Source organism: Aliihoeflea sp. PC F10.4, from assembly GCF_054612275.1.
This window is the reverse complement of sequence record NZ_JBTSWH010000001.1, coordinates 2,501-60,171: the sequence shown is the minus strand read 5'-3', so window position 1 is coordinate 60,171 and position 57,671 is coordinate 2,501. Positions and strand designations below refer to the sequence as shown.

Annotated in this window: 47 protein-coding genes, 2 tRNA genes, 2 rRNA genes and 1 pseudogene (2 of these 52 running past the window's edge); 13 read left to right on the top strand and 39 right to left on the bottom strand. The window is 59.1% G+C overall.

Annotated elements, in window-relative coordinates; all coding sequences use genetic code 11:
* The 3 genes in view from ACX82Z_RS00270 to ACX82Z_RS00260 are tightly spaced (at most 1 nt apart) and all read right to left on the bottom strand, a layout consistent with a single transcriptional unit that may run on beyond the window.
* On the bottom strand, positions 1–192 hold the start of the coding sequence (locus ACX82Z_RS00270) for an enoyl-CoA hydratase/isomerase family protein (protein WP_459586156.1). It extends 603 nt beyond the left edge of the window; only the first 192 of its 795 coding nucleotides appear in the window; its start codon is at positions 190–192; the stop codon falls past the left edge of the window.
* A gap of 1 nt (position 193) precedes the next feature.
* Positions 194–1,339, bottom strand: coding sequence for a thiolase family protein (locus tag ACX82Z_RS00265; RefSeq protein ID WP_459586155.1), 1,146 nt, complete (start codon positions 1,337–1,339; stop codon positions 194–196).
* Entirely contained in the window at positions 1,339–1,731 is a 393-nt protein-coding gene (locus tag ACX82Z_RS00260; protein WP_459586154.1) for a PhlB family protein, read from the bottom strand. Before ACX82Z_RS00260 ends, ACX82Z_RS00265 begins: the two co-directional genes overlap by 1 nt.
* Positions 1,732–1,853: 122 nt before the next feature.
* Here ACX82Z_RS00260 and ACX82Z_RS00255 point away from each other — a divergent pair, with 122 nt between their 5' ends.
* Positions 1,854–2,603, top strand: coding sequence for an SDR family NAD(P)-dependent oxidoreductase (locus tag ACX82Z_RS00255; RefSeq protein ID WP_459586153.1), 750 nt, complete (start codon positions 1,854–1,856; stop codon positions 2,601–2,603).
* Between the two features lie 64 nt (positions 2,604–2,667).
* Complete coding sequence (locus tag ACX82Z_RS00250) at positions 2,668–3,273, top strand: TetR/AcrR family transcriptional regulator (protein ID WP_459586152.1); 606 nt, start codon at positions 2,668–2,670, stop codon at positions 3,271–3,273.
* On the opposite strand, the gene ACX82Z_RS00245 is transcribed toward ACX82Z_RS00250, so the two are convergent.
* Genes ACX82Z_RS00245 through ACX82Z_RS00225 form a run of 5 tightly spaced genes read right to left on the bottom strand, consistent with a single transcriptional unit; the run spans position 3,228 to position 8,827 of the window.
* Positions 3,228–4,214, bottom strand: coding sequence for an NAD(P)H-dependent flavin oxidoreductase (locus ACX82Z_RS00245; protein ID WP_459591199.1), 987 nt, complete (start codon positions 4,212–4,214; stop codon positions 3,228–3,230). The genes ACX82Z_RS00250 and ACX82Z_RS00245 overlap by 46 nt on opposite strands.
* Before the next feature lie 5 nt (positions 4,215–4,219).
* On the bottom strand, positions 4,220–5,773 hold the full coding sequence (locus tag ACX82Z_RS00240) for a class I adenylate-forming enzyme family protein (protein ID WP_459586151.1): 1,554 nt from the start codon (positions 5,771–5,773) through the stop codon (positions 4,220–4,222).
* 51 nt (positions 5,774–5,824) lie between these two features.
* Positions 5,825–7,141 (bottom strand): TRAP transporter large permease, encoded by a 1,317-nt coding sequence (locus ACX82Z_RS00235; protein ID WP_459586150.1) that lies wholly within the window; start codon positions 7,139–7,141, stop codon positions 5,825–5,827.
* A gap of 41 nt (positions 7,142–7,182) precedes the next feature.
* A complete protein-coding gene (locus ACX82Z_RS00230; protein ID WP_459586149.1) occupies positions 7,183–7,713 on the bottom strand; it encodes a TRAP transporter small permease in 531 nt (176 codons plus the stop codon).
* 1 nt (position 7,714) lies between these two features.
* A complete protein-coding gene (locus ACX82Z_RS00225) occupies positions 7,715–8,827 on the bottom strand; it encodes a C4-dicarboxylate TRAP transporter substrate-binding protein (protein WP_459586148.1) in 1,113 nt (370 codons plus the stop codon).
* 630 nt (positions 8,828–9,457) lie between these two features.
* On the opposite strand from ACX82Z_RS00225, the gene ACX82Z_RS00220 reads away from it, so the two are divergent.
* The gene (locus ACX82Z_RS00220) at positions 9,458–10,291 is read left to right on the top strand and encodes an IclR family transcriptional regulator (protein WP_459586147.1); all 834 of its coding nucleotides are present in this window, start codon (positions 9,458–9,460) and stop codon (positions 10,289–10,291) included.
* Between the two features lie 76 nt (positions 10,292–10,367).
* Here ACX82Z_RS00220 and ACX82Z_RS00215 read toward each other — a convergent pair whose 3' ends face one another.
* The 15 genes from ACX82Z_RS00215 to ACX82Z_RS00145 form a co-directional block, all read right to left on the bottom strand.
* On the bottom strand, positions 10,368–11,744 hold the full coding sequence (locus ACX82Z_RS00215; RefSeq protein ID WP_459586146.1) for an aspartate aminotransferase family protein: 1,377 nt from the start codon (positions 11,742–11,744) through the stop codon (positions 10,368–10,370).
* 51 nt (positions 11,745–11,795) lie between these two features.
* Entirely contained in the window at positions 11,796–13,178 is a 1,383-nt protein-coding gene (locus tag ACX82Z_RS00210) for an NAD(P)/FAD-dependent oxidoreductase (RefSeq protein ID WP_459586145.1), read from the bottom strand.
* Positions 13,179–13,233: 55 nt separating this feature from the next.
* A complete protein-coding gene (locus tag ACX82Z_RS00205) occupies positions 13,234–14,256 on the bottom strand; it encodes an extracellular solute-binding protein (RefSeq protein WP_459586144.1) in 1,023 nt (340 codons plus the stop codon).
* 1 nt (position 14,257) lies between these two features.
* A complete protein-coding gene (locus ACX82Z_RS00200) occupies positions 14,258–15,076 on the bottom strand; it encodes an ABC transporter permease (RefSeq protein WP_459586143.1) in 819 nt (272 codons plus the stop codon).
* Positions 15,069–15,971, bottom strand: coding sequence for an ABC transporter permease (locus ACX82Z_RS00195; protein ID WP_459586142.1), 903 nt, complete (start codon positions 15,969–15,971; stop codon positions 15,069–15,071). Before ACX82Z_RS00195 ends, ACX82Z_RS00200 begins: the two co-directional genes overlap by 8 nt.
* Complete coding sequence (locus ACX82Z_RS00190) at positions 15,971–17,023, bottom strand: ABC transporter ATP-binding protein (protein ID WP_459586141.1); 1,053 nt, start codon at positions 17,021–17,023, stop codon at positions 15,971–15,973. The genes ACX82Z_RS00195 and ACX82Z_RS00190 overlap by 1 nt, the downstream gene beginning before the upstream one ends.
* Before the next feature lie 79 nt (positions 17,024–17,102).
* On the bottom strand, positions 17,103–17,984 hold the full coding sequence (locus ACX82Z_RS00185) for an SDR family NAD(P)-dependent oxidoreductase (RefSeq protein WP_459586140.1): 882 nt from the start codon (positions 17,982–17,984) through the stop codon (positions 17,103–17,105).
* A 165-nt stretch (positions 17,985–18,149) separates the two neighbouring features.
* Entirely contained in the window at positions 18,150–18,929 is a 780-nt protein-coding gene (locus tag ACX82Z_RS00180) for an SDR family NAD(P)-dependent oxidoreductase (RefSeq protein ID WP_459586139.1), read from the bottom strand.
* Between the two features lie 53 nt (positions 18,930–18,982).
* Positions 18,983–20,782, bottom strand: a complete 1,800-nt coding sequence (locus tag ACX82Z_RS00175) for an acyl-CoA dehydrogenase (protein ID WP_459586138.1) — start codon at positions 20,780–20,782, stop codon at positions 18,983–18,985.
* A 13-nt stretch (positions 20,783–20,795) separates the two neighbouring features.
* The gene (locus ACX82Z_RS00170; RefSeq protein ID WP_459586137.1) at positions 20,796–21,977 is read right to left on the bottom strand and encodes an acetyl-CoA C-acyltransferase; all 1,182 of its coding nucleotides are present in this window, start codon (positions 21,975–21,977) and stop codon (positions 20,796–20,798) included.
* Complete coding sequence (locus tag ACX82Z_RS00165; RefSeq protein WP_459586136.1) at positions 21,970–24,057, bottom strand: 3-hydroxyacyl-CoA dehydrogenase NAD-binding domain-containing protein; 2,088 nt, start codon at positions 24,055–24,057, stop codon at positions 21,970–21,972. Before ACX82Z_RS00165 ends, ACX82Z_RS00170 begins: the two co-directional genes overlap by 8 nt.
* 37 nt (positions 24,058–24,094) lie before the next feature.
* Entirely contained in the window at positions 24,095–25,693 is a 1,599-nt protein-coding gene (locus ACX82Z_RS00160) for a long-chain-fatty-acid--CoA ligase (RefSeq protein WP_459586135.1), read from the bottom strand.
* A 253-nt stretch (positions 25,694–25,946) separates the two neighbouring features.
* Positions 25,947–26,582, bottom strand: coding sequence for a helix-turn-helix domain-containing protein (locus ACX82Z_RS00155; RefSeq protein ID WP_459586134.1), 636 nt, complete (start codon positions 26,580–26,582; stop codon positions 25,947–25,949).
* Positions 26,583–26,642: 60 nt separating this feature from the next.
* Positions 26,643–27,008, bottom strand: a complete 366-nt coding sequence (locus ACX82Z_RS00150) for a cupin domain-containing protein (protein ID WP_459586133.1) — start codon at positions 27,006–27,008, stop codon at positions 26,643–26,645.
* Between the two features lie 55 nt (positions 27,009–27,063).
* Positions 27,064–28,338, bottom strand: coding sequence for an NAD(P)/FAD-dependent oxidoreductase (locus tag ACX82Z_RS00145; protein ID WP_459586132.1), 1,275 nt, complete (start codon positions 28,336–28,338; stop codon positions 27,064–27,066).
* Between the two features lie 296 nt (positions 28,339–28,634).
* Between ACX82Z_RS00145 and ACX82Z_RS00140 the strand changes: the two genes are divergently transcribed.
* The 7 genes from ACX82Z_RS00140 (at position 28,635) to ACX82Z_RS00110 (ending at position 36,730) form a co-directional block, all read left to right on the top strand.
* Complete coding sequence (locus ACX82Z_RS00140) at positions 28,635–29,693, top strand: extracellular solute-binding protein (RefSeq protein WP_459586131.1); 1,059 nt, start codon at positions 28,635–28,637, stop codon at positions 29,691–29,693.
* Between the two features lie 50 nt (positions 29,694–29,743).
* Entirely contained in the window at positions 29,744–30,610 is an 867-nt protein-coding gene (locus ACX82Z_RS00135) for an ABC transporter permease (protein WP_459586130.1), read from the top strand.
* The gene (locus tag ACX82Z_RS00130; protein WP_459586129.1) at positions 30,607–31,395 is read left to right on the top strand and encodes an ABC transporter permease; all 789 of its coding nucleotides are present in this window, start codon (positions 30,607–30,609) and stop codon (positions 31,393–31,395) included. Before ACX82Z_RS00135 ends, ACX82Z_RS00130 begins: the two co-directional genes overlap by 4 nt.
* A complete protein-coding gene (locus tag ACX82Z_RS00125; RefSeq protein WP_459586128.1) occupies positions 31,392–32,492 on the top strand; it encodes an ABC transporter ATP-binding protein in 1,101 nt (366 codons plus the stop codon). Before ACX82Z_RS00130 ends, ACX82Z_RS00125 begins: the two co-directional genes overlap by 4 nt.
* A 61-nt stretch (positions 32,493–32,553) precedes the next feature.
* A complete protein-coding gene (locus tag ACX82Z_RS00120) occupies positions 32,554–34,152 on the top strand; it encodes a phytoene desaturase family protein (RefSeq protein WP_459586127.1) in 1,599 nt (532 codons plus the stop codon).
* A 30-nt stretch (positions 34,153–34,182) separates the two neighbouring features.
* Positions 34,183–35,607, top strand: a complete 1,425-nt coding sequence (locus ACX82Z_RS00115; RefSeq protein ID WP_459586126.1) for an aldehyde dehydrogenase family protein — start codon at positions 34,183–34,185, stop codon at positions 35,605–35,607.
* Positions 35,546–36,730, top strand: a complete 1,185-nt coding sequence (locus ACX82Z_RS00110) for an extracellular solute-binding protein (RefSeq protein ID WP_459591198.1) — start codon at positions 35,546–35,548, stop codon at positions 36,728–36,730. Before ACX82Z_RS00115 ends, ACX82Z_RS00110 begins: the two co-directional genes overlap by 62 nt.
* A gap of 157 nt (positions 36,731–36,887) precedes the next feature.
* On the opposite strand, the gene ACX82Z_RS00105 is transcribed toward ACX82Z_RS00110, so the two are convergent.
* The 8 genes from ACX82Z_RS00105 to ACX82Z_RS00070 all read right to left on the bottom strand — a co-directional run bounded on the left by ACX82Z_RS00105 (position 36,888) and on the right by ACX82Z_RS00070 (position 47,728).
* Positions 36,888–38,516, bottom strand: coding sequence for an ABC transporter ATP-binding protein (locus ACX82Z_RS00105; RefSeq protein WP_459586125.1), 1,629 nt, complete (start codon positions 38,514–38,516; stop codon positions 36,888–36,890).
* Complete coding sequence (locus ACX82Z_RS00100; RefSeq protein ID WP_459586124.1) at positions 38,509–39,387, bottom strand: ABC transporter permease; 879 nt, start codon at positions 39,385–39,387, stop codon at positions 38,509–38,511. Before ACX82Z_RS00100 ends, ACX82Z_RS00105 begins: the two co-directional genes overlap by 8 nt.
* Before the next feature lie 2 nt (positions 39,388–39,389).
* The gene (locus ACX82Z_RS00095) at positions 39,390–40,355 is read right to left on the bottom strand and encodes an ABC transporter permease (protein ID WP_459586123.1); all 966 of its coding nucleotides are present in this window, start codon (positions 40,353–40,355) and stop codon (positions 39,390–39,392) included.
* Positions 40,356–40,437: 82 nt separating this feature from the next.
* Positions 40,438–42,054, bottom strand: a complete 1,617-nt coding sequence (locus ACX82Z_RS00090) for an ABC transporter substrate-binding protein (protein WP_459586122.1) — start codon at positions 42,052–42,054, stop codon at positions 40,438–40,440.
* A 33-nt stretch (positions 42,055–42,087) separates the two neighbouring features.
* Entirely contained in the window at positions 42,088–42,963 is an 876-nt protein-coding gene (locus ACX82Z_RS00085; RefSeq protein WP_459586121.1) for an amidohydrolase family protein, read from the bottom strand.
* 2 nt (positions 42,964–42,965) lie between these two features.
* Positions 42,966–44,582 carry a phytoene desaturase family protein gene (locus ACX82Z_RS00080; RefSeq protein WP_459586120.1) on the bottom strand — a complete coding sequence of 539 codons (1,617 nt, stop codon included), beginning with the start codon at positions 44,580–44,582 and terminating at the stop codon, positions 42,966–42,968.
* On the bottom strand, positions 44,575–46,212 hold the full coding sequence (locus ACX82Z_RS00075) for a class I adenylate-forming enzyme family protein (RefSeq protein WP_459586119.1): 1,638 nt from the start codon (positions 46,210–46,212) through the stop codon (positions 44,575–44,577). The genes ACX82Z_RS00080 and ACX82Z_RS00075 overlap by 8 nt, the downstream gene beginning before the upstream one ends.
* 28 nt (positions 46,213–46,240) lie before the next feature.
* The gene (locus tag ACX82Z_RS00070; RefSeq protein WP_459586118.1) at positions 46,241–47,728 is read right to left on the bottom strand and encodes an aldehyde dehydrogenase; all 1,488 of its coding nucleotides are present in this window, start codon (positions 47,726–47,728) and stop codon (positions 46,241–46,243) included.
* A gap of 165 nt (positions 47,729–47,893) precedes the next feature.
* Here ACX82Z_RS00070 and ACX82Z_RS00065 point away from each other — a divergent pair, with 165 nt between their 5' ends.
* Positions 47,894–48,808, top strand: coding sequence for a LysR family transcriptional regulator (locus tag ACX82Z_RS00065; protein ID WP_459586117.1), 915 nt, complete (start codon positions 47,894–47,896; stop codon positions 48,806–48,808).
* Positions 48,809–48,855: 47 nt separating this feature from the next.
* Here the strand turns inward: ACX82Z_RS00065 and ACX82Z_RS00060 are convergent, their stop codons facing one another.
* Together ACX82Z_RS00060 and ACX82Z_RS00055 are read right to left on the bottom strand one after the other, a co-directional pair.
* Positions 48,856–49,086, bottom strand: a complete 231-nt coding sequence (locus ACX82Z_RS00060; protein WP_459586116.1) for a hypothetical protein — start codon at positions 49,084–49,086, stop codon at positions 48,856–48,858.
* The gene (locus tag ACX82Z_RS00055) at positions 49,064–49,339 is read right to left on the bottom strand and encodes a HipA domain-containing protein (RefSeq protein ID WP_459591197.1); all 276 of its coding nucleotides are present in this window, start codon (positions 49,337–49,339) and stop codon (positions 49,064–49,066) included. Before ACX82Z_RS00055 ends, ACX82Z_RS00060 begins: the two co-directional genes overlap by 23 nt.
* Positions 49,340–49,397: 58 nt before the next feature.
* On the opposite strand from ACX82Z_RS00055, the pseudogene ACX82Z_RS00050 reads away from it, so the two are divergent.
* Positions 49,398–49,505, top strand: a pseudogene (locus ACX82Z_RS00050) (protease); the annotation flags it as partial.
* A gap of 46 nt (positions 49,506–49,551) precedes the next feature.
* On the opposite strand, the gene ACX82Z_RS00045 reads toward ACX82Z_RS00050, so the two are convergent.
* Together ACX82Z_RS00045 and katE are read right to left on the bottom strand one after the other, a co-directional pair.
* The gene (locus tag ACX82Z_RS00045; RefSeq protein ID WP_459586115.1) at positions 49,552–50,763 is read right to left on the bottom strand and encodes an NAD(P)/FAD-dependent oxidoreductase; all 1,212 of its coding nucleotides are present in this window, start codon (positions 50,761–50,763) and stop codon (positions 49,552–49,554) included.
* Between the two features lie 117 nt (positions 50,764–50,880).
* Positions 50,881–52,989 (bottom strand): catalase, encoded by a 2,109-nt coding sequence (gene katE, locus ACX82Z_RS00040; RefSeq protein WP_459586114.1) that lies wholly within the window; start codon positions 52,987–52,989, stop codon positions 50,881–50,883.
* Positions 52,990–53,192: 203 nt separating this feature from the next.
* Here katE and ACX82Z_RS00035 point away from each other — a divergent pair, with 203 nt between their 5' ends.
* Complete coding sequence (locus ACX82Z_RS00035; RefSeq protein WP_459586113.1) at positions 53,193–53,405, top strand: hypothetical protein; 213 nt, start codon at positions 53,193–53,195, stop codon at positions 53,403–53,405.
* A gap of 272 nt (positions 53,406–53,677) precedes the next feature.
* Here ACX82Z_RS00035 and ACX82Z_RS00030 read toward each other — a convergent pair.
* The 4 genes from ACX82Z_RS00030 to ACX82Z_RS00015 form a co-directional block, all read right to left on the bottom strand.
* Positions 53,678–53,754, bottom strand: a tRNA-Met gene (locus tag ACX82Z_RS00030).
* A gap of 230 nt (positions 53,755–53,984) precedes the next feature.
* Positions 53,985–54,099 (bottom strand): 5S ribosomal RNA (rrf, locus tag ACX82Z_RS00025).
* 254 nt (positions 54,100–54,353) lie between these two features.
* Positions 54,354–57,270 (bottom strand): 23S ribosomal RNA (locus tag ACX82Z_RS00020).
* Between the two features lie 386 nt (positions 57,271–57,656).
* A tRNA-Ala gene (locus ACX82Z_RS00015) sits at positions 57,657–57,671 on the bottom strand; it runs 61 nt beyond the window's last position.

Sequence of the window (57,671 nt, the reverse complement as noted above, 5' to 3'; positions counted from 1 at the left end):
AAACGCCTTCTCGCCGACCGCCGTCATCACGACACATCGGATTGCTTCGTCTTTCACCATCACGTTCGTGAAAAGCTCGCGAAGGTCCGCCTTCAATGCTGCTCCAAGAGTGTTCATCCGTGCGGGCCGGTTGATCGCGATCACCGCGACGCGGTCCTCGACCCGGTAGTCGACCGTCTCGTACTGCGACATCTCAATTCCTCTCCAGAACATGCGCGATCGCGATCGTGCCGAGCCCGATCATGTGTGCCATCCCGACCTTCGCGCCCGGCTGCTGCCGTTCCGCGTTTTCGCCCCGAAGCTGCCTCACGATCTCATGGATCTGCCCGATACCGGTCGGACCGAGAGGGTGCCCCTGGGCAATCAGCCCGCCGGAACTGTTGATGGCGCACGCTCCACCGATCGCCGATCCACCCTCGCGCAGGAACAGGTGGCCGGCGCCCTCCGGGCATATGCCGAACGTCTCGGAATAGAGGATCTCCTCGGTCGCGAACGCGTCGTGGAGTTCGACGACGTCGAGATCGCGCGGCTCGCTTTGCGCCTCTGCGAGCGCTCGCTGGGCCACGGTTCGAGCCACTGCCACGGTCGGGCTTTGCGTGCCCTGGCGCTCCGTTTCAGAGCACAGGACCGACGACGTCACCCTGACGGGCCTGTCGGACCTGACCCCGAAACGCCTGATCGCGTCCTCCGACATCACGATCGCGGCAGCTCCGCCGTCACCACGCGGCGTACACATCAAAGCCGTCAGATCGCCGGCGACCGGTTTCGAGGCGAGAATATCGTCGACCGAGCGCGGCTTTTGGAACTGGGCGAAGGGATTGGATGCAGCGTTCGTATGATTCTTCGCCGCAACAAGCGCCAGATCCTGCTGGGTCACGCCGCGAGACTGCTTGACCCATTCTCCGAGGAGCGCGAACTCCACCAGCGGGATCGGGTTGCAGACCGAAAGATGCTCGATGCCGGCCTTGTTGACGGCGCGCAACTGGTCGCCGTGCTTGTCGACCCCCACCGCTATCGCAACGTCGGCGAAGCCCGCCGCGACCGTCCTGCAGGCCAGTTGAAACGCGGACGAGCCCGAGGCGGATGCATTCTCTACCTGCGTGACGGACAGGCCCGTACTTCCAAGACGTGAGAACATTACCCGACCGGCCGCCATCCCGATCCCCGTAGTGCCGACGAATGCAGTCTCGACGGCTTCGAAGGGAACGCCGCAATCGGCAAGAGCTGCTCTCACGGCCGTCAGGCCGAGGTCGATGTAATTCGTCTCACCGGGAAACTCGTAGCGGTGCATGCCGACGCCGACAACGTGGACCGGACGCAAATCCTTGAGAACCACCATCAGGAGAGCTCGACCGGATGGAAACGGCAGCCGATGCCTTGAGCGGTCTCTTCAACCGACGTCGCCCTTGCCACGATCTCCTGCCCATGAGCGTACGAGCTGGCCGAGCCCGCCAGCATCACCTGAACAACGATGCCGTCCGAGAGTTCCGCCTCGCCGACGGCGAAGGGAACGGCGATGCCGGGCACCACAGGCACGTGGATATTGATCGCCGACAACAGGCGAGCCTTGTCGCCCAGGCTGCACGGGCTGACTCGCTCGGTTCCCTCGCCACAATGCGGACACCCGAAAGGCGTGAGGGGAAAGGTCGTCGTTCCGCACGCGCTACAATGCGCGCCCTGCACGCCGATCCGCGCGCCCTCCGCCATTCGACCCGCGTTGAAATCCGTCATGACGCCTCCTATATTTTACTTCAGAGTAAATAACATTTGCCGATTTAATAGGCAATATGCTATTGCACTTGGCCAACGTCGGTTAGTTTTTTACTCTAAAGTCAATCATATTGGAGATGGTTTTGGATTTCGCTCTGAAGGGACGCACCGCCTATATCACTGGCGGCGGCGGCGGTCTCGGCCGCGAGACAGCGCTTTATCTGGCGCGTGAAGGCTGCGCGATCGCGCTGATCGATCTCGATGTCGAGGTCGCACGTTCGGCGGCCGAATGGTTGGCAAAGGAAATTCCTTCTACGGAAGTGGTCGCGGTACATGCCGACGTGCGCTCCGAAGAGTCGGTCGGCGGAGCATTTGCGTCCTGCCGCGAGGCGATCGGCGACGCTGACATCCTTGTCAACAATGCCGGTTTCTCCCGGGACGGCTATATGGCGAAGATGCCATTGGAGAACTGGGAGACCGTCCATGACGTCGTCCTGAAAGGCAGCTTCCTCTGCAGCCGCGCGGCGCTTCCGGCTATGATGAGTTCGAAATGGGGGCGGATCGTCAACATCTCGTCGATCGCCTACCGGGGGATGAAGGGTCAGACGAATTACTCGGCCGCCAAGGCAGGCCTCATCGGCATGACGCGGGCTTTGGCGAGTGAAGCGGGAGGCTTCGGCATCACATGCAACGCCATCGCTCCGGGTCTTATCGCCACGCCGCGACTGCGCGCGCGCCCCGATTTCATCAAGCTGGAACAGCAGAGCATCGCCGGCACACCTATCCCCCGCGTCGGTGAAACATCGGACGTTGCCAAGGCCGTTCTCTTCTTCGTATCGCCGCTGGCTGACTATGTTTCCGGGCAGGTTCTAGAGGTGGCTGGCGGGCGTTGACTTATCGGGGATAACCTTCGATGAAGGTCTCATGTCAAAGCGCAGTATCCGAAAAGAAAAGTGGGTGGCAAGCCCCCAGCAGCGAAGCGAGCAATATGCGAGCAGGCGCAGGGCTCTCATCATGGAGGCGGGACGCGCCTTCGCCAGGAAGGGCTTTCACAACACCTCGCTCGACGAAGTCGCCAGCAGCCTGAACGTCACGAAGCCCGCGCTCTACTATTATATCCGCACCAAGCAGGAAATCCTGTTCGAGTGCCATAACCTCACGATGGACATCGCGCAAAGGGCGAAGGAATACGCCTTCGTCGAAAGTGATAAGCCGGCAAACCGACTTCGGCTTTTCCTCTATAAATATATAACGCTGCTCACCAGCGAGTTCGGCGGGCACTCGATTTTGCTCGAGCCGGTCTCGTCGCTCACGCCCGACCAACGCGAGTTCATTCTCGAACGCCGTCGCGGGTTCGACCGTATGTTGAGGGGATTTGTCGAACAATCCGTCGAGGACGGCACGATAAGACCGTGCAACTCGGCACTAGCCGTCAACTTCTTCATGGGCGCGCTTTCGGGACTTCCGCGCTGGTTCAGCCCGCAAGGCGCACTCAGTGGCGAAGACGTCGCGAATGCCTATCTGGAGTTCGTGTTCGACGGGCTGTCTGCGAGGCCAGCCTGACCGCATAACTGGACGTTCGTTCGTATATCTTCATCCAGCCAACGAACGAACTGCGCCACGGACTGCACTTTCTTCACCCCACCGACGCCGTGGCCGGCGGCCCATATGTCCTTCCACCGCTTACGCCGAAGTCCCTCGGGATCCATGTGCTTGGCCATGTCGATCCGGGGCAAGGGGGGCAGCGTTTCAGGGTCGATGCCCTGCGCGGCGAAACTCGGCCGAAGCAGATTGGCGTTCATGCCCGACAGCGCCTTCGTCGTGACGATATCGTCCAGACCTGCCTCGACCACCATCCGCCGATAGTCGGCCGAAGCCATGCTCTCGGTCGAAGCGATGAAAGGCGTGCCCATATAGGCGAGGTCCGCACCCAGGGCGAGCGCAGCGCGGATCGATGCGCCGTCGCTGATACCTCCGGCGAGTGCGATGGGGCCATCCCAGAACTGGCGAATCTCGCGAACGAAGGCGAAGGGGTTCGCCGACCCTTCCTGGCCACCGGAGCCTCGCGTCAGAACGACCAGACCGTCCACTCCCGCCGCTACGCATTTGCGGGCATGGCGAATGGTGCTGATGTCAGACAGAACCAGCCCCCCATAGGCGTGAACGGCACCGACGATCTTTTCGGGATTGCCGATGCTCGTGATCACCACCGGTACGCGCGCGGCGCATACGAGTTCGAGATCCGCGGCCAGACGCTGGTTGGACGGGTGAGCGATTATATTGACAGCCCAGGCAGCCGCCTCGGAATCAAGGCCGGCGTCGATCTGCTCCATCCAGACGCGAAGATCCTCCGTCGTGCGGCAGCTTGCCGCCGCAAAAGTCCCCAGAATTCCGGCATTGCTGCAGGCGATAACGAGTTCGGGGCCTGAAACCAGAAACATCGGCGCAGCGATGATCGGCAGCCGAAGGCCTAGTCGTGCCTTGAGTTGTGCCGATGATAACATTGCGTTCAAATTGCGCGCTCCTGACCAGCCCAATATTCCGCACGCACCACCCGACGGAGAACCTTGCCCTGGGCAGAACGCGGGAGGTCTTCCTTGAAGATCACCTGTTTGGGTGCTTTGACGCTGCCGAGTTCCGCTTTGCACTCGGCGATTAGTTCCGCCTCCGCAGCAGTTCCGCCCGGTATGAGCTGAACGACGGCCACGACCATCTCGCCCCATTTCTCATCCGGAACGCCGATGACGGCGCATTCGAGAACAGCCTTGTTGCGTTGGATAACCTTTTCGACTTCAGACGGGAAAACATTGAAGCCGCCACTGATGATGAGCTCGCGCTTGCGGTCGACAATGTGAAGGAAACCGTCTTCCGTTCTAAAGCCGACGTCACCCGTATGGTGCCAGCCATGGGCCGAGATTTCCGCCGTCGCGGCGGGATCGTCGACATAGCCCTTCATGACGATGTTCGACCTAACGACAATCTCCCCGCGCTCGCCATCGCCGAGCAATCGACCCTCGTCGTCCATGATCGCGACATCCGCGAAAGGCCCGGGCCGGCCGCAGACTTCCAGGAGTTCATGCTTGGCCGGATCGCGGATGATCGCATCGTATTCCTCCGGTGAGGTATAGCAGATAGCCATCGAGCATTCCGTCTGGCCGTAGAGCTGGCAGATGACGGGACCGAACACTTCGTGGGCTTCCCGCAGGCGCTCGGGCGCCATCGGGGACGCCCCGAAGATCATGTATTTGAGATCAGGGAAGCTTCGCTCGCGAACCCTCGGCTGGGCCAGCATCATGTAGATCACCGTCGGCGGAAGCAGAACCGTGGTGATTCTCTCCGTCTCGAGCGCGTCGATGATGGACGCGGCATCAGCCGCCGCAAGCACGTGTACGCTTCCCCCGCACGCGAATACCGGAAAACTCGATATCCCCGCCGCATGGGTCATCGGCGCGGCGAGCAGATAGCGCGGCGGTGTGTCGTAGCGAAACAGCGTCAGGTAGCTTGCAATGTTGGTCTCGGCGGAGAGATGGGTGTTGGCGACGGCTTTCGGCGCGCCGGTCGTCCCCCCTGTCGCGGCGACGCGGTAGACGTCGTCCGGGCGGTAGGCCTCAGTCGGCGGAAGGCTCGATGCCGAAAGTGCCAGCCAGTCGCCGAGGAAATGGTCGCCTCGGTTCTCGTCGATGCACACCCAAAGTCGCGCATTGGGCAGCATCGGGCGGATCTGTTCGACGACATCGGCGAGCGAGGAGTGGTAAAAGACTGCCCGCGCCTTTCCCTTGGTCATGTGATGGACGAGATCGTTCGGCGACGAGCGATAGTTGCACGAGTTCCAGACACCGCCCATTCGCAACAGCCCGAAACACGCGATGAGCCCGTCGATACTGTTGGGGGTAAGCGTCGCGACGCCGTCCCCGGCAGCAATGCCCGAGCGAACGAGGGACGCGGCCACACGGTCGACTTTTTCAGCAACGTCCCGATAGGTGAGCCTGCGGCTATCGTCGCTCAGGCACGCTGCGTCCGGCCATCGCGCGGCGGCTTTCAGAAAGAAATCGATCAGTCTCATTTAATCGTCCAGTTGGTGGGCCGAACAGCGGAGGGCGCGCAAATTGCGTGCTCATCGCATCAGTTCGGGAAGCAGAAGCGAGATTTGCGGGAACACGACAAGCAGGGCGATGATCACGAACTCGAGGGCGATGAACCATGTGAGGCTACGAAACATCGCACCGAGCGAGACGATGTTTCCGACCGCCGCTTTCACCACGTAGGCGTTCAGCCCGAGCGGTGGCGTGATCATCCCGACCTCGAGAAGCTTCACGACAAGGACGCCCATCCAGATCAAATTGAGGTCGGCGGCCTGAAACATAGGCAGGAAGATCGGCAGGGTCAGAAGCAATATGCCGATCGGGTCCAGGAACATGCCGAGGATCAGATAGGTGATGATCACGAACAGTATGATTGCATAGGGACTGACGTCGCCGGCCTCCACGAGGCCCGACAGAAAATCCGGGATTCCGCACAGTGAAAGAAAGCGGGTGAACAACTGCGCCATGATCGCGATGACGAAGACCGAGGTAGCGCTCGTCAGCGTGTCCACGACGCTTTCGCGGATCACCGACCAAGTGAGGTTCCCGCGAGAGAGGCTGATCAACGCCGCGCAAAAGGCACCGAAGGCACCGGATTCGGTCGGCGTCGTCACGCCGGTGTAGATGCCGCCGATGACCAGGATTACGAGGGCAGGCAGCGGCCACACTTCGCCGAGAAGCCGCCAGCGCTGGCGGGCCTGCTCGGCGAGTTCTTCATCGCTGGGCCTCGGCGCGAGGGCAGGATTCTTCATTGCACGGCCGATGATGAGCACCGAATAAAGCCCGGCGGTCATCAAGCCAGGCAAAACGCCGGCAATAAGCAGCGATCCGATCGCAGTCTGGGTGTACCAACCGTAGATGACGAAGGCGATCGAAGGCGGGATCATCGCGCCAAGCGTGCCGGCTGCCGCTACCGTCGCGCTCGCAAAGGCCGGATCGTAGCGATAGCGGATCATTTCCGGGACGGACAGGCGGCTCATAGCGGCCGCTGTAGCGACCGATGAACCCGACGCGGCAGAGAACATCGCGGCGGCCAGGTTAGCTGATACTGCAAGCCCCCCGGGCACCCAGCCGACCCACGCCCGAGCCGCCGCGAAAAGGGATCGCGTCAGTCCGCCGCGGTGCGCGAGAGCCCCCATGAACAGGAACATCGGAATAGCGGAGAGGTGCCAGCTCGCGGCGAAATCGAAGGGGGCGCTTCCCATCGCGTGGAACGCTGGCCGCGAGCCGCGGACGATATAGATACCGCATATCGATACGATACCGAGCGCGATGGCGACCGGCACGCGCATAGCCATCAGCAGCAGTAGGATGCCGATCGCGGCAAATCCGACCTCAAGCGACGTCATCAGTGAAATCCCCTAAAAAACCTGGTGAGCGAAGACAAGCGTCAATGCTCGTCCTGCTCCACGTTGGCATAGGCCCGACCATCCCGAACGGCTTGCAAGCCGTTGATGAGGTTCGAAAGAACGGCGAGGGTTGCCAAGATCATCGAGATGGCGAACACCCATCTGGCCGGCCATGTCTGCACGAAGAACTCGACCGCATCGACGCTGTCGCCGATCCGGGTTCGCCTTATTGCCTCCAGCCAAGCGAAATAGGCGAGCCCCCCCCAAAACAGCGCGGTAAGCGTATCCGCCATCACGCTCAGACCGATCTGGACGCGTTCGGGGAACCGCTCACTAATGACTTCGATCGATATGCTTCTTCGGCGAAGTTCGATCATCGCGAGCGGCAGGAACGTACATGCCACCATGTAGTGAAACTCGGTAATCTCCAGCGTACCGGGAAGCGGTCGGCGGATCAGGAGACGCAGCAGCACATCGAGCGAGATGTGCAGCATCATCAGAACGAGGGCTATTCCGCCGAGGAGAAATGCCGTGCGAGAGACGACGTCAACGAAACGCGAAAAGGCGGTCATCTTATCGGCTTATCTTCGAATAGACATGCTCTTGAAGCAATTCGGCGAACTTGTCCGTGTCGTCGTTCAGATCAGCCGTCAGCCCTTCCCACTTGGTCTTGATTTCGAGGAACCTCTCGACCAGGGCGCGAGCGTCAGCAACACCATCTGCCTCAGCCCGCTTGATCGCCTCCTCGACAGCACTCTCCTGGGCGGTCGCGAAGGTATCGCGAAAAGCCTGATCCGGCTCGTTGAACGAGACGCCGGCAGCCTTCGCATCCTCGATCGACTTCGCCATTTCAGCGCGATAGGCCAGCGTGAGCTTCGCCAGCGTCCCCGGCAGTTCTGCCAGTATGGCGGCTTTCACTTCATCGTCGGCGTCCTGCCAGACGGCATCGTTCGCAGCAAAGAACCAGCCGCCGAAATAGGATCCCAGCGACATATCGACGACCGAGCCGACCACTTCCTTCAGCGAGTAGGCATCGAGGAAAACGTCCGATCCGATCGCGCAGTCGATCTGGCCGCGCTGCAGTGCCTCGAAAAGTTCCGATGAAGACGCATTGACCTGAACGCCACCGAAGGCCTGCGAAAGGGTTGCCCATGATGTGGCCCCGCGGATTTTCCTGCCGCGAAGGTCCGAGAGACCCTTGATGTCGCCTGCGCACATAAGCACGTAGCGCGTCGTGGAATGGTAGGCGAGCGGCGTCGTGCCGTTGCGTTCTGCTTCATCGGAACATTGCGGACAGTCGAGAAGTCTGAACTCGTTCACGGCGCCAGTGAGCGCAAACTCGTCACTGACGAGAAGCGACAGGTTTGTGACAAGGTTGTGTGCCGGAAGCTGCTTGGGAAAGCCCGCATCAACAACATAGCCGGCATCAACGAGCTGGGAACCTATGGTGCTTAGAGCCTCCCTGTAGCTGCCAGCGACGCCTCCCGCGAGGACTTCGAACTCAATCTCGCCACCGGATTTCTCGGCAAGCGATTTTACCAGTGGCTCGACACCCTCGCGCACGACGACGTGCGTTGTCGGCATATAGGTCCCGTAGGTCATCTGCGTCTGGGCATTCGCGGCACCTGCTGCACAGAGGGCCGTCAGGGCGAATCCGGACATCACGAAATACGAATTATTGCTCATTTTGATTTCCTCCCTCGCCACTTATATATATTTTTCTACTTCGGAGTCAAATTTTCTTTGCAGTTGTTTTTTATATGTTTTTTGTCAAAAAATGATGCTCGAAAAAATATTTAATCGGCATCTATCGACGCAATAGTCATATTTCACTCTTTCATCGCCTGTCGGAAGGATGTGAACGCCCGGCTACCTGCCGAGAGCAGCTGGGGATCGGGCGATGTCCTAAGCGTCTATTTATAAGTCGGGCGGCGTTTCCGAGGCTGAACGTCGTCGATGACGTGGCGCGCGAACACCTGCAATCCCGGAAATCGTTACCGCCGCTCGCCGTGTCACCCGTGAACCTATCGATCCGATCGCTTGCCGCGGCAAGTCGATGCGAAATGGCACGTCGAGAGCTTCAACGATCGGATGCTCGCGCAGCCATTGCCGAACGGGCGGATTTTCAACACCTCCGGCACAATTCCTTGCTTTGCATCGGAATTTCGAGGTTGCAAAATCGCTCCGGAAAATTACGTGTCGTCGCGAATGCGCTTGTTATGGACGGACGCTTTTCCGAAGTGCCGTGATCGGTATTGTTTTGCTACGGATATCTCGCGTACGGATGATTACGAAGCTAAATCGAGGGCAGTCGGCTTGCGCAAACGTGAATTGAAAAAGAGTGCCGACAACGCCGGCTCGGAAAGGCTTGCCTACGAGGCGAGAAGCCGTCAGGAAGACGGCCAGTTCGTCGTGGCGCTGGCCAGGGGCATGGAAGTTCTCGCATCGTTCGGAAGTGACGATGACGAGCTCAGTAATTCGGAACTTGCCAAGCGCACGGGCTTTTCCAAACCGACCCTTACACGCCTTACGTTCACATTGATGAAGACTGGATATCTTCGTTACAATGAGGCTGCCGGAACCTATTCGCTGGCACCGAGAGTTGTGTCGCTCGCATCGCCTTATTTGAAGAGCCGTGCCTTCATTGCCAGAATCCAGCCCGATCTCGAAACGATCGCGCATATCTCGGGTGGATCGGCGGCTATCGCGGCCCGACGAAACCTGGACATGGTCTATCTCTCATACGTCAGATCCGCAAATTCGTTCGGGTTGCTGCTCGATCTGGGCGCTACGGTGCCAATATCTTCCACGTCGCATGGCAGCGCCTATCTTGGCGAACTCGACGACGAGGAACTGGAGGCCTTTGCCATCGATTTCCAAAGGGCGCACCCGGAGGCAGATGTGGACTTCAGGAGCAAGGGACGGATGTATCGCGAACGTCTTCGGACCGATGGTTATTGCGCCGCATTCGGTGAGTGGAACCCCAACGTCAATGCGGCGGCGACTGCATTTCGTCTGCCGGGGCTACGTGAAATCTATACGATCAATTGCGGAGGACACGCTTCGCAGGTCACGAAGGATGTCATCCATACCGTTGGTCCGTATCTGAAACGGTTGCGCGAAGCGCTGATGGGTTATGACGGCAGGTAAAGGCCAACTGGTTCGGTCGAAGCGAACCGAGCGCCTCGCTTCGACCTATCTGCACCCGTGAAATCGCCTAGATACGTCAAACGGACTTTCGGACGTCCTTTTCGGTTTCCGAAAGTGCATCGGCCAGCGCGTCGATGACGACATCCACTTCGTCGCGGGTGATGATGAGTGGAGGACTGAAGCCGATTATGTCGCCCATACTGCGTGCGATGACGCCTTTTTCGAGAAGTCTGGCCACGACGGCCGCACCGAGCTTTCCAGCCTCGCCCCAAGGCTCCTTCGTTGCCTTGTCCACGACCAGTTCGACAGCGCCGATGAGACCTGATCCGCGGGCCTGACCAACGAGCGGATGGCTCTCGAGCCCCAGCAGTCGCTCCTGCAGGTGTTTACCGACGTGCCGGGCGTTTTCGACCAGTCCGCGTTCTTCGATGATCGCCAGATTTTCAAGAGCCACTGCGGCAGCAACGGGATGGCCGCTCGCAGTCAGCCCATGCGCGAAAGCGCCGATCTGATCGGATTCGGCAGCAATCGGTTCAAAGACCTTGTCGTTCACCAGGACTGCCGAAATCGGCATGTAGGACGACGACAATTGCTTCGAAGCGACCAGGATATCAGGCCTGATGCCATATGTGTCGCTGCCGAACATCGCTCCGGTACGACCGAAGCCGCAGATGATCTCGTCGGCCACGAGCAGGATGTCGTAGCGGGCAAGGACCGCCTGGATCTTCTCCCAGTAAGTCGCGGGTGGTGTGATAACACCGCCCGCTCCAATGATGGGTTCGCCTATGAAGGCCGCAACGGTGTCCGGGCCTTCGCGCAATATGGTGTCTTCAAGCTCCGTGGCCAGCCGTGTCGCAAAGGTCTCCTCGCTCTCGCCGGGAAGCGCGTTCCTGTATGCGTAGGGGCATGACACGTGCAAGATGTTCGGCAAGGGAAGGTCGAACGATTTATGGACGACAGGCAGGCCCGTCAGGCTCGCAGCGCCAAGTGTGACGCCGTGATATGCCCGCTGGCGGCTGATGATCTTCTTGCGTTGTGGCTGCCCCATCGCATTCGACCGATACCAGATCATTTTGATAACGGTGTCGTTTGCTTCGGAGCCAGAGCTTGCGAAAAACGCCTTGCTCATCGGAGCCGGTGCCATTTTCACAAGCTTTTCCGCAAGTTCGATCACCGGCGAATGGGACCGATGATAGAACGTATGGTAATAGGGAAGCTTCTGCATCTGACGGGCAGCGGCTTCGACCAGTCTGGGTTCGGAAAACCCGACTGCGACGCTCCAAAGGCCCGCCATTGCCTCGATGTAACGTTTGCCTGAGTTGTCCTCGACATATATGCCGCTACCGCGCTCGATGACGAGCGGGCCGACTTCCAAATGTCGGCGCGCATTCGTAAACGAGTGAAGATGGTTGCGAATGTCCCGTGCTTCGGGCGAATTAGGGTTCTCATCCATTTTTCAATATCTTTTGCTGTTGAGGAATTATCTGGCTTCGCACGCTGGAAATCAGCGCCCCGATAGATAGTTGGCCCATTTCGCTATCGATGACGGACGGGTCATTTCCGGGCGCGCGGCATCGCGCTTGTCTGCCGCGCCGTAAAGAGCAAACATCGTCTTGACTCCCAGCCAACGCATCGGCTCGGGCTCCCAGTTCGGGGATCGGTGATCGACCCAGGGCAATCCGGTTCTTTCCGTTTTGTGCCCAAGAAGAAGATCTGCAATCGTCCGGCCGGCGAGGTTGGAAGTGGTCACGCCCGAACCGACATACCCACCACCCCAGGCGATGCCGCTGGTGCGGTCGAACCCGACCGACGCACACCAATCGCGAGGCACGGCCAATGCACCGCACCAGGAATGTTCGAAGGGAATATCCGCGATCTGCGGTAGAAAAGAATCGAGCGCTTGCCGTAAGCGCTCTACTGCGCGTGGACTTGCATGACCGTCGACATCCGGCTGGTTCCCGAAATTATAATAAATGCCCCGGCCACCGATAAGAATGCGATCGTCGCGTGTTCTTTGCAGGTAGCTGAACGAGTTGGCGTAGTCCGCCATCAATTCGCTGGCTGCCCATCCGATCTGATCCCACCGTTCGGCGGGAATAGGAGTCGTGACCGCGACATTGGAACCCATAGTGAGCAAGGAGCGCTTGAGCCCGGCGAGCGAGGGCGTATACCCCTCCGTCGCCCGCACGATGAGCGACGCCTTGATCGAACCTTTATCGGTATGGACGCTACCGCGGGTGACTTTCGTCGCGCATGTCCCCTCGAATATGCGCACGCCGCGGCGCTCCAGGAGGTCGGCCAGACCGCGTACGAGCTTTGCCGGCTGTACTCGCGCAACGCCAAGTGTCGCAAGCGCCAGACTGGCGTTTCGAACCTTTATCCGCGAAGCTGCCTCCGCTTGTTCGAGCAGTTGCAACCGGTCAGGCCCGACCTCCCACGAACGTAGATATTCGTAGTGTTCCCGCATCCGTTTCGCCTGGCTTGCGGTTACGGCGAACGTGACCTGATCGGTTTTCAAAATGTCGGCGTCAATGCCTTCGCGCTCGGCGACATCTGCAACCTCGCTGACACTGTGCCGAAGCTGATCCTGCATCGATATGACCGCAGCGCGTGTCGATGACTTCAGATAGGTCTCGCGGTTCCAGCCGAACCCTCCGCTCAACCAACCGCCGTTGCGGCCCGACGCACCGAACCCTGCAAAGTTTTTCTCCACGACGGCGATGTCGATGTCCGGCGCCAGTTGTTTCAGATAGTACGCGGTCCAAAGGCCGGTGAACCCGGCTCCCACGATGCACACATCCGCCGATATATCGTGCTGCAAGGACGGGCGCCGGGTCGGTATTCCGCCCAGCGCCTCGTGCCAATAGGATATTCGCCCATTCGTCATGAGGGTCTCCGTATACAGGGACGCACCGGCCTTCCTGTATACCTTTCCTGCACTGTTACTTGAGGACTTCTGCCCAGATGGCAGTCTTCAGGTCGTTGGCAGCCTTGCTGCAAACGGGCGAAAACAAGCCGGGTGCCGCCAGTTCCGCCGAAGGCTCGAGTTCCGGCGCGCCGCGCATCGTTTCCGGGAGAAATTCGTCGGAGCCGCGAATGCCGTTGCCGTAGCCCGCAAATCCGGAGATCAGCGCGGCGTTCTCGGGTTCCATGATGAAGTTGAGGAACAGGTACGCGTTGTCGACATTGCGCGCGCCCGTCAGCAAAGCGGCATTGTCCATGAACATCGTGTAGCCTTCGCGCGGAAAGCCCAGTTTCACCTTTGGATTGGCTTGACGGGCTTTCATGGTTGCGCCGTTCCACGCCATGGAAGCGGCCCAGTCCTCATTGGCCAGCCGTTCGCCGATCCCGTAATCGATGCTGATCCAGTCCGGCTTTGCGGCAAGAAGAACGTCCCGGACCTTTCGCAGGACTTCCCGGTCTTCGCTGCATACCTCGCCGCCGACATACATCGTCGCCAGTTCGATAACGGCCGACATTTCCGGCAGGACGTTGATCTTGCCCTTCAGTTCGGCCGGCACGTCGAAAATGATCGAAGACGTGTTGATGTCACCGTCATAGACCGATGTGTTGACGGCCACGCCGATGGAACCCCAGAGCCACGGCACGCTGTAGTTTCTGCCGTTATCCCATTCGGGGGCCATCCAGCGCTCGTCGATATTGGCCATGTTCGGCAATCGCGACTTGTCCAGTTCCTGCAACAGCCCTTGCTCGACATAGATCGGCACATAATTTCCGGAAGGAAAGACGATGTCATACTCGCTCCCGCCGGCCGCTACCTTCGCAAGAGCCGTTTCGTTGGAATTGAATTCGGCGATGGTGACCTTTACGTCGTACTCCTGCTCGAACTTCCTGATCAGTTCGGGGCTGGTGTAGCCACCCCAGTTATAAAGATTGAGATTTCCATCCGCATGTGCGGCGCATGTGAACGCAAGAAGTGCTGCAAATGAAATACCGTGTTTCATTTTAGTTCCCCTTTCCATTTTTGTTCACTCCATTGAGAAAAGCGACGATACCGAGAGCGACGACTGTAAACGCGAGTATCAGTGTCGAAATCGCGTGAACTTCAGGCGTCATGGTGACCCGAAGTTGGCTGAGCATGTAAGTCGGCAGCGTTTCCTGGCCTGCGCCCTTCACGAACTCGGTAATGACCACGTCGTCGAGCGACGCGATGAAGGCGAGCGTGAAGCCGGCGCCTATGCCCGGGAAAAGAAGAGGCGCGGTGACCCTTCTGAAAGTCTGCCAGCGATTGGCGTAAAGATCGGATGCTGCGACCTGAAGCACCGGGTCGATGGCCTCAAGCCGTGCGCGTATCGGCAGATAGGCCAGCGGTATGCAGAAAACCGAGTGAGCGAAGACCAGGTAGCCGATCCCGTTATACCCCGTCGCACTCTTGATCGAAGCCGTGATGATCAGGAATGCTACCGCCATGACGATGCTTGGGATGATGAGCGGCTGGGTGATCAGAAAGTAGATCGCCGTTTGGCCGGCAAATTTCGCGCGGGTTGTTCCAAGGGCAGCAAGCGTCGCCACCGTGGTGGAAATGATCGCGGCCAGACTTGCCAGTTGCAAGGACAGGATCGTGGCGTCGATGACAGCCTGATTGCGCAGCGCCGAGCGGTACCAGTCGAACGTGAACCCCTGATAGACGCTGGCGATAGCCGACGAACTGAAACTGTAGACGACCAGGACGCAGACCGGCATGTAAAGAATGACGAACACCAGGAAGGTGATCACCCCGAAGGCGGGCAGGTCGAGCACATTGAAATGCGTTTTTCTAACCATTGGTCTGCACCCTTTTGGCAACAGCGCTGCCGATGACCACAATCGCGACGACGAGAACAAGCAGGAAGAGGGCCGTCGCAGCACCGAGGGGCCAGTTGCGCGCTGCGCCGAACTGCAATTCGATGAAGTTGCCGATCATCATTTTCTTGCCGCCCCCCAGCACACGCGGGATGACGTACGCACCCAGCGACGGGATGAAGACCAGGGTCGCGCCGGCGATGATTCCGGGCCGCAGGATCGGCATGATCACACGCCGTATCACCTGCAGGCGGGTTGCGTAGAGATCGTAGGCGGCTTCGAGCAGCTTCTTGTCGAAGCGGTCGATCGACGCGAAAAGCGGCATCACCATCAACGGCAGATACACATAGGACATGCCAATCAGCACGGCCGTGTCGGTGTAGGCGATCGGAAGCGGTGCGCTGATAATGTTGAAATGCATGAGAAAGGAGTTGAGGACGCCGTTGTTTCGGATCAGCTCATTGATTGCGACCGTACGGACGAGCAGGTTCGTCCAAAATGGTATTGTGATCAAAAACAGCAACACAGGCCGTATCGCGGGCGACCGGTTGGCGATGTACCAGGCGGTCGGGAAGCCGACGATAAAGGTGACGACCGTCGTCATCAGCGACAGCCAGATCGACCGCCAGAATATGACGATGTGCGAGGTCGCCCAGCTCAGCGTGTCGTCGAAGATGTCCCGCGTCACGAAAAGGGACAGCCAGGCCTGCGTCGTGAAGTTCCATACGACGCCCGAATATGCACCCGGCTCCAGAAATGAGAACGCTGTCACGATGAGGAGCGGCACCAGTGAGCCGCCGATCAGAAGCACCAGCGCCGGTGCTGACAAAAGCCATGGGCGTAGGGTATCGATACGATTTGCGGCAGCCACGCTCATCAGCCCCCCAGGACACGGATGTTTTCGGGCCGCACCCGGATATGGGCTATTGAGCCCTGCTGCGGTACACGATCGAAAGAACGCGCGGATATGCGAGCCATGATGTTGGTGTCGGCTTCGAGGGCCAACGCGACCTGATAGTCAGTTCCCATGTACAGAGCAGGCCCAACCGTCACGGGAATGCAGCCTTGTCCGCCCGCCTCGACGATCTCGACGTCTTCCGGGCGAAAAGCCAGTGTCGACGGGTCGTTTCCTGTCTTGATCGAACCGTTCGTGACCAACGGCAAAGTGAATGCCATCGGCACCTTGTCGCTGGTGACTAGATTGGTTTCGCCGATAAATCCCGCGACGAAGCGATTTGCGGGTTGATTGTAGATGGTTTTCGGAGAGCCAAGCTGCTGAACCCGTCCATCCGACATCACGGCGATGCGGTCGGACATCGTCAGGGCCTCCTCCTGGTCGTGGGTGACGAAGATGAAGGTCAGTTTGGTTTCCGCCTGAAGCCGCTTGAGCTCCAACTGCATTTCCTTGCGCAGTTTGAGGTCCAGCGCCGACAGCGGCTCGTCAAGAAGCAGGACTTCGGGAGAAGCGGCAAGGGCGCGCGCCAGCGCCACACGCTGCTGCTGGCCGCCCGACAATTCGGAAATCTTACGCGATCCGTAGCCGTCGAGTTTGACGAGCGTAAGCATCTCGTCTGCGCGGCTTTTGACGGAGCTTTTCGAAAGCCCCTTCATTTCCAGGGGGAACGCGATATTTTCCGCGACGGTAAGATGTGGAAAAAGAGCATAGGACTGAAAGACCGTGTTGATCGGCCGAACGTTCGGCGACGAATTGGTCACGTCGCGTCCGTTGAGAAGAAGCCGCCCGGCAGTCGGGCTTTCAAAGCCTGCGATCAAGCGCAGGAGCGTTGTCTTTCCGCAGCCCGAAGGGCCAAGAAGCGTGAAGAACTCGCCGGAACGGATCGAGATCGATACGTCGTCTAGAGCGCGCACACCGTGAACGGCATCGCCGAACACCTTGTGCACCCCCTGAATTTCCACTGCTGATGTCACGCGGGTTCCCCGTTATTATTTGTTGCGTTCGGCTATCATGCCTTTTTCGTGTCGGTGCGTTTCCCTCCGCCTCCCCGGCCTAGATTGGGTCCCAGGAAATCACTTCCGGGCTTCGCTCGAGTGGCGCGCTGGCGTGCCGGAGCGCCGGCCAGGCGATTTCTGCGATCGCTTCCACGGACCACCCGCCATCCTTGTGAACACTTCGCAACGGACGCGGCTGGCTGAAAATCATGAGTTCGTTGGCGCGGCAGCCGAGGATCTGACCGCTCACATCCGCTGCGGCATCGCTCAATAAAAACGCGACCAGCGGCGCGATCTTCTCCGGCTCCATGCGCTTCAGCTTTTCCACGCGCAGGCGGCTTTCTTCGGAATCTGTCGGGATGGAACTCGTCATCGCGCTCCAGGCGAATGGGGCGATGCAGTTGGACCGAACATTGAACCGCGCCATGTCGAGGGCGATCGACCGCGAAAGACCGACGATGGCCATTTTCGCGGCGGCATAATTGGCTTGGCCGAAATTACCGATCAGGCCACTTGTCGATGTCATGTGGACGAAAGCGCCGCTTTCCTGCTTTCGAAACACCGCAGCAGCCTCACGGCTCACAAGAAACGATCCCAAAAGATGAACATCCACGACGGATTGCCATTCGCTCAGGCTCATCTGATGAAAGATGCGGTCTTTCAGGATACCGGCATTGTTGACGACGCCATCGAGACGGCCGAAAGCCGCGCAGGCGGCCTCGATCATCGCACGGGCGTTTTCGGGAGACGTCACGCTGCCGTCAAACGCCGCCGCCCGCCCACCGGCAGCATTGATCTCGTCGGCCACGGCCGCGCCGCCACTCAGATCGTTGACAAGAACGCTGCAGCCGCGGCGCCCAAGCTCAAGGCAAATCGCTTTTCCTATGCCGGTTCCGCCACCGGTTACTATTACCGACCTGCCTGTGAGTTCCGTCATCATTGGCGGACATTTCCTATGCCTGAAACGAAATGGTATCAGTGCCGCTGCGGAATGCAATACAATATTTTGCATTATTCCTGAGGCGGCTATGGGAAGTCGGAGCCCGCATTACTCAAGGGCGCGAGCGCAAAGGACAGCCAGATTTCTGCCGTATGGATAGGCAGTTCAGCGGCCGGTACCCGCAATCGATATGCCGCCGTCGACGACGATTGTCTGTCCGGTCACGAAGCGGCCCGCATCCGAAACCAAAAACGCAACAGCGCCGGCAAGGTCGTCGGGCTCGCCGATGCGTTTCAGGGGATATCGTTCGGCAGCTACGCGTTCGCGCTCGGGATCGGTCCAGAGCGGCTTGGCGAAATCCGTACGAACCAGCCCAGGGGCGACGCAATTGGCGCGGATGCCATCCGCCCCCAGTCCGACAGCCAAGCTGCGCGCTACGGATTCGAGTGCGGCTTTCGACGCGCCGTAAACGCCGATATCGTCAGTCCCGCGATGTGCTGAAATGCTTGAGACGAAGACGAATGCCCCGCCGCCCGCTCGTTTCATGCCATCGACGAGTTTCTTGGCCATCCAGATGTTTCCCTTGACGTTGCCGAGAAAAATCTTGTCGAACTCGGCTTCCGAAACGGTAAGCATTGGGCCGTAATGGGGGTTGAGCGCTGCGTTGCCCACATAGATGCTGATCTCGTTGCTCGTCTGCGCTCTTACGCGTTCGAGATAAGGATCGAAATCATCGATCCTCGATATGTTCAAAGCGATCCCGACGGCCTTGCCGCCGAGATTGCGAATCTCCTGTGCGACGGTCTCGCATCGCTCGACATCACGACTGGACACGACCACCTCGGCACCCGCTTCGGCGAGCCGTGTTGCAATGGCACGGCCAATTCCCTTGGTGGCGCCGGTGACGATGGCAGTCTTGCCATCAAGATCGAACAACGAACTCATCTTTCCCTGTCTCCTCCCAAGGGATTGAAACTCCGCGCGGATTTGCGCGAAGCTTAAAGGCAATCGGGCGAGACGGTGTCGCAGACTGTCTCACCGTCGCGTACGGGCTGAAGCAAGCCTTCGACCAACGGAACCTCGAACGCGAAGTAAAAGGTCATGGCGGCGAGCTTGCCCTCGTAAAACAGCCGGTCGTCATGCTCAGCCGACGATAGCGATGCCTGCGCGACGCGTGTCTGCCACAGCCAGAGCCAGCCGATCACGATGTGACCGAACGCCAGAAGGACATTGGTCGCATTAGACAGCGCGCCACGGACGTCGCCGGCCGCTTGCTTGTCGACCATGAGGCTGATGACATCCTCGACCGACGCCAACGCCCTTTCGAGTTGAGCGGCCTGTCGCTTCGACACGTCGAGCGTCTCATGAAGCGCGAGTTCCGAACGGATTGCATCGAGCACGCGCCGATATGGAACACCCCCTTCCATCCGCACCTTGCGACCGAGAAAGTCCTGCGCCTGAATGCCCGTGGTGCCCTCATGGATCGCGTTCAGGCGGTTGTCCCGATAAAGTTTCTCGACAATGAAATCGCGGGTGTACCCCGCGCCGCCATGGACCTGAATGGCGTCCTTGTTCGCTTCGAGGCAGAATTCGGACGGCCACGATTTGATGATCGGCGTCAGGACATCGAGAATTTGCGCCTTGATCTGACGTTCCTCATCGTCGCCTTCTCCCTGGCTCTCATCGATCAGGAATGCGCCGAAAAGGCACAATGCGAGCGCACCTTCGACGAACGCCTTTTGCCTTAGCAACATACGTTTGACGTCGGGATGATTGACGATTTCCACCGGCTTGCTGCCCGCCGGTGCCCCCAGGGGCCGGCCCTGAATGCGTTCGCGCGCATAACGAACCGCCTCGCCATATCCGGCATAGCCCGCCATGGCAGCGCCTGTGCCGACGCCGACGCGCGCCTCGTTCATCATGTGGAACATGTAAAGCAGACCCTTGTGAGGCTGCCCGACCAGATAGCCGACACAGGTGCCGTTCTCGCCGAAATTCAACGCACAGTTCGATGTCGCGCGATACCCCAACTTATGGTTCAGCCCGGCAACCCGCACGTCGTTTGCCGCGCCTACCGTTCCATCATCGTTCACATGGTTTCGCGGTACGATGAACAAGGAGAGGCCGCCGGCCCCGGCAGGCGCATCGGGAAGCTTCGCCAGAACGAGATGAATGACGTTTTGCGAAATGTCCTGGTCGGCACCCGATATCCACATCTTGTTGCCGCGGATGCGGTAAGTGCCGTCATCGAAGGGCGTCGCCATTGTCCTGATGTCGCCAAGCGAGGACCCGACATCCGGTTCTGAAAGGCACATCGTGCCGAAAAAGCGGCCCTCCATCATGGGCGCCATGAATGTGCGCCGCTGAATGTCGTCGCCGTGTGCTCTGAGAAGGTTCGCCGCTGCGCGCGTGAGCATGACATATCCAGCGGTTGCGCAGTCGGCCCCCTTCAGAACTCCAAGGCATGCTTGGGTGACGACCATCGGCAATTGCAGTCCGCCGTCTTCAAGTGTGCCCGAAGCCGCGATGAACCCGGCATCGACGATCGCGTTCACGCCCTCTTTGGTCGCAGGCGAAATCACGACGCGCCCGTCGACCAGACGGGGTTCCTCAAGGTCGGCAGCCCTCGCATTCTTCCACAATATGTTGGTGGCGATGTCGAAGGCGAGGTCGATCGCGCCGTCGACGGTCTGTCGATCGTGATGTGCAAATCGCGCATGCTCGAACAGCTTTGGCGTATCGAGGACTTCATAGAGCAGGAAATCCACGTCGCGCCTGTTTGCGACAGTCCAGTTCATGGGCACGTTCCTGTCAGAGTGCTTCGAAGAGAGCAGCAAGCCCCTGCCCGCCGCCCACGCACATGGTGGCGACCGCATATCGCGCGTTTCGTCGTCTGGCTTCCAGCATCAGATGGCCCGTCATGCGCGATCCGCTCATGCCGAACGGATGGCCGATCGAGATCGCGCCGCCGTTGACGTTGAGGCGATCGCCAGGAATTCCGAGCTTGTCGCGGCAGTAGAGAACCTGAACGGCGAAAGCTTCATTCAACTCCCACAGATCGATATCGGAAACCTTCAGCCCGTGCCGCTCGAGAAGCTTGGGAACCGCAAAGACCGGGCCGATGCCCATCTCGTCGGGCTCGCACCCGGCCGAGGCGAAGCCTCTGAAAATGCCCAGCGGAGCGATGCCCAACTTCTCGGCATGACCGCGTTCCATGAGAATGCAGGCAGACGCCCCATCCGACAACTGCGATGCGTTGCCGGCAGTAACGACCCCTCCATCGCCCATGACCGGCGCAAGGTTGGCAAGACCGTCATAGGTCGTCTCGGGGCGGTTGCCCTCGTCCTTCGTCAGCAATACGGACTCGTACCGCGTCTGCCCGGACTCCTTGTCGATGACGGCTTTCGTCGTTTCCAAAGGGACGATTTCGTCGTCGAACAGGCCCATCTCCTGCGCGGATGCGGTCCTGCGCTGGCTCTCGAGGCTGTAGGCGTCCTGCGCGTACCGATCGATGCCGTATCGTTTGGAAACGATCTCGGCGGTTTCGATCATCGGCGTGTGAAGATGCGGCACATGGTCTTCCAGCCATGGCTCTGCTTTGTTCGATCCGTTGGATTTGCGGGCCACAAGGCTTACGCTTTCCACGCCGCCGGCCGCTATAACGTCGCCCTCGCCGAGCATAATGCGCTGGGCTGCATGGGCGACGGCGTTAAGGCCAGAACCGCAATACCGGCTGACGACCGTTCCCGACACCGTAACCGGGAAGCCGGCGCGCAACGCGCTTTGCCGGCCGATATTGAACCCGGTCGCTCCTTCCGGATAGCCGCAGCCGATCACAACGTCTTCCAGCGTGCCGGCATCGATACCGGCACGCTCGACGGCGTGCGAAAGCGCATGCCCCATCATCGTTGCGCCATGTGTATTGTTGAACGCGCCGCGAAACGCCTTTCCTATCGGTGTTCGCGCCGTCGAAACGATGACCGCTTCACGCATTGCTCTCTCTCCCTTCGTCATAATCACTGAATGTCCTGCCGCTTTGAGCGAGTTCGACAAGCAGTTCGGCCGGCTCCCAGTAAATGCTCTCGTGCGCAAAGCCGCGAACCTTTTCCAGCACGGTGGGCAGTCCCATCCGGTCGGCCCAGTGCATCAGGCCACCATGCCGGGCGGGAAAGCCGTAGGCATGCACCCAGGCCAGGTCGATGTCGCTGGCGCGCTGAGCGATGCCCTCCTGCAAGATTTTCGCGGCTTCGTTGACTGCAATCAGGAAGCTGCGCTCGATGATCTCCTCATCGGATATCAGACGCCGTTCGATCCCCGCCTCGCTTGCGCTGCGTTCAACGAGTTCATCCACGACCGGATCGTGCAGCGGCTTGGGTGAACCTGTTTCGTACCGGTAATAGCCGGCACCTGAACGCTGTCCGAAACGGCCGATGGCGCAAAGGCGGTCATCGATCGTGCAGTAGCGGCCAGGCGGGTTGCGCATCTGGGGAAACTGGTTGCGAATCCGCCAACTGATCTCGAGACCGGAAAGATCCCGAACGCTGAATACACCCATCGGCATTCCGAAATCAGTCAGCGCCTTGTCTATGGCAGCCGGACTGCTTCCGTCTTCGAGAGCGAACTGGGCTTCGCGGATGTAGAGTGCGAAAGTCCGGTTGGCGATAAAGCCATGGCAGCCCCCCGCGACGACGACTTTCTTGCCGATCCGCGCCCCGATTTTCACGACGGTTTTGAGCACGGTCGGCGATGCTGCTTTCGTGCGCACGATCTCAAGCAGCTTCATAATGTTCGCGGGAGCGAAGAAATGCATCCCGATCACATATTCGCGCCGTTGCGGAACCGTATCCGCGATTTCGTCAAGGTTGAGATAGGACGAATTGGACGCCAGAATGGCGTCGGCCTTGCAGTGGCGATCGAGTTGCGCGAAGACCGCTTTCTTGACGTCCATATCCTCGAAAACGGCCTCGACGACGAGATCGACGCCGGCGATGTGCGCAAAATCGTCGACCGGCTCGATCAGCGCTTTCCGTTCGGCCGCCTGCGCGGCGGTCAGTCGTCCCTTGCCGAGTGCGGTATCGTAGTTCGCCGCGATGACGCGCACCGCACGAGCAAGTGCTTCGGGATTGGTGTCGAGAAGCCTGACCGGAAATCCGGCATCCGCAAAAGCAATGGCAATACCGCTTCCCATCGTCCCGGAGCCGATGACGGCAACCGAAGCGATCGGTAGCGTCGCGGTATCTCTATTTACGCCCGGAACAAGGCGGGCCTTGCGTTCCGCCCGGAACAGATGCCTCAGGGCGCGGCCTTCGTCGCTGGCCACGCATTCTTCGAAAACCCTGCGCTCATACCTGACGCCTTCGTCAACCGGCAGGAGCGCGGCCTTCTCGATGCATTCGAGGCTTTTCAGCGGCGCGTTCTGCCCCCGCGACTTCGCTGACAGGGACATGCGGGTCGTGGCGAAGAAAGCCGGATCGGGCGGGACGATATCACGGTTGCGCGCCAGAGGCAGTTTGCCGTCGGCCGCCGCCTTGACGGCGAACGCCAGAACGGCGTCGAAATCGTCCTTACCGACCAAACCGTCGACCAGACCCAGCGCAAAAGCGCGGTCGCCGCTTATCGGTCGTCCGGACGTGATCATTTCGGTTGCAGCCTCAAAACCGACAAGCCGGGGCAGGCGCTGCGTCGCCCCTGATCCGGGCGGCATCCCGAGCGTCACTTCGGGCTGGCCGAGCGCCGTGCCAGCATGCGCTACGCGGAAATGACAGGCCATGGCAAGTTCGAGGCCACCGCCGAGCGCCTGACTTTCAAGATAGGCGATGACGGGCTTTGAGCTGGCCTCGATGAGAGGGAAGATGTCGCGCATCGTCCGGCTCGAAGCGGGCCACGCCTTTTCGAGCGCCGAGATGTCCGCGCCGGCAAGCACACCGCCGTCGCCGTGCAACACGACAGCAGAGACGCCCGGATCATCCAGCAGGGCGGCGAGCTGACGGTATATGTCATCCGGCACACCGGGGCTCATGGCGTTAACGGGGGGATTCGATATGGAAACGACGCCGATGCCGTTTCGGGTCATGCTTCTTGCAAACGACAATTCGCCAACTCCCATCTGACTATATCGAGCCGGAGGAGAACCGTTCCCGGATCAACCTCTTGGCGACTTTTCCGGTGGGCGTATGCGGCAGGCTGTCGACGATGATGATGCGGTCCGGCACTTTCCACTTCTGGTCGAGCGCCTGCCGCATCGTTTCCTTGATCTCATCTTCCGTCGCCGAAAGCCCATTGCCGAGGCACACGAACGCTACCGGCCGCTCGATCCATTTGGGGTCCGGGACCGCCACCGCTGCGGCCTGCTCGACGGCAGGATGCCTCAATGCGGCCTGTTCGAGTTCGATGGAGCTGATCCATTCACCACCCGATTTGATGAGATCCTTGATCCGATCGACGATCTCCATGCGCCCATGCCGGTCGATCGTTGCCACGTCGCCGGTGCGAAACCAGCCATCACGGGTAAAACAGCTTTGACGTGAATCCGGGTCGCCGAAATATTCGCCAACTACCCAGTTTCCCCGCACGACGAGTTCGCCACTGGCGACGCCGTCCCGGGGCAGTTCGTTTTCATCTTCATCGACGATCTTCATCTGAAGTCCGAAGACGGCGCGGTTCTTCTTCCGGTTGCGCCAGTAAACTTCGCTTTCGCGATCCTCGGGCTGACCGACGACCTTATATCCAGCCGCACCCGTCGGCGATGTCTCGGTCATGCCCCAGCCAGGGATGAATTCCACGCCGTATTTTTCCTCGACTGTCCTGACCAGGCTGCGCGGCGTCGGTGCGCCGCCACAAGCAACGGCCTTCAGGCTGTGAAAATGAAGCTCGTTCTCGCTCACATATGCGAATATGCGCTCCAGAAGAGTTGGAACGCAGTACGCCAGGGTAACGGATTCCTTGTCGATCAGTTCGTAGCAGGAGATTGCGTCAAGCCGGGAACCCGGCAGAACGAGTTTGCTGCCGACCATCGGGCAGAGAAACGGATGTCCCCATGCGGTGACGTGGAACATCGATGCCATCGGCATGACACAGCTTTCATGGCGCTGCGGCTTCACGCCGCTCGCCAGATTGCCCATCGCGTGCAGAACCACCGAACGATGACTGTAGAGAACGCCCTTGGGCGCGCCCGTCGTGCCGGAAGTGAAGGAGAGAAACGCGGCGGAACGCTCGTCGAATGCCGGCCGGTCGTGATCTGCCGCCTGCCCTTTCAGCAGGTCATCGTAACAGGGAACCCCATCGATGGCCGAGCTGGAAAGCGCGATGATCGTTTCGACGGTATGGAACTCGCCACGCAAATCCGCGATGAGTTCCAGAAAATCGGGGTCGACGAAAAGCACGCGATCGCCCGCACGGTTTATCGTATCGACGATCTGCTCACGGGTGAAGCGCGGATTGATCGTGTGGCAGACCGCGCCGATAGCGGGAATGGCGTAAAACAGTTCGAAATGGCGAATCGTACTCCAGGCGACCGTGCCCACCCGGTCGCCTGCCTGGACACCCAGCTCGGCCAATGCGTTCGTCAGTCGACCAACCTGCTGGAACGCCTCGCTGTAAGTCTTCCGCTGTAAGGTGCCATCGGGCGCACGGTCCACGATCTCGCGATCGGGAAAGACGGTCGCCGCGTGTCTGAGGATGTCGAGCACATTGAGTTGCTCGACCATCATCGACCCTCGGATCGGATTTCCTCCCAAAGCACCCTCCAAATGCAAAAATATGTTTTGCATTTTGTATTTCGACGAAATCGATCCGTCAAGACATAGGAGGAGCCAAGCCATACGGGGTCTCGAAATAGCCGGCAAAGACCGGTTGGACACGAGACTATCGTCCGGTCCGGCAAATAGCTGGCGATCGAATTTGGCGATTGATACGATGCGCGCTACTGGCAGCTACGGTCGATTTTCATGACGACACAGACGTTCAGTAAAACGCCGGCGACGTGATCCACAAAATTTCGGTTTCGACGTCGTTGGCCCAAAACCGCATCATTCGGGTCGCTTCGAACGCGAACGAATCGCCCTCGCCAACGATCAGAACTTCACCGTCAAGTTCGAGGGCAAGCTCTCCCTGCAGGACGATGCCGGCCTTCGCACCCGTGTCCTGGTTGTAAGGCGCGTCGCCGGTCTTTCCATCGGGAGTGAGAACCATGCGCATCATCTGCAGGTCCGAAATGCTGTCCGGGGTCAGCATTTCCTTCAGCATCCCATTCTGCTTGTAAAAGAGTTTACGGCGCGCGTTCTTTCGGATCACATAGTTTGCCTCGACCGACGAGGGATCGGGCGAACTCGACGCGAACAACCAGTTCAGGTGCATATCGAGAGCATTGCATAGCGAGACGAGCTTATCGATCGACGGCATCGTGTTTCCGCGTTCGATATGGCTAAGCTGGGTAATCGAAATTCCGGTAGCGGACGCAAGTTGCGCAAGCGTCATGCGCTTTACCTTGCGTCGCAGCCGGATACGCATGCCGATCTCACGCACCGTCGCGTTGATCTCGTCGCTGTTTTGAGCCTCATCGGCAAGTTTGGCCACGGCTTCCTCTCGCATGAGTGCCATTCATATATTTCCGAAGCCGGATTTCCAATATCGACGCATCAGCCGCAGTCGTCATGAAGTCTAGACGCCGTCCTTTTCCACGATGACGAACGTCTTCGCGACATGTTCGACATTCCGCCATATACCCGCCCACCCACATGGAATGTAGCAAGCCTCGCCAGCGCCGATATCGAGCGTATATCCGTTCGCGCCTTCCATGCGCACCGCCCCGCGCTGCACGACGAACACCTCGTCATGCGGGTAGGAAGCGATCGACGCCGCACCGACTTCGCCCTCCCAGATTCCGTATCGGATGTTGGAAGAGGCCCCGGCCAACGTCGCAGACCAGCTCTGGGAGTTGGGAGCGCCATCGATCCTGATTTCCTCCGGCACGATTCTCCTGCCTGAAAAAGCGAGAGTGGAATCGGTCAGCAAAGTAGGATTCATGGTGGTCTCGGCGTTTGACATCGTAGCCTTCTGTCTGGGTTATTCGTTAATTGATTCAGCGGCGCGTGAACCTGTCGACCGCCCGCTTCCAGCCGATGGTTGCCGTTGCGCCGACCCGCCAGAAACGATGAAAACGAAACGGGTCGAGACCCTCGCGAACCGGAAGGTCGATCTGCGCGCTGCCGCCCGAGGCTATGCGCCCCGCGATCATGCGGCCGGCTGCGGTGGCGACGGCCACACCGCGACCATTATATCCGAACATGAGGTGCACGCCCGGCTCTGGGATAACGAGGTGAGGAAAATGGTCCTTGGTCACGGCGACTTGGCCGTACCATGCCCAGGGAAATGCAATCTTCTCGAGTTCGGGCCACAGCTTTCGCGCGTAGTCTATCAACGGCGCGTAGTCGGCTGGCGACTGGGCGTTGCGCTGGGGGCCGCGCCCTCCCATAAGAAGACGACCGCCATCGTCGACGCGATAGTAGACGACATCCCAGCCGAGTTCGAACAGGGCCGGCCGCGCAGGCATGATACGCGCTGCAATATCCGCAGGCAGCACGTCGCTCGCCACGATATAGCTGTAGATCGGGATGAGCGACTGGCGCATGTTCGGCCAAAGATCATCGGTGTAGCCATTCGTGCCAATGACGATTTCGCGCGCCGACACCTGGCCGTTCGGGGTCGACACGATCCAGCGTCCGTCGGCTTTCTTAAGGTTCAGAGCCGGACTGCGCGTGAAAATCCGTGCCCCCGCCTTTTGTGCCGCCAGCGCTAGACCGCGTGCAAAGCCGAGTGGGTTCACATGCCCGCCGGTGGGGTCGAACGCGCCGCCTCTATAAGCCGACGTGCCGGTCATGGTTTCGATGCGGCCCGCGTCCAGATAGGTGACCGGTCCGCCACGCGCCTGCGATTGACGCGCCAGTTCCTGGACGAGCCGATGCCCGTCATCGTCCTTTGCCGCCCTCACCGTTCCAGTGCGCGAAGGGGCGCAGTCGATCGCGTAACGTTCGATCAGTTCGAAGACGAGGTCCGGTGCTTCAGCCGCCATCGCATTCATGCGCCGGCCAAGGTCCGCGCCCCAGTGCGCCTCCACTTCGTCGGGCGATAGCTTGAGGCCTGGGTTGACCTGACCGCCATTGCGTCCCGAACAACCGTTGCCGACTTCCGCCTTCTCAAGGACCACGGCATCGACGCCTGCCGACGCGAGATGAAGGGCGGTCGAAAGACCGGTATAGCCCCCTCCGATCACCACCACATCGGCCATATGCGCGCCGTCGAGGGTCGAACTGACGACGAGTGGCTGTGCCGTTTCCTGGTAGAGAGGCTTTAGCATTTGAATGGTCTCCAGCACCCACCCGCGCCTACCGTGAACGAGAACCGCTCATGCGTTTGATGGAAAAACTACGCTGCTTCATTGCAGATAGGCCGATAATTTTCCAGCAAAATTTTTATCTTGCAAAAAAAAGTTCGATATTATTTTCTACCGATCAAGGCTCCGACGACCAGAAGGGCCAATCGCGACGGCTATGCTGGCCGTACGCTGCACACCGATGCTTCTGCCGCCTGCGCCTTCCTTCGGTCGGCTTTCCGCGGAACTGCAAGCACCAACAGAGGGAAAAGGAGTTGCAGATGAAAATGGGATTGGCATTGACGCTACTCGCGATGCAGACGGTATCGGCGATGGCACAGGGACCCGTGGCCGGTGAGGTTGCCGAAGGCTCGCTCGACGGTCAAAGCGTCACCTTCGTATCTTATGGTGGCATCTATCAGGACGGCCAACTTGCCGCCCTCGACGATTTTGTCGAAAAGTCCGGCGTTGAATTATATTCTGACGGGCCGACCGAACTGGCGAAAATCCAGGCACAGGTTCAGTCCGGCAATGTCATGTGGGATGTCGTAGATACCGGCGACACCCTTCCCTATGTACACTGCGGCACCATTTTCCAGAAACTGGATTTCAGCCGTCTGGACGTCTCCAAAATACCCGAAGGACAGGTCGGCGAGTGCAGCGTCCCTGCCATGAATTATGGCGTCGTTCTCGTCTACAAGAATGATGTCTATGGCGACAATCCGCCAAAAGGGTGGGCGGATTTTTTCGATACCGAGAATTTTCCAGGTACGCGCGCGATTCCTGGCTACGGCGATCCCGCGCCATATCTGATCGAGCTTGCATTGCTTAATGACGGCGTGGCTGCGGACGAGCTTTTTCCCGCCGACATCGATCGCGGGCTCGATAAGCTGCGTGGGATGCGCGACGACCTCATCTTGTGGACGACGGGCGCCCAGTCGCAGCAGATCATGGAAGCCGGAGAGGCGGATATGGCGATCGTCTGGTCGGGCAGAGGAATGGCAGCGCTCAAGAACGGCGCCAATTACACGCCGGTCTGGAACGACTGGGTGGTGGTCATGGACCAGCTGACAATTCCCGTAGGAGCGCCGAACGTCGACGCAGCCTACGCACTGATCAACGCCTATCTTGGCAAGGAACCACAGGAGATCCTGACCGAAAAGACCTCCTATTCGCCGATCAATCTCGATGCGAAACCGGAGGTGGACGCCCAGACCGCCGAATGGATGACGAATACGCCCGACCGGCAGGCATCGATGTATCGGATGAATTTGCAATACTGGGTCGAGCACAACACCGAACTCACGGAGAAGTGGGGCGCGTTCATCGCTGGCGGCTGAAACGTAGTCCGCCGCGCTTGATGTAAACCATTCGACTGAGGATCGGGCCTATGGCTGCGTTGAAAGCTCTGTCGCACCGATCCGAGATCGGGCGTCGTGTGAATGCCTGGCTTTTGGTGATGCCGGCCCTAGCCGTTCTGGCCGGCATCCTGCTCGTGCCGCTTCTGGTCGTTATCACCCAGAGCTTCACGATGCCTCAACCGGGGCTGCAGAACTATCGCTGGTTCTTCGGAACCGAGGTCAATCTCGTCGTTCTGCTGCGAACGTTCAAGATCGCTTTTCTGGTGACGATCTTCTCAGTCATCGTCGCCTATCCGTATGCGTTCGCAATGTCGGTGGCACAGCGCAAGCTACGTATCGTTCTCATCTTGTGCGTGCTGGTGCCGTTCTGGGTGTCGGGCATCGTGCGCACATTTGCCTGGGTGATACTGTTGCAAAATTCCGGGCCGATAAACCAGTTTCTGCAATGGGTCGGAATCGGGTCGGTACAGCTCATCCGCACGCAGCTTGGCGTGACGATCGGCATGGTCCAAATTCTCCTGCCTTTCATGATCATGCCGCTCTATTCAGTCATGCGCGGTGTGGATCTTCGATTGCTCACCGCCGCCGGCAGCCTGGGCGCTACTCCGTTCCGGTCGTTCTGGCAGATCTATCTGCCCCTGACGCTACCCGGCGTATATGCCGGCGCGACGATCGTTTTCATTCTTTCGCTTGGCTTTTACATCACCCCTCTGCTGCTCGGTGGCCCCAGCAGCACGATGCTGTCGACCCTCATCCAGCAGCAGGTGCTCTCGCTCCTTTCGTGGGGTCAGGGCGGGGCGATGAGCGTGGTTCTTCTCGTCGCGACCTTCTTGGTCCTGATAGCCGCAGCCCCGTTCATGAAGCGCAGCTACACAGTCTCGGGGAGCGGCAAATGAAGAGCAAGATGGGCCGCGTTCTGCTCGGTCTCGCCTGCATCCTGATAGCGCTCTGGCTCATCGCGCCGACGCTCGTCATCATTCCGATCTCATTCGCCGACAGGCAATCGCTCGCCTTCCCGCCGGCCGGATATTCTCTGCAATGGTACGAGAACATCTTCACGAGCCGAAACTGGTCGAGAAGCTTGATGACGTCCATCCAGCTTGCCGGCATCGTTGCCGTAGTCGCGACGATTATAGGCACGATGGCGGCTTTGGGCCTCGAGCGCCTGGGATCGCGCGCCAGTGGCCTGCTGCGCCTGATCATCATGACGCCGATCATCGTTCCGGGTGTCGTTCTGGCCGTCGGCATATATGCCGTCTACCTCGATGCGCATCTGGTCGGCACGTGGACGGGTTACGTATTGGCGCACACCTTACTGGCGCTGCCGTTCGTGGTCATAGCGGTGGGGGCGAGCCTGTCGGTGTTCGACAGGCGGCTCGAACTGGCGGCCGCCAGTCTTGGCGCAACCCGCCTGTCGGTCTTTTTCACCGTCACCATGCCGCTGATCATGCCCGGGATTCTTTCGGGCATGCTGTTCGCGTTCGTGACCTCTTTCGACGAAGTCATCGTCGCGCTGTTCATCACCAGCCCGCGCCTGACGACAGTGCCGGTCCAGATCTACAGCGCCATGACCAGAGAGTCGGACCCGACCGTTGCCGCGTTGGGAACCCTGACCTTTGCGGCGACCACTTTGATAATCGGCGCCGGCCTGCTGATCGGCTCTTCCAGGAGACGGAAATGATGGATCAACCGAAGGTGGCCGGTTCGGCGATACGGATCGACAATGTCAGCAAGACATACGGCACGTTCGTCGCATTGAAAGATGTCTCGCTCGACATCCGTCCCGGCGAATTCATGTCCTTTCTCGGGCCGTCCGGATCCGGCAAGACCACGACGCTCAACATGATCGCCGGGTTTACGGACAACGATCAGGGCTCGATCCAGATGGGAGAGCGAGCACTCGACAAGGTGCCGGCGCACAAACGCAATATCGGTGTGGTGTTCCAGCATTATGCGCTTTTTCCGCACATGACGGTGGCCGCCAACGTCGCCTATCCTCTGAGACAGAGGTCTGTCCCAAGGCGCGAGCGCGATCTCGCGGTGACCGAGGTTCTGAAAAAGGTCAAACTGGATGCCTTTTCGCATCGTTATCCCAGCGAATTGTCGGGCGGGCAGCAGCAGCGGGTAGCGCTTGCCAGAGCCATGGTCTTCGCACCTTCGGTCCTGCTCATGGATGAACCGCTTGGCGCGCTCGACAAGAAGCTGCGCGAGACCCTTCAGCTTGAAATCAAGCGGATCCACCGGGAACTGGGCAGCACATTCGTCTATGTGACCCACGATCAGGAAGAGGCTCTCGTCCTTTCCGACCGCATTGCGGTGTTCAACAAGGGACGGATCGAGCAGGTGGGAACGGGACGCGATCTTTACGAGCGTCCCGAAACGTTGTTCGTCGGCAAGTTCATAGGCGAAAGTTCCGTTTTGCGTGGGCCTTGCCAGGTCAAGGACGGTCGCGCGCGGATGACTGTCTGCGGCCATGAGATTCTGAGTGACATGTGCCCGGCGAACGAGGGTCCGCATGCACTTCTGCTTCGTCCCGAAGACGTCACGGTCAAGCCGATCGGGTCGACCGAAACCGCGTTTGACAACATTTTAAAAGGGCGTGTGCGCGAGCTCATCTATGTGGGCTCTGCCACCAAATTCGAAATCGTGCTGGCAGACGGCACGGTCATGCTGGCGCGCGGTCGATCGCAAGATTCCGGCATTGCCCATGGCGACGAGGTCGAAATCTGCTGGTCCGCCTCCTCCGGCAGCATCCTGCGCGACGAGGCGGATGCCTGACGCTGGCCGTAACGGCGGGATCACGGTTGTCAAAGGTTGAGCGATGGTTTCGGGAATGGTGATGACACAAGATTTCGATGCGATTATCGTCGGCGGCGGCCACAACGGATTGACCTGCGCGCATTATCTGGCAGCGGGCGGGCTTCGGGTTCTGGTACTCGAACGGCGTCACATCGTCGGCGGAGCCGCCGTTACCGAAGAGTTCTATCCGGGCTTCAAGAACTCCACCCTTTCCTACGTCGTCACGCTGTTGCACCCGCAAGTCGTCGCGGATCTGGAACTCGAACGTCATGGCCTGAAAATCCTGAAAGCGCGGGGCGAGCGCATTTACGCCGACCTCGAAGGCGACCCACTGTGCCTGACGGCCGATCAGGCCGAGAACGATCTGGAACTGGATCGTCGGGCCAAGGGCGACGCGAAAGCATATGGCGAGCTTCAATCCGCCTTGATGGAGGTCGCTTCGGTCGTCCGGCCGATGCTGACGAAGCTTCCGGTCAACCACGCCGGAGGCTTTGGCGAGGCTTTGCGCGCTGTGGGCATGGCCAGTGGCATGAGAGGCCTGTCAGGTCGCGGTCGTTCGATGCTTCTGCGGATGTTTTCGTCGAGTGTCGGCGATCTGCTCAACGATTTCCTGGAAGGAGAGCGGATCAAGGGTGCGCTCGGATACAGTTCGGCGATCGGTAATTTCCAAGGGCCGTTCACTCCCGGCACTGCCTTCATCATGATGTATTTTGCAATGGGAAAGCTCGAGCCGCGTTGGCCGGCGGGAATTCCCGAAGGAGGCATGGGTGCCGTCACCCAGGCCATGGCCCGGTCGGCCGTGGCCAAGGGCGTCGTGATCAAGGTTTCGTCACCTGTGCGAAACATCATCGTGGAGCACCACAAGGCGGTCGGCGTCGTACTTGAGAATGGAACGGTGTATCGCGCCAAAACGGTGGTCGGCAATCTGGCGCCCACGACGATGTTCGCCGACATGGTCGATGAGGCCGAACTGCCTGCCGATTTCGTCCGGCATATGAAAAACTTCCGGTGCCGCTCCGGCGTCGTGCGCATGAATGTCGCCTTGTCCGCGCTGCCGAACTTTAGGGGAATTGCGGGTGGCATGAAAGCGCGCTTCGAAGGAGCGTCGGTCTGCCTGAGCCCCACGCTCGAATATCTCGACAACGCCTATGACGACGCAAAGCGTCTCGGCTGGTCGAGAAAGCCCGTCATCGAGATGGCGTTCGAATCGACGGTCGATCCGACCCTTTGCCCGCCCGGCACGCATGTTGCTCACATGATGGTTCAGCAGTGCAATCCCGACCTTCCCGACGGTATGGATTGGGACGATCAAAAGGACAAGTTGGCCGACCTCGCGATCCAGACGATCGATGACGCCGCGCCGGGTTTCAAGGCAAGCGTCATCGGCCGCAAAGTGCTGTCGCCGAAGGATCTCGAACAGGAATACGGGCTGCCGGGCGGTGACGTCTATCACGGCACCCTCGGCCTCGACCAACTTTACTCGCAGCGACCCGCGACAGGTTATGCGAACTACCGTTCGCCTGTGCGCAATCTCTACATGTGCGGATCGGGCACCCATCCCGGCGGCGGCGTCTCCGGTATTCCAGGACGCAATGCGGCCCATGAAATACTCAAGGACTTCCGCAGGAAAGCGGTCTGAAACCATCGACAATCATTCGAGGGGAAACACATGAACACCGATCAGTTCTACATCGATGGAAAATGGGTCAAGTCGATGCGACCCCAAATGCTCGATGTCATCAACCCTGCGACCGAAGACGTCGTAGCGCAGGTCGCCGCCGGTAGTGCATCGGACGTAGATGTCGCCGTCGCCGCGGCGCGCGCTGCATTCAAGCATTTCGCTCGAACGTCCGTCGAGGAACGCATCGCATTGCTCACGCGCATCGTCGAAGCGTATGAGGCGCGGGCCGAAGATATTGCGCAGGCCATCTCCCGGGAAATGGGCGCACCCATAACCTTTGCGCGTCAGTCTCAGGTTGCTGCCGGCAAAGCGCATCTGCTTACGGTCATCGACGCCCTGAAGGCATTCAGCTTTGCCAAGGACCGGGGAGCAACCCGGATCGTGCGCGAGGCGATCGGTGTCGCGGCTTTGATCACACCATGGAACTGGCCGCTCAACCAGATCGCGACGAAAGTCGGCCCCGCGCTCGCCGCAGGTTGCACGATGGTTCTGAAACCAAGCGAGATCGCACCGCTGAGCGCCCTCATCTTCGCAGAGGTTATGGACGCGGCCGGCACGCCACCGGGAGTCTTCAACCTCGTGAACGGCACCGGGCCGGAAGTCGGCCACGCGCTTGCGACCCATCCGGACATAGCAATCGTGTCTCTGACAGGTTCGACACGGGCGGGCATAGCGGTCTCAAAGGCCGGTGCCGACACGGTGAAGCGCGTGTCGCTTGAACTGGGAGGCAAATCCCCGAACATCATCTTCGATGATGTCGACTTCGACACCGTCGTCGCTGGAGGGGTACGCTCCGTGTTCGGCAATTCCGGCCAGTCATGCGACGCACCAACCAGAATGCTGGTCCCGCGGCATCTGGAAGAAAGGGCGATCCAGATTGCCGCGCAGGTGGCCGGTGCGACTGCGGTCGGAGACCCGTCCCTTCCCCAAACGGGCATCGGGCCGGTCGTTTCGAAGGTGCAGTACGAGAAGATCCAGACTCTTATCGAGGCCGGCATCGAAGAGGGTGCGGCGCTGGTGGCCGGCGGTCCCGGCAGGCCCGAAGGCTTCGATCGGGGATATTTCGTGCGGCCTACGGTGTTCGGCAGGGTCGATCCAGACATGCGCGTCGCACGCGAGGAAATATTCGGTCCCGTCCTTTGCATCATTCCCTTCGATGACGAAGCGGATGCGGTGCGGATCGCCAATGACAGTATCTATGGCTTGGCCGCTTACGTGCACAGCGCCGACATGGAGCGTGCGCGCCGCGTCGCGTCGCTTCTGGAAGCCGGCCAGGTCATGGTCAACGACCCCGACTGGGACCTTTGGGCTCCCTTCGGTGGCTACAAGCAGTCCGGCAACGGACGGGAATATGCCGATTACGGCATGGAAGAATTTCTGGAAACCAAGGCCATTGTCGGCTTTGCGGCGTGATGATCGTTCCAACCAAATGAAAGGAACTGGCATGAAACGTTTCTCGGTATTGAATCTGAGCCTCGCGCTCGCGTTGAGCGCAGGTGCGTTCCTGCCTTCGGCGGCATTCTCGCAAGACGCTCCGCAAGCCGGCGTCGTCGAACCGGATTCGCTGGCGGGCACGCCTTTGACCTATGTCTCGTGGGGTGCCCACTATCAGGAAGTTCAGATGCAGGCGCTCGAGAAGTTCGGCGAAGTGACCGGCGCGGAAATCTACGGCGATGGGCCGACCGAAATGGCCAAGGTCCAGGCGCAGGTCGAAAGCGGCAATGTCCAGTGGGATGTCGTGAACATTCCCTTCGTCCAGGCCCAACAGAATTGCGGAAGCCTGTTCCAGCCTCTGGATCGTGCCATCATTGATGACAGCAAGGTGCCGGCAGGAACCAGTTTCGAGTGCAGCGTCCCCTCCGACCTTTTCGCGCTCGTCCTTTTGTACAACCCGGAAACGTATGGCGACAATCCGCCCAAGGGATGGCACGACTTCTTTGATGTCGAGAATTTTCCCGGAACACGAGCCACGTCCGGCATCTCCAATGGCCCCGGACTCGGTATCCTCGAACAGTTATTGATTGCCGATGGCGTCGCCGAACAGGATGTCTATCCGCTCGATGTGGCGCGCGCCATCGACAAACTGCGCAGCATGCGTGAGCATTTTATTTTCTGGCGGACAGGTGCTGAATCCCAGCAGCTCGTCGAGTCCAAGGAAGCCGACATGATCGCCATCTGGAACGGCAGCGCGCTCGACGCCGCCCGAAACGGTTCGAACTACATACCGGTGTGGCAGGGCTGGCTGCCTTCGACGGACGGGCTGGCGGTTCCGGTTGGCGTCAAGAACCCCGAAGCTTCGTTCATGCTCGTCAATTACATGCTGGGCGCTGAAGCTCAAAAGCTGATGGCCGAAGGAACCGGTTACTCTCCCGTCAACTCCGATGTGAAGGAACTGGATGTCGACGACCTGACCGCATCGTGGATGCTGACGTCCGAGGAAAAGCTTGCACAGATGTACAAGCCGAACATGGACGAATATCTGAAAGCATACGAGACGCTCATGGAGCAGTGGGCAAGCTTCCTTTCCGGAAGCTAGGGTCAAGCCCTGGCCGACACCGTGCGACGGCACGAAGCAGGCGCAGCGGACCACGATCCTCAGGATCGCCACTGCGCCTGCCGGGACAACGATCCAAGGTCCGACAGACCATGCCTCCAGTGTCGGCTTCGCCGGCGCTGGAGTGCTTTGCCTTCGATCAGACCGTTTCTATTGGCGTGCCGGACGCGTATTGCGCCGCCTTTTCTCTCAGCCAGGCAGGCGACATTTCGGGAACCGAGTCCAGAAGCTTCTCGGTATAGGGTTGATGCGGAGGCGCAAGCAGGTCGTCGCGCGTTCCACTTTCGACGACTTTCCCGTGTTGCATCACGACGACATGGTCGGCGATAGCACGCACGACCTCCAGATCATGCGTGATGAACAAATAAGACACGCCTGTCTGCTTTTGCAATTCATCCAGCATTTTCAGGATTTCGGCCTGCACCACCTTGTCGAGCGCAGACGTTATCTCGTCGCACACGATAAGTTCCGGATCGGCGGCCAGCGCGCGCGCAATGGCGACACGCTGTTTTTGTCCGCCAGACAACTGGCCCGGCAAACGATCGATATATTCGGGACCGAGTTCGACCTTACGCAAAAGCTCCAGTATGCGGCGCCGTTTTGCATCTCCGCGCATCCCATGCAGAAGCTTCAATGGCCGGCCCACGATCTTGCGAACCGTATGCCGCGGATTGAGCGCTGTGTCGGCGGACTGGTAGATTATCTGAATTTGCTGGAGCGCCTTTTTGGAACGCTCGGCAACTGTCGGCGCCATCTCGACGCCATCGAAAATGACGCTGCCGCCCGACGGATCCTTCAGTCCGGTGATCACGCGCCCAAGTGTCGACTTGCCCGAGCCGGACTCGCCGACGACAGCCACGGTTTGCCCTCGCTTGACTTCCAGGTCGATGTCCTTGAGCACATGAAAGGCGTGATAGCTGGCATTGACGCCTTTCAGCGTCAAAAGCTCTCGTTCGCCGGCCTTCATCGGCATCTGGATGGACCGCACCGACCACAGGGACTTCGTATAATCGTCTTTCGGCGCATTCAGGATCGCATCGATCGGCTCGTTTTCCACAACCTCCCCGTACCGCAGGACCGCGACACGGTCCGCCAGTTGCGAGACGACCGCCAGATCGTGCGAGATATAGATTGCTGCGACACCGAACATCTCTATGGCGCGACGAATGGATAGAAGAACATCGACCTGCGTGGTCACATCGAGCGCGGTCGTCGGCTCGTCGAAGACGATCACGTCCGGGCGGCAGATCATGGCCATGGCGGTCATGGCACGCTGCAACTGTCCGCCGGAGACCTGATGCGGAAACCTGTCGCCGAACGACACCGGGTCCGGCAAGCTCATCGCCCTGAACAATTCGATGGCAAACTCTCGCGCCTGTGTCGGTGATTGACCACCGCGTTCCACAGCCGCCTCCACGACCTGGCTGATCAAACGCTTTGCCGGATTGAAGGAGGCGGCCGCACTTTGGGCGACATATGCGATCCTGCAGCCGCGGAATTGACGGCGTTTGGCTTCGCTCATCGCCAGCAGATCATGTCCGTCGAAAAGAACCTGACCGCTTACCGCACGGCATCCGGCCCTCAAAAATCCCAACGCGGCAAGCCCTATCGTGGATTTTCCTGCGCCCGACTCTCCGACAACGCCAATGACCTCGCCTCGATTGAGGTCAAGGTTTACATCCTTGACGATGCGCGACCATTCCCGCCGCGCTTTTGCTTCGATCGTCAGGTCGCGAATGGAGAGGACCTGTTCCGTCTTTTCAGTCATTGGCGTCCAGTCCGCTTGCGCGTTTCAGCATCCAGTCTGCGATGAAGTTGACGCCGAGGGTAAGGAAGGCGATGGCGGCCGCCGGAATGAGCGGAGTGACGTCGCCCATATTGATCAGCGCTGCGTTCTCGCGAACCATGGAGCCCCACTCGGCGGTCGGCGGCTGGATACCCAGCCCCAGGAAGGACAGCGCCGCGATGGCCAGAAACACGAAGCAGAACCGCATTCCCAATTCACAGATGAGAACGGGCATCACATTGGGCAGGATCTCGTGGACGATCTTCCAGGTCATCCCTTCCCCGCGCGCCGTCGCGGCCTCCACATAGTCGAGAGTCGCGACGTTCAGCGCGGACGCGCGCGCGATGCGAAATATCCGCGTGGAACTCAGCACGGCGATGACAATAATAAGATTGGGAATGGAGGAACCCAGGATCGCCAGCAACATCAAGATGAAGACGAGATCGGGAATCGCCATGATCGCGTCAACGATGCGGCTAAGCAACTGGTCGACGATCCCGCCTGCCATCGCAGAAAGAATGCCGAAAAACGCGCCTATGCAAAAGGCGATGAGAGTGGTGGCGAGCGCTACGGATATCGAGTTGCGGGCACCGAACACGAGGCGACTGAAGAAATCGCGCCCAAGTTGGTCGGTTCCAAGAAGATGTTCGCTGCTCCAGGGAGCATAGGGGATCGAGGAGACGATGTCATACTCGCCATAGGGTGCGATCCAAGGCGCAAGCAGCGCCACGAACGCGTAGGCCGTGACGACGACGATGCCGAACAATGCGCTGGCGGGCATCTGGCGAAGACCGTACCAAAGCCTGTCCGTGACCGATACCTTGTCGCTGGCGGCCGGTGTTACGTTTTCCATGGTCATCTCGGATGCAAAAGGCGCGGGTTGCTGGCGATTGCAACGACGTCCGCAAGAAGGTTCAGCAGGATGTATGTCAGCGCGAAAATCACCGCACATGCCTGAATGACGGGAATATCGCGGTTGGTCACGGCATCGACCATCATCTGTCCGATACCCGGATAGACGAACACGACCTCGACGACGACGACGCCGGAAATCAGATAAGCGAGATTGATCGCCACGACGCTCGCGATCGGCCCGATCGCGTTCGGCAGCGCATGGCGAAAGACGACACGCGCTTCGGACTCGCCCTTGAGGCGCGCCATTTCGACATATGGGCTCGCCATCACCGCAAGGATCGCAGCGCGCGTATTGCGCATCATATGAGCCAGAACCACGAGAACGAGCGTCAGAACCGGAAGCACCATTCGATAGAGCTGTTCGCCGAGGTCCATCCCTCCACGAATTCCCGCCAGCGAAGGCAGCAGTTGCAACTTGACCGCAAACACGACCATCAGCACGTAGGCGATGAAGAACTCGGGAAAGGATATGGACGCAAGCGAACCCGTGCTGAGGACGCGATCCACGATCCGTCCTCGATAAAGCGCGCATACGATTCCAAGGACGAGCGCTGTCGGGACTGCGATCAGCGCCGTCAAGCCGGCAAGGAAGAGCGTGTTGATCAGTCGCGGCTTGATGACGTCGATCACGGGTCTTGAGGAAAATGACATGCCGAGGTCGCCGCTCGCCATGCCTTGCAGCCAATCGAGATATCGCACCGGCCAGGGACGGTTGAGGCCGAGGCGATCCTGAAGCGCCGCTACCGCATCCGGCGTCGCGTTCTGACCGAGAATGACCGACGCGAAATCGCCAGGCAGCAGGCTGACCGATGAAAAGATGATCAGAGAGACGATCAGAAGGCTGATCAGTCCCAGTCCCAACCTCTTCACGATCATGGAGAACAAGGGTCTGTCCGAGAGCTTCATGACATCCTCAATCCTCTTCCGGACAGGCGTCCAGAATAGCGGCGTTCCGGGCTTTCAGAAAGGGCGTAACGGAGCTTACGCCCTATTGCGTCATCCACCAGCGCTCCGTCATGCGCATATTGTCCATCGGTGTGATTCCGCCGACTTCGCCGTACTGCAGCTTGTTGGAGACCGCGTTTCTGTAATTGGCGAACGCCACGAGTATCATACCGCCATCGTCGTGAATGAGTTGCTGCATTTCGCCATATTGCTCGGCGCGTACCGCAGGGTCGGTCTCCGCCTTCGCGGCGGCGAGCAAGTCGTCGAAGCGCGCATTCGACCAGCCGGTGTTGTTCCATGCGCCATCGCTGGCGAAGACGGTCGAGAACAGCCAGTCGCATGTCGCCCTGCCATACCATTCGACGCCATGGAAAGGCTTCTTGCGCCACACGTTTTCCCAGTAACCGTCATTGGCTTCGCGAACGACGTTGATGTTGATGCCGGCAGCGGCCGCATGTTCCTTGAAAAGAACAGCCGCATCGACGGCGCCGGGAAATGCGACCTCGGAAACAGACAGGTCGACGTTCAGGGAGTCCAGCCCGGCCTTGGCCAGATGTTCCTTCGCCTTTGCCACATCGTAGGCATAGCGAGGCGTCGGGTCCCGGTAATATTCCATGATCTCGGCCACCGGCTGATCGTTGCCGCTCTTGGCATCGCCCAGATAGACCTTTCGAATGACGTCTTCTCGATCGAGGGCGTATTTCAGCGCCATCCGCGCATCAAGATTATCGAACGGCGCGATCGACGCGTTCATGTCGAAGCTGAAGTGGCGAAGGCTTGGGATGCGCTGCACCTTGGCCAGCCCGCTCCGTTCGACGAGCGGGACGTTGCGTACGTCCACATCGCTGATCATTTCGACCTCGCCGGTCAAAAGCGCGTTCAATCTGGCGGTCGCGTCCGGAATGCCAATGAACTCGACCTCGTCGAGATAAGGCTTGTTGTTCTTGTGGTAGTTGGGGTTGCGCTTGAGGCGGATAGCGATACCGGGTTCGAAATTCTCGAGTGTGAACGAACCCGTGCCGACGCCGCGTTGCCAGTCTATGCCGTTCCCGTCCTCGCGAGCGGGGAAGATCGAGAGGTGATAGTCTGCCAGAAGATAGGGCAGATCGGCGTTGCCGGCGTGGAGCGTCAACACGATCTTGTCGGAGCCATCGACGGCAACGTCTTCAATCTGTGAAACGATCGCCTTTGCGCCCGATGTCGATCCCTCTCCCATGTGATGGAGGAGCGACTGCCGGACATCTTCGGGCGTCAGCGACTTGCCGTCGTGAAAGGTAATGCCGTTGCGGATCTGAAGGACCCAGCGCTTGGCCCCATCGGAAGGCTCCCAGCTCTCGGCAAGGTCGCCGGCTAACGACCCATCCGGCAATATCTCTGTCAGATTGTTGCACAACGAACCGTTGAACGCTGCGCCCGTGAATGCCGTCGCCCAGGAACCGGGGTCCATGGTGTCGTTCTGAGAGGCACTTTGCAGGCCGAACCGCGCGAAGCCGCCGCGTTGCGGTTCGGCTGCCTGGGCAAACGCTCCAGCCGGCAGTCCAGCCGCGCCGGCAGCAAGCAACACCGAAGTGCGGATCATGAATTGTCGGCGCGAAATCGTTCCTTCTTTCGCTGCCTGGCTGAGGATGGAAAGCTTTTCATTCAACTCGATGCGAGACATGACTTCCTCCTGTTTTGACGACCAAGTTCCTGATTATGTTTTCTCGTTGAACAGATACTCGTGCGCGTTTGCGTAAAGCCATCGATCCTTCGTTTCCTGATCGATGCCCAATTCGTCGATTTCGTTCAGCGCACTTTCGACCGACATCATCGGAAAGCCGGAGCCGAATATGATCCGATGTTTCAGGATCGTTCGCCCGTATTGCAAAAGCGGCTCGTAGCCGGAGTGCTGGATTCCAAGGAGCTTGGGCCGGATGAATACCATTCCGATCCAAAGATTGGGGTGCTTCCAGGCGACGCCGAGCAATTCGTGAACCCACGGCCAACCGGGTGGCCCGGCGCAAACACGCAGTTCGGGAAAATGCACCAGAACTTCGTCGAGCAGCATCGGTCGGCCATAGGCCATGTTGCTGGACTGCGAGAAGTTGATGCCGCAATGAATGTTGACCGGCACGCCCAGTTCGATGCACTTGGCGTAAAGCGGATAGAGAAGCTTGTCGTTGATGGCCAGCTTGTGCTCGAAGCCCTGAATGTTCAGCCCCTTCAGGCCAAGCTCCTTGACCGCGTACTCGAACTCGCGCACGGCGGACATCCCCTTGTGCGGATCGACGCCGGCCATACCGATGTAGCGGGGTCCGTGCTGCTTGCAGAATTCCGCCACGTCCTCGTTGGAGATCTTGCTGCCGAAAGTGGATTCGAGGTCTCTGGCCTTGATGACGACATGCGACGCATTGAGCCGATCGTATTCGGCCAGATAGGTTTCGAGCTTGGCGCCTTCGCCGTCTGCGTCATAGACGCTGGAATAGACGCGATTGTAGTTGGTCAGGTGGCCGGATTTGATCGTCATCTCCGGCAAGGGCGGCTTGCTCGTGAAATCGATCAGCATCTGTCGCCGCGCGTTCCCTTCCATGCTCAAAGCCTCCCCCCATTCTTCAGTTGTTTGAAAACCGGGCTCCTTGAGCCTGCGTCGCGCAAAACCTCACGCGCCGCATTGTGGCCAGGAACCCCGGTCACGCCCCCACCGGGATGAACGGCGGAGCCGCAAAGATAGAGGTTCGCGATCGGCGTCCGGTAGTCGGCATAAGCGGGCACCGGCCGACGAAAGAAGGTCTGATCGATGGTCATGTCTCCATGGTGGACGTGACCGTTCGGTAGATCGAACCGCTCCTCCAGATCGATCGGCATTAAAACCTCGGCATGTTCGACATTGCTCGAAAAGCCGGGCGCATGGCGGTCGATGGTTGTAAGAACTGTGTCCAGTACGATCTTGCGAGCCGCATCGCGGTCCTCGACGTCATAGGGAGCATGGCCGCCCATGATGCTCATGACATGCTTGCCGGATGGTGCGAGCGTATCGTCATAAAGGCTGGGGGCCATGATCGTCAGGAAGGGAGCACTCGACATGCGGCCTTCCCGATAATCTTGATGCGCCTTTTCCAGATAGGCCGTCGATGTGCCCATGCGCACCATGCCTGGATGCGCGAAACCGGCATGTTCCGACGAAAAAGCGGTGTAATGCGGAAGCGCCTTGACTGCCAGGTGAACCTTGAACAGCGAGGACTGAGTACGGATATTGGCGACGTCGCGACGGAACTCGGTCGACAAGGCGCTCTCCGGCGCAAGACGCAGGAACGTGGTCTTGGCGTTTGCGTTGGAAATCACCCGGCGTGCTTCGATCACTTCGCCTGTCGTCAGCCGCACCCCCGTCGCGCGACCCTTGTCGACGATGATTTCCTCGACCGTACAGCCTGTGCGCGTCTTGAGACCGAAATGCGCTCCTGACCTGGCGATCGCGTTGGAGATGCTTCCCATCCCTCCTCGCACGAACCCGCTAGGGCCGGCTTTCGTCGTGTTGTCGCGCAAAAGGGGACGCAACAGGGAGAACGCCGTGGCCGGCATTTTCATGGTCCGGTTTGTCCCGCCGCCGGTCACGTAGTAGCCGATGGCCGCGATGACCTCGTCGCTCTCAAACCATTTGGTGAGATAGTCGTAACCGCTCATCGTCAACACGTCGAAAACGTCGTAGAAGACCTTGCGATGCTTGAGCTGCCGCATCAGCAGGCCTGACGTCTTGCGCAATCCCGCAGGTGAGATGTCCGTGATGTCGATCGGGGTTTCCCAGATGATGTCCCGTACGACCTGTGTCATTCTTTCCAGGTGATCGAGAAACCGAGGGTAGGCTTTCGCGTCTTTCTCCGAGAACCGGGCGAACTCGCCGCACAGCGCATCGACATTCGGCCACATGATCATGGAGTGCCCGTCGTCGAAGGGTACGAATGTCGGGTCGGGACGCAGTACCTCGAGCCCGTTTGCCAGCAGATCGAGATCCAGAATGATCTTTGGCTGCAAAAGCGACATCAGGTAGGAAGCCGTCGAGACCTTGAAGCCTGGCCAGGTTTCTTCGGTAACGCATGCCCCGCCGATGATCTCCCGGCGTTCCAGCGCGAGCACGCTAAGCCCGGCCTTGGCGAGATAAGCGCCACACACGAGTCCGTTGTGCCCTGCCCCGATGATCACGACATCATGCATGCAGCTTTCCTCCATCTGCCGCCCGCCGATCGAAGATCGCGCCAACGGGCGACCGGTTCTCGTCCACAAGCATATGCTTGGCGATCTTGCCGGAACCGGTTTTCGGAATGTCGATACATGTTTCGAAAAAGCGCGGAACCTTGAACGCCGCGAGATTTGCAACGCAATGATCGATCAGGGTGTCGAGGTTTTGCCGGCTTCCGGTCGCGCCGGCCTGCCAAACGATGATCGCCTTGATTTCCTCGCCGCGCACGTCGTCCTTCACCGGCACCGCGGCAGCTTCCCTGACCAGCGGATGCGAGGTCAAAACCGCCTCGACTTCACGGGCGGCGATGTTCTCCCCGCTGCGGCGAATGGTATCCTTCACGCGTCCGACGATGTAGAAATACCCGCGCTCGTCCTGCCGGAACAGATCTCCCGTTCGGAACCATTCGCCGTAGAAGGCCGCAGCAGTCGCTTCCGGATTGTTGTAATAGCCTTGGAGAATGCCCGGTCCGCGCACGATGAGTTCGCCGACCGTACCGGTCGCCACATCGTTTCCGTGTTCGTCGACGACCCGGCATTCGCGAAATGAACACGGTATGCCGCAAGAGCCCGAACCCACCATCTCGGTCGCCTCGATGGGCACATAGAGGGTCGGCCCCAGTTCGGTCATGCCGAAGCATTCGCGTGCGCACAGGTCGAAGCGCTCTTCCAGTTCCGCGTGGACATGCGTCGGCACGCCATAGACGTTCGACCGGATGATGGCATTTTCCCGGTCCTCTTCGCTGGCCGGCTGCTTCAGGACGAGCGTCGGCAAAAGGCAAAATTCGATCTGATGTTCGCGCAACCATCCGATGAAGCGCGACGCGCTTTGACGCCGTTCCACGATCAGTGTGGCGCGTTGATAAAAGGACATCAGCAGCAGCCACTGCGGGTCCATGTAATAGAAGGGCGTAGATGCGAAGATGCGTTCATAACGACGCCCGTCGCGAAAGGCGTTCACCTTGCCAGCACTCAGCCAGTAGCGCTGCGACAGCATGCACCCTTTCGGGAAGCCGGTGGTGCCCGACGTGTACTGGATATTGAGCAGGTCTTCATGGCCGACATCCGGCAGCTTCAGACCGGTTGAATCCGTTTCGCACAGCGTTTGAAAGTCGTGATATTCGGCATGTGGCTCGGAGGATACCACGACGACATTTTCCCGCCCGAGGGCCGTAGCGCCTCCCGCGATCGCCGGTTCCACGACGGGAAGGCAATCGGGCTCCGTGATGATGAAGACGGCGTCGCTGTTGCCGGCAATATATTCGACTTCACGCTGACTGTACCCGTTGTTGACCGGCACCATGACAGCGCCGAGCACGCCAAGAGCGAGCCAGGCAAGCGGCATCGCCGACGTGTTCGACAGCATAACGGCGACATGTGTGCCCTTGCCTATACCGATCGACTGCAAGCCGGCGGCCAGGCTCCATACGGCCGGCTGCAAATCCTTGTATGACATGCGCTCTGCGCTGGCGGCGAAGTGCCAGGCGAGCCGGTCGCCGCCGTCCGCGGAAGCCTGCCGCACGAGATCGGCGATGTTCCTGGGAAGCGACGCCGCCTCAATGGTGGCTCGTCGCTCATCGTGCGACGGCACCTGCGCAAGCGCCACACGTTGCCTCTTGGCAGGCGCTGTAACCTCAGGACGCATACCAGACAGCCTTCCAGTCCGTGTACTTGTCGATAGCGTGAAGCGACTTGTCGCGGCCATGTCCCGACTGCTTGAACCCGCCGAAGGGCACCGACATGTTGCCCCGGTCGAAGCAGTTCACCCATACGACGCCGGCTCGGATCGCTTTGGCCATGCGTTGCGCACGACGGATGTCGTTGGTCCAGACACCGGCTGCCAGACCATAGATCGTATCGTTGGCCACGGAGACGACCTCATCGGCATCGGCAGCACTGATGACGGAGAGGACGGGACCGAAGATTTCCTCGCGGGCGATCTTCATACCGTTGTTGACGCCGTCGAAGACGGTCGGCTTCACGTAATAACCGCCGGTGTCCTCCAGCGCCTTGCCACCGCCGGTAACCACCGACGCACCCTCCGAAGAGCCCGCCTCGATATAGGACAAGACACGTTCGTACTGCTCCTTGCTGACGAGCGGCCCCATCTTCGTGTCCGGATCGAACGGGTCTCCCTGACGAATGGCCTCGGCATGCGCGATAATGCGCTCAACCAGCGCATCCTTCACCGACGCTTCCACGATGAGACGGGAACCTGCGTTGCAGACCTGTCCGGCATTGGCGAAGATACCGGCGGCGACACCTTGCGCCGCAAGGTCCAGATCCGCATCCGCCAACACGGCCTGCGGCGACTTTCCACCAAGTTCGAGGCTCACGCGCTTGCCGTTGCTTTCGCCCGAATAGCGCAGGAACATCTTGCCGACCTGGGTAGAGCCGGTGAAGGTGAGGCAATCGACGTCCATATGCAGACCAAGTGCCTGACCGGCGGTTTCGCCATAGCCGGGAACGACGTTGAAAACGCCCTCGGGCATACCTGCCTCAATGGCCAGTTCGGCTACGCGAAGTGCGGTGAACGGGGATTGTTCCGCTGGCTTGAGAACGACCGAATTGCCTGAGACGAGCGCGGGGGCAAACTTCCAGGCTGCCATGGAAAGCGGGTAGTTCCAGGGGACGACTGCCCCGATCACGCCCAGCGGCTCCCGGGTGATGACCGCCATGAGATCGTCGCTGGTGGGACCGACTTCTCCGTAAATCTTGTCGATCGCCTCGCCGAACCAGGCCACGCAGCCGGCAGCGGACGGAATGTCGCCGTTGAGCGCGCCGGCATACGGCTTGCCCACATTTAGCGTTTCGAGCGCAGCCAGTTCTTCCTTGTGCGAAAGGATCAGCTCCGAAAAGCGCAGCATGATCTTGCGACGCTCCTGGGGGGACATTCGCGCCCAGGTTCCACGTTCGAACACATCCCGCGCAGCCTTGACGGCCAGATCGATATCCTGTGCGCCGCATGCCGCGACGCTGCCTATCTCCTGTCCCGTCGCCGGGAAGATACAGGCAAGCGTTTCTCCGGAGAGGGATGGCTGATAGCGCCCATTGATGAAGGCCATCGACGGAAGGGAGATGCCGGCGCTCAGCGCGCCTTGACTCGTTGAGGGGATGTGCATTGGCGACCGCTCTGACTGGTTGACTGAACTGAGACGAGACTGCACCGACAATACGGTTGGGCGGCTAAGCGTAAAAATACATTTTTGTCATTCGGAAAATTCGATAAAGTTATAACTTAGCTCGATATTAAGCACCGGAATGCGCCGAATGATTGGAAGTTTGCGATGATAACGCTTCGGGAACTGACCGTTTTTCGTGCCGTCATGAAGGTTGGAACCGTCTCCGGCGCAAGCCGGTTGCTCTCGGTTTCCCAGCCCGCCGTCACCAAAACGCTTCAGCAGATCGAATGGAAGGTCGGCGTGCCGCTTTTCGAACGCATGAAAGGCAGGTTGCAGCCGACAGCGGAAAGCGCGCTGCTCTTCCCCAAGATGGAACGAATATTCGCGGCCGTGGAGGATCTTGAGCAATATGCCGGCCAGATAAAGGATGGCGAGGTCGGCGGCGTGTCATTCGCGACGGTGACGACGCTCGCGACCTCGATCGCAACGCCGGCTATCCTCAACTTCAACGGATCGCACCCGAACGTATCAGTCAGCGTGAGAGCGCTCGCAACGCGTCAGGTTGTGGAACAGGTTGCCAACAATCTGGTCGATTTCGGTTTGAACGATACGGCTTCCATGGAAGGAAGCCTGAAGACCGATCCAATCTGTCAGGTGGCGATATGCATCGTCATGAGGCGTGAACACCCGCTCGCCCGGAAGAAGTCGATCGCCTTTCCGGACCTTCGCGATGAAACGGTGATTTCGTTCTTCGACGATTCCATGCTCGGTGCGCTTTTGAGACAGAAACTGAGGATGTCCGGTTCAGAACGCGAAGTCCAGTTCGCGACCAACCAGTCGCTCGTCGCCAGCGCCCTCGTGCAAGGTGGGGCCGGTGTCGCGCTTATCGATCCGTTCACGCCGCTTTCCGGGTATTTCCCGGACCTGATCGTGCGGCCCCTCACCCCTAAAATGATCCTTGAACCGCGAATTATCTATCCGCCCAACCGTCCGCTTTCCCTTGCCGCACGCGAGTTGATCACCTGTATCAAAGATCGCTTTGCCAGCGTGGAGGCGGATCTTCTGGCACTAAGCCCCTGAATTTACGGTCCCGGTCTTGCTGGGGCCGCGAAAACAAGCACGGATAGTCACATCGCAAGTGCCCGCGTCAAATCTTCATGTTCGAACGCGCTGGACATGCGGTTGATTTTAGATGCACGCGCTCCGAGGGCGCGCGCCGTCTCTCGCCAGGTCGCAGTCGAAGTCGCCATTTCCCTGATGATCGTGCGCGCCTGTTTGAGCGTCGGGGCGTAAAAGCCGCAAGCCTCTTCCAGCAGATCCAGCGAGCACGTGCCCTCATCGAGATCGATATCCGTCATCAGACCGCGCGCCTTGATATCGAGCGGCACCGGGTTGAGATCGTAGGAGGCGACAGCGTCCATCCAGTACTGCCGAGCCGGAGAAACCGTGATTGCGTAGATGGTCGTCGACATTCGAGATCAGCACATCGAAGGCGACGCGCCGATACAAAGCCTGTGTATGGGCTTTGCCCCTGAGCCCCATGCCGAGCCAGCGCATCAACGATTCGGGATAGCTGTGGCGCTCACCATACTCTCCTTCTAAGATAATCATGTTAGATATGTGACATTCAGTAAATGTATCGTGGCGCTGTGTATTTACCTGAAAGACTGAGGGATTGGTCGCGAGCCGCAATCCCGACGATCTGCCTGCATTCTTCACCAAAATCGTCGAGGAATTCGCAGAAGGTAGGCACAAAAATCAGAAGCGTAGCGCGTAAGGCTGATCTACGCGTGAGAGGGGCAAAACGCCCCTCGCGCTAATCGTCACTTCAGAGCAAACAGATCGGCGTCCTCATCGTCGCGCTCATGAACGATCGCACCTGTGATGATCTCAGCGGCAATGCGCGAAAACGTGATGCCGTTGCCGCCATATCCCATCAGCGCATAGACGCGCGGCTTGCCTTTGAGCGGGCCGATCATCGGGAGCCCCGTGGAGGTGCTACCGAAGCTGCCCGCCCACGAGAAATCCGGCGTCGGATCGATATTCGGCAACAGCTTGCCCAGCTTCTCGACGATGCGCTGGGTCTTGTCCGCGATCAAGGAATCGCGCCGGTCTTCATCCGTAAAATCCTCGTCTTCCCCACCGCAGATGACCCGCCCGTCATGTGTCGTGCGCAGATAAAGGTAAGGGTCGGAAGCCTCCCAGATCAGCGCCTCGCTCGGCCACAAATCGCGCCGTTTCTGCTTGCCCGTCGCGATCGCCCAGGTAGAAATGACCTCGTGATTTGCGTGGGGAACGCCATCCATAAGCTCATAGCCCGTTGCCAGCACGACGTGCTTCGCCGTGATGATCGGGCCGTCCCGTGTCTCGACGCGGACGTCACTACGTCCATGGTCGATCTGCGTTGCCTCGACGGGAGCGAACAAACGCGCGCCACGTGCGATTGCGCGTTCGAGCAGTCCACCAGTCAGTTTGACCGGATCGAGCGCGAGGTTGTCCTGCGACAGGATCGCGCCATCTCTTGCGATGCCATATTCAGCGTCGAGTTGGGATTTCGTCAGGTAACGCGCCGACAGACCTGAGGCGAACCGCATCTGCGCTTCCTTGCGCAATTTCGAGCCGGTCAGAACGTTGCCCGCCAGGTATAAAGTCGGGCGATCGGCCAGAGCACAGTCGATACCCAGTTCGCCGATCCGGTCCCTCAAATTCTGTACCGCGAGCCGTGAGCGCCGCCACGCGCGCGTTGCCTTGTCCACGCCGAGCGAGCGGCGAAGGTGGCTGAGTGGTACGTCGATCTCATGCTGAACAAGAGCTGTGGTCGCTGGTGTCGAGCCCGACACGGCGTCGCGCCGGTCGATGAGTGCGACATCGAGTCCTGCTTCGCTGAGCAGATCGGCTGCCATCGCGCCGGAAATGCCCGCTCCGACGATCAGAACGTCTGTTTTCAGATCAGACTTGAGCGACTGTACATCGGGGCGTTTCGACCGATAGGCCGCCCATACGGGACGGCCTGTTCTCAGATCGAGTTTCCTCACGCGAGACCCTTGCCGCCGGTCGCGCCGAACAGTTCACCGGCCGTGATGAATGCCTTGCAGCCTTTGAACTTGCCGCAGCCGAGATAGCTATCCTCTCCGTGATCGGTCATGATTTTCTCATCGACTTTCGCGTGCCCAAAGCCGCAGGCTGCGGCAAGTCTCGACGAACCTCTTTGCATCGGCTGGCTTTGCCAAAACGATCAGGCCTTCATCCGGCTCGGCACCCACTTTGTCGAGAAGGGGCTGCGCCGCCTCGACATGAGCGATGAACTTGCAATGGGCAAAGGCGTCAGCGACGAAGTCGCGGGCCGCCGGTTCGCGTATGAGATCCTTCACGCCATCCTCGCTGACGATCAGCGCGACGGCGTCGTAGAGCACCGATGGTCCACCGCCGACCATCTGGTCGCCTTCGATCGTGGAGCCGTCATCGGCCATCACGCCGCCAACCTTCGGCGCGACGATTTCCATCATCGCGCCTTCCGTCTCCAGTGCCTTGCGAAGCTCCGACACGACCTTTGCATCGCAACCGTCGGTCACGAGAACGCCGACCTTGCGTCCCTTGAAGCTCTCCGGTCCGTTCTTCAGGATCGACAGCGCGTCGGATTTGGCGAGGTCGTCGCGTGGGGCCACAGCGGCATCCGCCGCTTTCGGCATCGTCTTGATGCCGAGCTGATCGGCGACCTTCTTGGCCAGCGCCTCGTCGATATTCAAAAGGTGCGAGACGACGCGCTCGCGGATGACGACCGTTTCGACCTTGGACAATTCGAAGGTCAGCGCATCGGCGATATGGCTCTTTTCCGTTTCGGTCTGGCTCTTGTAGAATTGCCGCGCCTGGCTGTAGTGGTCGGCAAAGCTTTCGGCACGCAGACGCACCTTCGGGCCTTCAACCTCCTCGCGATATGAGCGATGTCCACGCGCCGGGTTTTCGCGCGGCCCCTCACCCCAGGAATTCGGCTGATAGTTGGCGCGGCCGACAGGATTGCGCATCGCCATGTGACCGTCCTGCTGAAAATGATGGAACGGGCATTTTGGCGCGTTGATCGGCAGATGCGTGAAATTGGTCGAGCCGAGCCGCTTCAACTGCGTGTCGAGATAGGAGAAGTTGCGTCCCTGAAGCAGCGGATCGTTGGAAAAGTCGATACCGGGAGGCACGTTCTGCGTCATGAACGCGACCTGCTCGGTCTCGGCAAAAAAGTTATCCGGCATCCGGTCGAGCACGAGGCGGCCGACGGGCATCGGCTCGATGATCTCCTCCGGGATGATCTTGGTCGGATCGAGCACGTCGAAATCGAAGCTGTCGGCAAAATCCTGATCGAAGAGTTGGACGCACAATTCCCATTCCGGAAAATCGCCGGACTGGATGGCGTCCCAAAGATCACGGCGATGGAAGTCCGGGTCGGCTCCGTTGATCTTCACCGCCTCGTTCCAGACGACCGATTGCAGGCCAAGCTTCGGCTTCCAGATAAACTTGACAAAGGTCGATTGGTCGTCGGCATTCAAGAAGCGAAACGTGTGAACGCCGAAGCCTTCCATGAAGCGCAGCGAGCGCGGGATCGCGCGATCCGACATTGCCCACATGATCATGTGCATGGATTCCGGGGTCAGCGAAACGAAATCCCAGAAATTGTCGTGTGCGGACTGCGCCTGCGGGAAGCCGCGATCGGGCTCCGGCTTCACCGAATGGATCAGGTCGGGAAACTTGATCGCGTCCTGGATGAAGAAGACCGGGATGTTGTTGCCGACGATGTCCCAGTTGCCTTCCTGCGTATAAAGCTTGACGGCAAAACCACGCACGTCGCGCGCAAGATCGACTGACCCTTTCGACCCGGCCACGGTCGAGAACCGAACAAAGGCGGGTGTCTTCTCACCTGCGCGCTGGAAAATGTCGGCACGCGTATATTTGGCGAGCGATTCGTAGGTTTCGAAATAGCCATGTGCGCCATAGCCGCGCGCATGAACGACGCGCTCGGGAATCCGCTCATGGTCGAAGTGGAAGATTTTCTCGCGGAAATGAAAGTCCTCGATCAGCGACGGGCCACGCTCGCCATACTTAAGCGTATTCTGATCGTCCGCGACCGGGCCGCCTTGCGCGGTTGTCATGAGTGGCGTGTCATCATCCGCGATCTGATGCAATTCGCCGCCATTGCCGCGAGAAAGCTTCTGATCGTGAACAGTTGCGGCGGCTCGGTTCTGCGTCGCGCCTGACGACTTTTTGTTGCTGGCCATGGCTGGCTCCTCTGGCTGGCTGCAATCGATCTGCAACCCAACGCGGCACATCTCCAATCGTGCCGTTGCCAGGGAATGAATTTATCGGATTCCGACAAAGAGCAGTAATAGCGGGAACCGAAGGACAATTGCGAAGTTTGAGGGCTGGTGACCGTCACAGGCATGACGACGTCGATCGATTGATGACAAATACGGCTTGCTACATGACAGAGCAGAACGAACGTTTCTCAGCGTTTCATCCACGCGATATCAGTTTGCTGAAACAGGTCATGGCCGCCGCAGAACTGGATGAAGATACGCCCCTCGATCGCGATGCAAGGGCTGCGGCTCTGATCCGCCTGTTTCAAAGCGGCATTCGAACAGAAGCGGAATTACTGTCGGCGCTGGGTTATTCCGACTTCGACGGTGCCGCGTGAATGACGACTGACATCGGTGTCACTGATCATCCCCAGTAGTGGTCCGCTGTTATGTTTAGGAAATGGATGATCACGGGCGTCTGGCGGCTTGCCTCGCTCGAGGCCTGGAAGGCTGAGGAGAAGCGTCTCGGGCTCGAGAAGCAGGCCGAGTTTCATGCGTCTGCGCTCGGAAGGCATTCTCACCACGACAGACGAGAAGGTAGCGTTCATGACCCGGTTCCAGACGGAACTGGGTGAGCATCGGGAGGAATGGGGGAAGATACAAGTCTGGTTGGTTGCGGGGGCAGGATTTGAACCTGCGACCTTCAGGTTATGAGCCTGACGAGCTACCGGGCTGCTCCACCCCGCGTCACCGAGTATCGGCGTTTTGCCGGCCGGGCAGCCCGGTCTTTTTGGTTTGTTCGTCCTTGGAAGCTTTGCTTCCTGTGGTTGAACGGGGCGCTGCTCCCCCCTGTCACCATGGTCCGGCGCTTTGCCGGGAATGGCTATGTCCTGAATGCGTTGGGCCGCTTGCGCGGCCCGTTTTCCGCCTTGCGGTGGAATGTCGTGAAGAGAAGATTGATTTCATGCATTTGGCAGACCTGGCAGCGACCTACTCTCCCGCGTCTTGAGACGAAGTACCATCGGCGCTGGGGCGTTTCACGGCCGTGTTCGGAATGGGAACGGGTGCTATAACCCCGCCAGAACCACCAGGTCGGCGAAAGGCATGAAGGTTCGAGAAGCTGGTGATGAAGGGAATAGGGAAGTAGCGAAAGGGAAGAGATTGTCCCTGATACCTACTTTGCACCCTGCCCTTTGAAGTTGTGCTTCGGGCGAAGCCCGAGCCATCGACTGATGGCCGGCGCTGATGCGCCGCGCGCGCAGCTGCCGCGGTCCGAAGGACTGCGAATGGCAGCGTGAGCGAGAGAAGCACTCATCCGACTTGTCGGATGGGTATAAGTAATGTGAATGATCAAGCCGATCGAGCTATTAGTACCGGTAAGCTTCATGCGTTGCCGCACTTCCACACCCGGCCTATCAACGTGGTCGTCTTCCACGGCTCTGATAGGGAATACTCGTTTTCAGGTGGGTTTCCCGCTTAGATGCCTTCAGCGGTTATCCCGTCCGTATATAGCTACCCTGCTATGCGGCTGGCGCCACAACAGGTCCACCAGAGATACGTCCATCCCGGTCCTCTCGTACTAGGGACAGATCCTGTCAATATTCCTACACCCACGGCAGATAGGGACCGAACTGTCTCACGACGTTCTGAACCCAACTCACGTACCGCTTTAAATGGCGAACAGCCATACCCTTGGGACCTGCTCCAGCCCCAGGATGCGATGAGTCGACATCGAGGTGCCAAACAACCCCGTCGATATGGACTCTTGGGGGTCATCAGCCTGTTATCCCCGGCGTACCTTTTATCCGTTGAGCGATGGCCCTTCCACGCGGGACCACCGGATCACTATGACCGACTTTCGTCTCTGCTCGACTTGTCAGTCTTGCAGTCAGGCGGGCTTATGCCATTGCACTCGACGAACGATTTCCGACCGTTCTGAGCCCACCATCGCGCGCCTCCGTTACTCTTTAGGAGGCGACCGCCCCAGTCAAACTACCCACCATACACTGTCCCGGACCCGGATGACGGGCCGCGGTTAGACATCCATATAAGTAAGGGTGGTATTTCAAGGATGACTCCACAAAGGCTGGCGCCCCTGCTTCAAAGTCTACCACCTATCCTACACATGCCGACACGAATGCCAGTGTAAAGCTATAGTAAAGGTGCACGGGGTCTTTCCGTCTAACCGCAGGAACCCCGCATCTTCACGGGGAATTCAATTTCACTGAGTCTCTGCTGGAGACAGCGGGGAAGTCGTTACGCCATTCGTGCAGGTCGGAACTTACCCGACAAGGAATTTCGCTACCTTAGGACCGTTATAGTTACGGCCGCCGTTTACCGGGGCTTCGATTCAAAGCTTGCACCTCTCCTCTTAACCTTCCGGCACCGGGCAGGCGTCAGACCCTATACGTCGTCTTGCGACTTCGCAGAGCCCTGTGTTTTTGATAAACAGTCGCTACCCCCTGGTCTGTGCCACCCCCATACGGTTGCCCGCATAAGGGTCACGCTTATCCCGAAGTTACGCGTGCAATTTGCCGAGTTCCTTCAGCAGAGTTCTCTCAAGCGCCTTGGTATGCTCTACCTGACCACCTGTGTCGGTTTCGGGTACGGTCTATACGCGGGAGCTATTTCCTGGAACCGCTTCGCTGCCCAACCAATCCAATAAGGATGGACAACACACGCGATCCGTCACTACCCGCAGGCCCACGAATATTAACGTGGTTCCCATCGACTACGCATTTCTGCCTCGCCTTAGGGGCCGGCTAACCCTGCTCAGATTAACTTTAAGCAGGAACCCTTGGTCTTTCGGCGAGGGGGTCTCTCACCCCCTTTATCGTTACTCATGTCAGCATTCGCACTTCTGATACCTCCAGCAGTCCTCACGGATCTGCCTTCGCAGGCTTACAGAACGCTCCGCTACCGCTTGACCCTTGCGGATCAAACCCAAAGCTTCGGTGCATGGCTTTAGCCCCGTTACATTTTCGGCGCAAAACCCCTTAATTAGACCAGTGAGCTGTTACGCTTTCTTTAAATGATGGCTGCTTCTAAGCCAACATCCTGGTTGTTTTGGGAGTCTCACATCCTTTCCCACTTAGCCATGACTTGGGGACCTTAGCTGTTGGTCAGGGTTGTTTCCCTCTCCACGACGGACGTTAGCACCCGCCGTGTGTCTGCCGACTAGTACTCCTCGGTATTCGGAGTTTGGTTAGGTTTGGTAATCCGGTGAGGACCCCTAGCCCATCCAGTGCTCTACCCCCGAGGGTATTCGGTCGACGCTCTACCTAAATAGATTTCGCGGAGAACCAGCTATTTCCAAGTTTGATTGGCCTTTCACCCCTAGCCACAAGTCATCCCAATCTATTGCAACAGATACGGGTTCGGCCCTCCAGTTGGTGTTACCCAACCTTCAGCCTGCTCATGGCTAGATCACTTGGTTTCGGGTCTAATGCGACAAACTGAACGCCCATTTCAGACTCGCTTTCGCTGCGCCTTCACCTACCGGCTTAAGCTTGCTTGCCACACTAAGTCGCTGACCCATTATACAAAAGGTACGTGGTCACCATTTCAGGCTCCCACTGTTTGTAGGCAATCGGTTTCAGGTACTCTTTCACTCCCCTTGTCGGGGTGCTTTTCACCTTTCCCTCACGGTACTGGTTCACTATCGGTCATGCACGAGTACTTAGGCTTGGAAGGTGGTCCTCCCAATTTCAGACAGGATTTCACGTGTCCCGCCTTACTCAAGGACTTACAGTCGCATTACGTGTACGGGGCTATCACCCATATTGCCCGACTTTCCAGACGGTTCCACTTGTCTCATGTAAGCCACTGGCCTGGTCCGCGTTCGCTCGCCACTACTTGCGGAGTCTCGGTTGATGTCCTTTCCTTCGGGTACTTAGATGTTTCAGTTCCCCGAGTTCGCCTCTTATCCCTATGTATTCAGAATAAGATACCTTTTAACGATACTTGGAAACCAACGCTGTTGGTTGCTTCGCCCAACGAACCAAAGGTTCGCAAGGCCGACCGGCTGTCGCACCTGATGGTGCGCGCCGGCGCAGGGCCAGACCGCCAAAGGCGGTCGGTACGGCCCGTGAGCCAAACAAATCAACAAAGTTGATTTCCCAAGTATCTAAGGTGGGTTTCCCCATTCGGAAATCGCCGGATCAAAGCTCATTCGCAGCTCCCCGACGCTTATCGCAGCGTATCACGTCCTTCATCGCCTGTGCATGCCAAGGCATCCACCAATTGCCCTTAAGACACTTGATCATTCACATTGCCAATACCCATCCATCCCGCACAACCCCGGCAGGTCGAAGACCTGACAAAAAAGAATTATGCGGCAAAAAGAATGAGGCATTGCAATTATTAAAGACCAGCTTCTCGAGATCTGTTCGATGGCGCGGTTAGGCAAACCAATCAAGTGCAGGGGATTGAGCGTCCACCTGCGACGAACCGGCAACCCTTAACGGACATGCCCGACCTTTCCCATCATGACGACGGGAACGCCTTGCAATGCCCAGGTCATCGGAACCCGAACAAATCTTCTCTTTACGATGTCATACAGAACAGGCGAGCTGCCAAAGGCAACTCGCAAACTTGCTTTTCTAAGTGATTGATCTTCAGGAAACCCAAACCTCACCCCGCCAAATGAATGGTGGAGCCGGACG

Bases quoted from the DNA above. Each gene is read 5' to 3' on its own strand.
- ACX82Z_RS00265 (WP_459586155.1), bottom strand. From the start codon at position 1,339: ATGGTGGTTCTCAAGGATTTGCGTCCGGTCCACGTTGTCGGCGTCGGC.
- ACX82Z_RS00260 (WP_459586154.1), bottom strand. From the start codon at position 1,731: ATGACGGATTTCAACGCGGGTCGAATGGCGGAGGGCGCGCGGATCGGC.
- ACX82Z_RS00245 (WP_459591199.1), bottom strand. From the start codon at position 4,214: ATGTTATCATCGGCACAACTCAAGGCACGACTAGGCCTTCGGCTGCCG.
- ACX82Z_RS00240 (WP_459586151.1), bottom strand. From the start codon at position 5,773: ATGAGACTGATCGATTTCTTTCTGAAAGCCGCCGCGCGATGGCCGGAC.
- ACX82Z_RS00235 (WP_459586150.1), bottom strand. From the start codon at position 7,141: ATGACGTCGCTTGAGGTCGGATTTGCCGCGATCGGCATCCTACTGCTG.
- ACX82Z_RS00230 (WP_459586149.1), bottom strand. From the start codon at position 7,713: ATGACCGCCTTTTCGCGTTTCGTTGACGTCGTCTCTCGCACGGCATTT.
- ACX82Z_RS00225 (WP_459586148.1), bottom strand. From the start codon at position 8,827: ATGAGCAATAATTCGTATTTCGTGATGTCCGGATTCGCCCTGACGGCC.
- ACX82Z_RS00215 (WP_459586146.1), bottom strand. From the start codon at position 11,744: ATGGATGAGAACCCTAATTCGCCCGAAGCACGGGACATTCGCAACCAT.
- ACX82Z_RS00210 (WP_459586145.1), bottom strand. From the start codon at position 13,178: ATGACGAATGGGCGAATATCCTATTGGCACGAGGCGCTGGGCGGAATA.
- ACX82Z_RS00205 (WP_459586144.1), bottom strand. From the start codon at position 14,256: ATGAAACACGGTATTTCATTTGCAGCACTTCTTGCGTTCACATGCGCC.
- ACX82Z_RS00200 (WP_459586143.1), bottom strand. From the start codon at position 15,076: ATGGTTAGAAAAACGCATTTCAATGTGCTCGACCTGCCCGCCTTCGGG.
- ACX82Z_RS00195 (WP_459586142.1), bottom strand. From the start codon at position 15,971: ATGAGCGTGGCTGCCGCAAATCGTATCGATACCCTACGCCCATGGCTT.
- ACX82Z_RS00185 (WP_459586140.1), bottom strand. From the start codon at position 17,984: ATGATGACGGAACTCACAGGCAGGTCGGTAATAGTAACCGGTGGCGGA.
- ACX82Z_RS00180 (WP_459586139.1), bottom strand. From the start codon at position 18,929: ATGAGTTCGTTGTTCGATCTTGATGGCAAGACTGCCATCGTCACCGGC.
- ACX82Z_RS00175 (WP_459586138.1), bottom strand. From the start codon at position 20,782: ATGAACTGGACTGTCGCAAACAGGCGCGACGTGGATTTCCTGCTCTAT.
- ACX82Z_RS00170 (WP_459586137.1), bottom strand. From the start codon at position 21,977: ATGCGTGAAGCGGTCATCGTTTCGACGGCGCGAACACCGATAGGAAAG.
- ACX82Z_RS00165 (WP_459586136.1), bottom strand. From the start codon at position 24,057: ATGACCCGAAACGGCATCGGCGTCGTTTCCATATCGAATCCCCCCGTT.
- ACX82Z_RS00160 (WP_459586135.1), bottom strand. From the start codon at position 25,693: ATGATGGTCGAGCAACTCAATGTGCTCGACATCCTCAGACACGCGGCG.
- ACX82Z_RS00155 (WP_459586134.1), bottom strand. From the start codon at position 26,582: ATGGCACTCATGCGAGAGGAAGCCGTGGCCAAACTTGCCGATGAGGCT.
- ACX82Z_RS00150 (WP_459586133.1), bottom strand. From the start codon at position 27,008: ATGAATCCTACTTTGCTGACCGATTCCACTCTCGCTTTTTCAGGCAGG.
- ACX82Z_RS00145 (WP_459586132.1), bottom strand. From the start codon at position 28,338: ATGCTAAAGCCTCTCTACCAGGAAACGGCACAGCCACTCGTCGTCAGT.
- ACX82Z_RS00140 (WP_459586131.1), top strand. From the start codon at position 28,635: ATGAAAATGGGATTGGCATTGACGCTACTCGCGATGCAGACGGTATCG.
- ACX82Z_RS00135 (WP_459586130.1), top strand. From the start codon at position 29,744: ATGGCTGCGTTGAAAGCTCTGTCGCACCGATCCGAGATCGGGCGTCGT.
- ACX82Z_RS00130 (WP_459586129.1), top strand. From the start codon at position 30,607: ATGAAGAGCAAGATGGGCCGCGTTCTGCTCGGTCTCGCCTGCATCCTG.
- ACX82Z_RS00125 (WP_459586128.1), top strand. From the start codon at position 31,392: ATGATGGATCAACCGAAGGTGGCCGGTTCGGCGATACGGATCGACAAT.
- ACX82Z_RS00120 (WP_459586127.1), top strand. From the start codon at position 32,554: ATGACACAAGATTTCGATGCGATTATCGTCGGCGGCGGCCACAACGGA.
- ACX82Z_RS00115 (WP_459586126.1), top strand. From the start codon at position 34,183: ATGAACACCGATCAGTTCTACATCGATGGAAAATGGGTCAAGTCGATG.
- ACX82Z_RS00110 (WP_459591198.1), top strand. From the start codon at position 35,546: ATGCCGATTACGGCATGGAAGAATTTCTGGAAACCAAGGCCATTGTCG.
- ACX82Z_RS00105 (WP_459586125.1), bottom strand. From the start codon at position 38,516: ATGACTGAAAAGACGGAACAGGTCCTCTCCATTCGCGACCTGACGATC.
- ACX82Z_RS00100 (WP_459586124.1), bottom strand. From the start codon at position 39,387: ATGGAAAACGTAACACCGGCCGCCAGCGACAAGGTATCGGTCACGGAC.
- ACX82Z_RS00095 (WP_459586123.1), bottom strand. From the start codon at position 40,355: ATGAAGCTCTCGGACAGACCCTTGTTCTCCATGATCGTGAAGAGGTTG.
- ACX82Z_RS00090 (WP_459586122.1), bottom strand. From the start codon at position 42,054: ATGTCTCGCATCGAGTTGAATGAAAAGCTTTCCATCCTCAGCCAGGCA.
- ACX82Z_RS00085 (WP_459586121.1), bottom strand. From the start codon at position 42,963: ATGGAAGGGAACGCGCGGCGACAGATGCTGATCGATTTCACGAGCAAG.
- ACX82Z_RS00080 (WP_459586120.1), bottom strand. From the start codon at position 44,582: ATGCATGATGTCGTGATCATCGGGGCAGGGCACAACGGACTCGTGTGT.
- ACX82Z_RS00070 (WP_459586118.1), bottom strand. From the start codon at position 47,728: ATGCACATCCCCTCAACGAGTCAAGGCGCGCTGAGCGCCGGCATCTCC.
- ACX82Z_RS00065 (WP_459586117.1), top strand. From the start codon at position 47,894: ATGATAACGCTTCGGGAACTGACCGTTTTTCGTGCCGTCATGAAGGTT.
- ACX82Z_RS00060 (WP_459586116.1), bottom strand. From the start codon at position 49,086: ATGACGGATATCGATCTCGATGAGGGCACGTGCTCGCTGGATCTGCTG.
- ACX82Z_RS00055 (WP_459591197.1), bottom strand. From the start codon at position 49,339: ATGATTATCTTAGAAGGAGAGTATGGTGAGCGCCACAGCTATCCCGAA.
- katE (WP_459586114.1), bottom strand. From the start codon at position 52,989: ATGGCCAGCAACAAAAAGTCGTCAGGCGCGACGCAGAACCGAGCCGCC.
- ACX82Z_RS00035 (WP_459586113.1), top strand. From the start codon at position 53,193: ATGACAGAGCAGAACGAACGTTTCTCAGCGTTTCATCCACGCGATATC.